At 43.4% G+C, this 54,794-nt stretch carries 78 protein-coding genes and 1 pseudogene (2 of these 79 cut by a window edge); 6 read left to right on the top strand and 73 right to left on the bottom strand.

Features of this window, described 5'->3' with window-relative positions; all coding sequences use genetic code 11:
* The 14 genes and pseudogenes from CRO25_RS22030 to CRO25_RS21965 all read right to left on the bottom strand — a co-directional run.
* Positions 1–325: the 5' portion of a GNAT family N-acetyltransferase gene (locus CRO25_RS22030; RefSeq protein ID WP_072734098.1), read on the bottom strand. Its footprint begins 158 nt before the window's first position; the window shows 325 of its 483 coding nt (coding positions 1–325); the start codon lies at positions 323–325; its stop codon lies beyond the left edge, outside the window.
* Between the two features lie 41 nt (positions 326–366).
* Positions 367–945, bottom strand: coding sequence for a CDP-diacylglycerol--glycerol-3-phosphate 3-phosphatidyltransferase (gene pgsA, locus CRO25_RS22025; RefSeq protein WP_072734099.1), 579 nt, complete (start codon positions 943–945; stop codon positions 367–369).
* Between the two features lie 156 nt (positions 946–1,101).
* Positions 1,102–3,027, bottom strand: a complete 1,926-nt coding sequence (locus CRO25_RS22020) for an ABC transporter permease (protein WP_079696477.1) — start codon at positions 3,025–3,027, stop codon at positions 1,102–1,104.
* The gene (locus CRO25_RS22015) at positions 3,024–3,779 is read right to left on the bottom strand and encodes an ABC transporter ATP-binding protein (protein ID WP_079696476.1); all 756 of its coding nucleotides are present in this window, start codon (positions 3,777–3,779) and stop codon (positions 3,024–3,026) included. The genes CRO25_RS22020 and CRO25_RS22015 overlap by 4 nt, the downstream gene beginning before the upstream one ends.
* Before the next feature lie 100 nt (positions 3,780–3,879).
* On the bottom strand, positions 3,880–4,758 hold the full coding sequence (locus tag CRO25_RS22010) for a sensor histidine kinase (RefSeq protein WP_256863727.1): 879 nt from the start codon (positions 4,756–4,758) through the stop codon (positions 3,880–3,882).
* 14 nt (positions 4,759–4,772) lie between these two features.
* Positions 4,773–5,093 (bottom strand): annotated as a pseudogene (locus CRO25_RS22005) (response regulator); the annotation flags it as partial.
* Positions 5,094–5,395: 302 nt separating this feature from the next.
* The gene (locus CRO25_RS22000) at positions 5,396–6,136 is read right to left on the bottom strand and encodes an SDR family NAD(P)-dependent oxidoreductase (RefSeq protein WP_079696474.1); all 741 of its coding nucleotides are present in this window, start codon (positions 6,134–6,136) and stop codon (positions 5,396–5,398) included.
* 47 nt (positions 6,137–6,183) lie between these two features.
* Positions 6,184–6,906, bottom strand: a complete 723-nt coding sequence (locus CRO25_RS21995) for a bifunctional 2-polyprenyl-6-hydroxyphenol methylase/3-demethylubiquinol 3-O-methyltransferase UbiG (RefSeq protein ID WP_079696473.1) — start codon at positions 6,904–6,906, stop codon at positions 6,184–6,186.
* Between the two features lie 267 nt (positions 6,907–7,173).
* Positions 7,174–7,680: a GNAT family N-acetyltransferase gene (locus tag CRO25_RS21990; protein ID WP_079696472.1), complete on the bottom strand. Its 507-nt coding sequence runs from the start codon at positions 7,678–7,680 to the stop codon at positions 7,174–7,176.
* A gap of 36 nt (positions 7,681–7,716) precedes the next feature.
* Complete coding sequence (locus CRO25_RS21985; RefSeq protein ID WP_079696471.1) at positions 7,717–8,241, bottom strand: YfiT family bacillithiol transferase; 525 nt, start codon at positions 8,239–8,241, stop codon at positions 7,717–7,719.
* Positions 8,242–8,288: 47 nt separating this feature from the next.
* Positions 8,289–8,828, bottom strand: coding sequence for a GNAT family N-acetyltransferase (locus CRO25_RS21980; RefSeq protein ID WP_064639614.1), 540 nt, complete (start codon positions 8,826–8,828; stop codon positions 8,289–8,291).
* Positions 8,828–9,370 (bottom strand): hypothetical protein, encoded by a 543-nt coding sequence (locus tag CRO25_RS21975; RefSeq protein ID WP_079696470.1) that lies wholly within the window; start codon positions 9,368–9,370, stop codon positions 8,828–8,830. The genes CRO25_RS21980 and CRO25_RS21975 overlap by 1 nt, the downstream gene beginning before the upstream one ends.
* Positions 9,371–9,390: 20 nt before the next feature.
* Positions 9,391–9,831, bottom strand: coding sequence for a cupin domain-containing protein (locus tag CRO25_RS21970; protein ID WP_079696469.1), 441 nt, complete (start codon positions 9,829–9,831; stop codon positions 9,391–9,393).
* A gap of 58 nt (positions 9,832–9,889) precedes the next feature.
* Entirely contained in the window at positions 9,890–10,561 is a 672-nt protein-coding gene (locus CRO25_RS21965) for a bifunctional 2-polyprenyl-6-hydroxyphenol methylase/3-demethylubiquinol 3-O-methyltransferase UbiG (RefSeq protein WP_256863735.1), read from the bottom strand.
* 224 nt (positions 10,562–10,785) lie between these two features.
* Here CRO25_RS21965 and CRO25_RS21960 point away from each other — a divergent pair, with 224 nt between their 5' ends.
* A complete protein-coding gene (locus tag CRO25_RS21960) occupies positions 10,786–11,559 on the top strand; it encodes a sporulation protein (protein ID WP_079696467.1) in 774 nt (257 codons plus the stop codon).
* A 97-nt stretch (positions 11,560–11,656) separates the two neighbouring features.
* On the opposite strand, the gene CRO25_RS21955 is transcribed toward CRO25_RS21960, so the two are convergent.
* Genes CRO25_RS21955 through CRO25_RS21945 form a run of 3 tightly spaced genes read right to left on the bottom strand, consistent with a single transcriptional unit; the run spans position 11,657 to position 13,091 of the window.
* Entirely contained in the window at positions 11,657–11,947 is a 291-nt protein-coding gene (locus CRO25_RS21955) for a hypothetical protein (protein ID WP_079696466.1), read from the bottom strand.
* A gap of 12 nt (positions 11,948–11,959) precedes the next feature.
* Positions 11,960–12,496, bottom strand: coding sequence for an AAA family ATPase (locus CRO25_RS21950; RefSeq protein WP_079696465.1), 537 nt, complete (start codon positions 12,494–12,496; stop codon positions 11,960–11,962).
* Positions 12,497–12,515: 19 nt separating this feature from the next.
* Entirely contained in the window at positions 12,516–13,091 is a 576-nt protein-coding gene (locus tag CRO25_RS21945; RefSeq protein WP_079696464.1) for a DUF4375 domain-containing protein, read from the bottom strand.
* Between the two features lie 244 nt (positions 13,092–13,335).
* Between CRO25_RS21945 and CRO25_RS21940 the strand changes: the two genes are divergently transcribed.
* A complete protein-coding gene (locus tag CRO25_RS21940; RefSeq protein WP_079696463.1) occupies positions 13,336–14,493 on the top strand; it encodes a glycosyltransferase family 1 protein in 1,158 nt (385 codons plus the stop codon).
* Positions 14,494–14,734: 241 nt separating this feature from the next.
* Here the strand turns inward: CRO25_RS21940 and CRO25_RS21935 are convergent, their stop codons facing one another.
* From CRO25_RS21935 to CRO25_RS21720, 44 genes are all read right to left on the bottom strand, one after another.
* A complete protein-coding gene (locus tag CRO25_RS21935; RefSeq protein ID WP_231952621.1) occupies positions 14,735–15,253 on the bottom strand; it encodes an NUDIX domain-containing protein in 519 nt (172 codons plus the stop codon).
* A gap of 66 nt (positions 15,254–15,319) precedes the next feature.
* Positions 15,320–15,982 (bottom strand): HAD family hydrolase, encoded by a 663-nt coding sequence (locus tag CRO25_RS21930; RefSeq protein WP_072734116.1) that lies wholly within the window; start codon positions 15,980–15,982, stop codon positions 15,320–15,322.
* 287 nt (positions 15,983–16,269) lie between these two features.
* On the bottom strand, positions 16,270–16,440 hold the full coding sequence (locus CRO25_RS21925; protein ID WP_094030628.1) for a YHYH domain-containing protein: 171 nt from the start codon (positions 16,438–16,440) through the stop codon (positions 16,270–16,272).
* A gap of 103 nt (positions 16,441–16,543) precedes the next feature.
* Positions 16,544–17,323, bottom strand: a complete 780-nt coding sequence (locus CRO25_RS21920; RefSeq protein WP_079696462.1) for a Cof-type HAD-IIB family hydrolase — start codon at positions 17,321–17,323, stop codon at positions 16,544–16,546.
* A 97-nt stretch (positions 17,324–17,420) separates the two neighbouring features.
* Positions 17,421–18,956: a PH domain-containing protein gene (locus tag CRO25_RS21915; protein WP_079696461.1), complete on the bottom strand. Its 1,536-nt coding sequence runs from the start codon at positions 18,954–18,956 to the stop codon at positions 17,421–17,423.
* A complete protein-coding gene (locus CRO25_RS21910; RefSeq protein WP_064639637.1) occupies positions 18,953–19,450 on the bottom strand; it encodes a PH domain-containing protein in 498 nt (165 codons plus the stop codon). The genes CRO25_RS21915 and CRO25_RS21910 overlap by 4 nt, the downstream gene beginning before the upstream one ends.
* 104 nt (positions 19,451–19,554) lie before the next feature.
* Positions 19,555–20,121: a GNAT family N-acetyltransferase gene (locus tag CRO25_RS21905; RefSeq protein WP_079696460.1), complete on the bottom strand. Its 567-nt coding sequence runs from the start codon at positions 20,119–20,121 to the stop codon at positions 19,555–19,557.
* A gap of 295 nt (positions 20,122–20,416) precedes the next feature.
* Positions 20,417–20,839, bottom strand: coding sequence for a hypothetical protein (locus tag CRO25_RS21900; protein WP_143806577.1), 423 nt, complete (start codon positions 20,837–20,839; stop codon positions 20,417–20,419).
* Between the two features lie 202 nt (positions 20,840–21,041).
* Positions 21,042–21,818: a hypothetical protein gene (locus CRO25_RS21895; RefSeq protein ID WP_079696458.1), complete on the bottom strand. Its 777-nt coding sequence runs from the start codon at positions 21,816–21,818 to the stop codon at positions 21,042–21,044.
* A gap of 489 nt (positions 21,819–22,307) precedes the next feature.
* A complete protein-coding gene (locus CRO25_RS21890; protein ID WP_079696457.1) occupies positions 22,308–22,640 on the bottom strand; it encodes an HIT domain-containing protein in 333 nt (110 codons plus the stop codon).
* 20 nt (positions 22,641–22,660) lie between these two features.
* Positions 22,661–23,110, bottom strand: coding sequence for an NUDIX hydrolase (locus tag CRO25_RS21885; RefSeq protein WP_079696456.1), 450 nt, complete (start codon positions 23,108–23,110; stop codon positions 22,661–22,663).
* 43 nt (positions 23,111–23,153) lie between these two features.
* Positions 23,154–23,750, bottom strand: a complete 597-nt coding sequence (locus CRO25_RS21880; RefSeq protein ID WP_079696455.1) for an HD family hydrolase — start codon at positions 23,748–23,750, stop codon at positions 23,154–23,156.
* A 36-nt stretch (positions 23,751–23,786) separates the two neighbouring features.
* Positions 23,787–24,638: a GNAT family N-acetyltransferase gene (locus CRO25_RS21875; protein ID WP_079696454.1), complete on the bottom strand. Its 852-nt coding sequence runs from the start codon at positions 24,636–24,638 to the stop codon at positions 23,787–23,789.
* A complete protein-coding gene (locus CRO25_RS21870; protein WP_306291826.1) occupies positions 24,638–25,237 on the bottom strand; it encodes an inositol monophosphatase in 600 nt (199 codons plus the stop codon). Before CRO25_RS21870 ends, CRO25_RS21875 begins: the two co-directional genes overlap by 1 nt.
* Before the next feature lie 38 nt (positions 25,238–25,275).
* Positions 25,276–25,443: a hypothetical protein gene (locus tag CRO25_RS34180; protein WP_306291823.1), complete on the bottom strand. Its 168-nt coding sequence runs from the start codon at positions 25,441–25,443 to the stop codon at positions 25,276–25,278.
* Positions 25,444–25,608: 165 nt separating this feature from the next.
* A complete protein-coding gene (locus tag CRO25_RS21865; RefSeq protein ID WP_179132233.1) occupies positions 25,609–26,607 on the bottom strand; it encodes a phosphotransferase in 999 nt (332 codons plus the stop codon).
* Entirely contained in the window at positions 26,591–27,046 is a 456-nt protein-coding gene (locus tag CRO25_RS21860) for a GNAT family N-acetyltransferase (RefSeq protein ID WP_064639655.1), read from the bottom strand. The genes CRO25_RS21865 and CRO25_RS21860 overlap by 17 nt, the downstream gene beginning before the upstream one ends.
* An 18-nt stretch (positions 27,047–27,064) precedes the next feature.
* Positions 27,065–27,499 (bottom strand): cytidine deaminase, encoded by a 435-nt coding sequence (locus CRO25_RS21855; protein ID WP_079696452.1) that lies wholly within the window; start codon positions 27,497–27,499, stop codon positions 27,065–27,067.
* Positions 27,500–27,580: 81 nt separating this feature from the next.
* Positions 27,581–28,372, bottom strand: a complete 792-nt coding sequence (locus tag CRO25_RS21850; protein WP_079696451.1) for an aminoglycoside adenylyltransferase domain-containing protein — start codon at positions 28,370–28,372, stop codon at positions 27,581–27,583.
* A 26-nt stretch (positions 28,373–28,398) separates the two neighbouring features.
* Positions 28,399–29,292, bottom strand: coding sequence for a PhzF family phenazine biosynthesis protein (locus CRO25_RS21845; RefSeq protein WP_079696450.1), 894 nt, complete (start codon positions 29,290–29,292; stop codon positions 28,399–28,401).
* An 18-nt stretch (positions 29,293–29,310) separates the two neighbouring features.
* The gene (locus CRO25_RS21840) at positions 29,311–29,949 is read right to left on the bottom strand and encodes a Type 1 glutamine amidotransferase-like domain-containing protein (RefSeq protein WP_079696449.1); all 639 of its coding nucleotides are present in this window, start codon (positions 29,947–29,949) and stop codon (positions 29,311–29,313) included.
* Positions 29,950–29,982: 33 nt separating this feature from the next.
* Positions 29,983–30,360 (bottom strand): hypothetical protein, encoded by a 378-nt coding sequence (locus CRO25_RS21835; protein ID WP_079696448.1) that lies wholly within the window; start codon positions 30,358–30,360, stop codon positions 29,983–29,985.
* Positions 30,357–30,869, bottom strand: a complete 513-nt coding sequence (locus CRO25_RS21830) for a nucleoside deaminase (RefSeq protein WP_079696447.1) — start codon at positions 30,867–30,869, stop codon at positions 30,357–30,359. Before CRO25_RS21830 ends, CRO25_RS21835 begins: the two co-directional genes overlap by 4 nt.
* 103 nt (positions 30,870–30,972) lie before the next feature.
* The gene (locus CRO25_RS21825; RefSeq protein ID WP_079696446.1) at positions 30,973–31,539 is read right to left on the bottom strand and encodes a histidine phosphatase family protein; all 567 of its coding nucleotides are present in this window, start codon (positions 31,537–31,539) and stop codon (positions 30,973–30,975) included.
* Between the two features lie 102 nt (positions 31,540–31,641).
* Positions 31,642–32,490, bottom strand: a complete 849-nt coding sequence (locus tag CRO25_RS21820) for an adenylyl-sulfate kinase (protein WP_079696445.1) — start codon at positions 32,488–32,490, stop codon at positions 31,642–31,644.
* A gap of 38 nt (positions 32,491–32,528) precedes the next feature.
* The gene (locus tag CRO25_RS21815) at positions 32,529–33,056 is read right to left on the bottom strand and encodes a hypothetical protein (RefSeq protein ID WP_079696444.1); all 528 of its coding nucleotides are present in this window, start codon (positions 33,054–33,056) and stop codon (positions 32,529–32,531) included.
* The gene (locus CRO25_RS21810; protein WP_079696443.1) at positions 33,053–33,730 is read right to left on the bottom strand and encodes an HAD family hydrolase; all 678 of its coding nucleotides are present in this window, start codon (positions 33,728–33,730) and stop codon (positions 33,053–33,055) included. The genes CRO25_RS21815 and CRO25_RS21810 overlap by 4 nt, the downstream gene beginning before the upstream one ends.
* 244 nt (positions 33,731–33,974) lie before the next feature.
* Positions 33,975–34,331 carry a hypothetical protein gene (locus CRO25_RS21805; protein ID WP_079696442.1) on the bottom strand — a complete coding sequence of 119 codons (357 nt, stop codon included), beginning with the start codon at positions 34,329–34,331 and terminating at the stop codon, positions 33,975–33,977.
* 56 nt (positions 34,332–34,387) lie between these two features.
* On the bottom strand, positions 34,388–34,744 hold the full coding sequence (locus CRO25_RS21800; RefSeq protein WP_256863726.1) for a hypothetical protein: 357 nt from the start codon (positions 34,742–34,744) through the stop codon (positions 34,388–34,390).
* Positions 34,745–34,776: 32 nt separating this feature from the next.
* Positions 34,777–35,178, bottom strand: a complete 402-nt coding sequence (locus CRO25_RS21795; RefSeq protein ID WP_079696441.1) for a hypothetical protein — start codon at positions 35,176–35,178, stop codon at positions 34,777–34,779.
* A 227-nt stretch (positions 35,179–35,405) separates the two neighbouring features.
* Complete coding sequence (locus tag CRO25_RS21790; RefSeq protein ID WP_079696440.1) at positions 35,406–35,789, bottom strand: hypothetical protein; 384 nt, start codon at positions 35,787–35,789, stop codon at positions 35,406–35,408.
* 91 nt (positions 35,790–35,880) lie between these two features.
* Positions 35,881–36,339 (bottom strand): hypothetical protein, encoded by a 459-nt coding sequence (locus CRO25_RS21785; RefSeq protein WP_143813198.1) that lies wholly within the window; start codon positions 36,337–36,339, stop codon positions 35,881–35,883.
* A 201-nt stretch (positions 36,340–36,540) separates the two neighbouring features.
* Positions 36,541–37,023 carry a GNAT family N-acetyltransferase gene (locus CRO25_RS21775; RefSeq protein ID WP_079696438.1) on the bottom strand — a complete coding sequence of 161 codons (483 nt, stop codon included), beginning with the start codon at positions 37,021–37,023 and terminating at the stop codon, positions 36,541–36,543.
* Positions 37,024–37,686 (bottom strand): zinc dependent phospholipase C family protein, encoded by a 663-nt coding sequence (locus CRO25_RS21770; RefSeq protein WP_143806576.1) that lies wholly within the window; start codon positions 37,684–37,686, stop codon positions 37,024–37,026.
* 52 nt (positions 37,687–37,738) lie between these two features.
* Positions 37,739–38,200: an NUDIX domain-containing protein gene (locus CRO25_RS21765; RefSeq protein ID WP_079696436.1), complete on the bottom strand. Its 462-nt coding sequence runs from the start codon at positions 38,198–38,200 to the stop codon at positions 37,739–37,741.
* A 79-nt stretch (positions 38,201–38,279) separates the two neighbouring features.
* A complete protein-coding gene (locus tag CRO25_RS21760) occupies positions 38,280–38,762 on the bottom strand; it encodes a hypothetical protein (RefSeq protein WP_079696435.1) in 483 nt (160 codons plus the stop codon).
* Positions 38,763–38,993: 231 nt separating this feature from the next.
* Positions 38,994–39,410, bottom strand: coding sequence for a hypothetical protein (locus tag CRO25_RS21755; RefSeq protein ID WP_143806575.1), 417 nt, complete (start codon positions 39,408–39,410; stop codon positions 38,994–38,996).
* A 25-nt stretch (positions 39,411–39,435) separates the two neighbouring features.
* The gene (locus tag CRO25_RS21750; protein ID WP_079696433.1) at positions 39,436–39,951 is read right to left on the bottom strand and encodes a GNAT family N-acetyltransferase; all 516 of its coding nucleotides are present in this window, start codon (positions 39,949–39,951) and stop codon (positions 39,436–39,438) included.
* A 205-nt stretch (positions 39,952–40,156) separates the two neighbouring features.
* Positions 40,157–40,645, bottom strand: coding sequence for a cysteine hydrolase family protein (locus CRO25_RS21745; RefSeq protein ID WP_079696432.1), 489 nt, complete (start codon positions 40,643–40,645; stop codon positions 40,157–40,159).
* The gene (locus CRO25_RS21740; RefSeq protein WP_079696431.1) at positions 40,642–41,127 is read right to left on the bottom strand and encodes a DinB family protein; all 486 of its coding nucleotides are present in this window, start codon (positions 41,125–41,127) and stop codon (positions 40,642–40,644) included. The genes CRO25_RS21745 and CRO25_RS21740 overlap by 4 nt, the downstream gene beginning before the upstream one ends.
* Positions 41,124–42,128 (bottom strand): hypothetical protein, encoded by a 1,005-nt coding sequence (locus CRO25_RS21735; protein WP_179132232.1) that lies wholly within the window; start codon positions 42,126–42,128, stop codon positions 41,124–41,126. The genes CRO25_RS21740 and CRO25_RS21735 overlap by 4 nt, the downstream gene beginning before the upstream one ends.
* A gap of 16 nt (positions 42,129–42,144) precedes the next feature.
* Positions 42,145–42,858 (bottom strand): AAA family ATPase, encoded by a 714-nt coding sequence (locus tag CRO25_RS21730; protein ID WP_079696429.1) that lies wholly within the window; start codon positions 42,856–42,858, stop codon positions 42,145–42,147.
* Between the two features lie 40 nt (positions 42,859–42,898).
* A complete protein-coding gene (locus CRO25_RS21725; RefSeq protein ID WP_079696428.1) occupies positions 42,899–43,225 on the bottom strand; it encodes a DUF962 domain-containing protein in 327 nt (108 codons plus the stop codon).
* Between the two features lie 20 nt (positions 43,226–43,245).
* Positions 43,246–43,611 carry a VOC family protein gene (locus CRO25_RS21720; protein ID WP_079696427.1) on the bottom strand — a complete coding sequence of 122 codons (366 nt, stop codon included), beginning with the start codon at positions 43,609–43,611 and terminating at the stop codon, positions 43,246–43,248.
* Positions 43,612–43,845: 234 nt separating this feature from the next.
* Between CRO25_RS21720 and CRO25_RS21715 the strand changes: the two genes are divergently transcribed.
* The 3 genes from CRO25_RS21715 to CRO25_RS21705 are packed head-to-tail and all read left to right on the top strand — an operon-like array spanning position 43,846 to position 46,722.
* Complete coding sequence (locus tag CRO25_RS21715) at positions 43,846–44,730, top strand: PRD domain-containing protein (protein WP_256863725.1); 885 nt, start codon at positions 43,846–43,848, stop codon at positions 44,728–44,730.
* Complete coding sequence (locus CRO25_RS21710) at positions 44,727–45,233, top strand: PTS glucose transporter subunit IIA (protein WP_079696426.1); 507 nt, start codon at positions 44,727–44,729, stop codon at positions 45,231–45,233. Before CRO25_RS21715 ends, CRO25_RS21710 begins: the two co-directional genes overlap by 4 nt.
* A 31-nt stretch (positions 45,234–45,264) precedes the next feature.
* Complete coding sequence (locus CRO25_RS21705; RefSeq protein WP_079696425.1) at positions 45,265–46,722, top strand: PTS transporter subunit EIIC; 1,458 nt, start codon at positions 45,265–45,267, stop codon at positions 46,720–46,722.
* 142 nt (positions 46,723–46,864) lie between these two features.
* Here CRO25_RS21705 and CRO25_RS21700 read toward each other — a convergent pair whose 3' ends face one another.
* The 8 genes from CRO25_RS21700 to CRO25_RS21665 form a co-directional block, all read right to left on the bottom strand.
* Positions 46,865–47,878, bottom strand: a complete 1,014-nt coding sequence (locus tag CRO25_RS21700) for a bifunctional glycosyltransferase family 2/GtrA family protein (RefSeq protein WP_079696424.1) — start codon at positions 47,876–47,878, stop codon at positions 46,865–46,867.
* A gap of 2 nt (positions 47,879–47,880) precedes the next feature.
* Positions 47,881–48,867 (bottom strand): phosphodiester glycosidase family protein, encoded by a 987-nt coding sequence (locus CRO25_RS21695; RefSeq protein ID WP_079696423.1) that lies wholly within the window; start codon positions 48,865–48,867, stop codon positions 47,881–47,883.
* Positions 48,868–49,070: 203 nt separating this feature from the next.
* Positions 49,071–50,039, bottom strand: coding sequence for a radical SAM protein (locus CRO25_RS21690; RefSeq protein ID WP_079696422.1), 969 nt, complete (start codon positions 50,037–50,039; stop codon positions 49,071–49,073).
* Between the two features lie 126 nt (positions 50,040–50,165).
* A complete protein-coding gene (locus tag CRO25_RS21685) occupies positions 50,166–50,354 on the bottom strand; it encodes a hypothetical protein (RefSeq protein ID WP_097115813.1) in 189 nt (62 codons plus the stop codon).
* 114 nt (positions 50,355–50,468) lie between these two features.
* Positions 50,469–50,759 carry a hypothetical protein gene (locus CRO25_RS21680; protein WP_179132231.1) on the bottom strand — a complete coding sequence of 97 codons (291 nt, stop codon included), beginning with the start codon at positions 50,757–50,759 and terminating at the stop codon, positions 50,469–50,471.
* Positions 50,760–50,824: 65 nt separating this feature from the next.
* Positions 50,825–51,394 carry a GNAT family N-acetyltransferase gene (locus tag CRO25_RS21675; protein WP_079696420.1) on the bottom strand — a complete coding sequence of 190 codons (570 nt, stop codon included), beginning with the start codon at positions 51,392–51,394 and terminating at the stop codon, positions 50,825–50,827.
* 68 nt (positions 51,395–51,462) lie between these two features.
* Complete coding sequence (locus CRO25_RS21670; protein ID WP_072734157.1) at positions 51,463–51,771, bottom strand: hypothetical protein; 309 nt, start codon at positions 51,769–51,771, stop codon at positions 51,463–51,465.
* Positions 51,772–51,792: 21 nt separating this feature from the next.
* Entirely contained in the window at positions 51,793–52,449 is a 657-nt protein-coding gene (locus CRO25_RS21665; RefSeq protein ID WP_079696419.1) for a pyridoxal 5'-phosphate synthase, read from the bottom strand.
* Between the two features lie 79 nt (positions 52,450–52,528).
* On the opposite strand from CRO25_RS21665, the gene CRO25_RS21660 reads away from it, so the two are divergent.
* Positions 52,529–52,963 carry a GNAT family N-acetyltransferase gene (locus CRO25_RS21660; RefSeq protein ID WP_179132230.1) on the top strand — a complete coding sequence of 145 codons (435 nt, stop codon included), beginning with the start codon at positions 52,529–52,531 and terminating at the stop codon, positions 52,961–52,963.
* Here the strand turns inward: CRO25_RS21660 and CRO25_RS21655 are convergent.
* From CRO25_RS21655 to CRO25_RS21640, 4 genes are all read right to left on the bottom strand, one after another.
* Entirely contained in the window at positions 52,955–53,569 is a 615-nt protein-coding gene (locus CRO25_RS21655) for a histidine phosphatase family protein (RefSeq protein ID WP_079696418.1), read from the bottom strand. The genes CRO25_RS21660 and CRO25_RS21655 overlap by 9 nt on opposite strands.
* Before the next feature lie 79 nt (positions 53,570–53,648).
* The gene (locus tag CRO25_RS21650) at positions 53,649–54,155 is read right to left on the bottom strand and encodes a DUF2569 domain-containing protein (protein ID WP_176854728.1); all 507 of its coding nucleotides are present in this window, start codon (positions 54,153–54,155) and stop codon (positions 53,649–53,651) included.
* 148 nt (positions 54,156–54,303) lie between these two features.
* Positions 54,304–54,597, bottom strand: a complete 294-nt coding sequence (locus CRO25_RS21645) for an RNA polymerase alpha subunit C-terminal domain-containing protein (RefSeq protein WP_079696416.1) — start codon at positions 54,595–54,597, stop codon at positions 54,304–54,306.
* 42 nt (positions 54,598–54,639) lie between these two features.
* Positions 54,640–54,794: the final stretch of an aminoglycoside phosphotransferase family protein gene (locus CRO25_RS21640; protein ID WP_079696415.1), read on the bottom strand. It continues 853 nt past the right edge of the window; only the last 155 of its 1,008 coding nucleotides appear in the window; the start codon falls outside the window, past its right edge; it ends in the stop codon at positions 54,640–54,642.

The raw sequence follows: 54,794 nt of genomic DNA, 5'->3' as shown, positions 1-54,794 counted from the left end.
TGAACACATGGATGGCAGCTTGCGCACCCATTCCCAGCTTTCTGTATTTTTTCATTACAAAAAACTCTGCCATAGCGTATATACTCGTTCCCTGTTCACTCTCGATTTCACGAATCAGTGCGAATCCCGCCAATTGTCCTTCTACCCGAAACAAAAAAGGATATCTGCCCGCTTCTGTCCAATAATGGTCCAGGTACACATACTCATATAACCCGTTTTCGTTAACATCTTCCGGGTCATACTCACTAAAATCGTATTTGTACAACTCCATCAGATTACGCAAAGTTGATTTATGTTGGTAATCCGCCTTATGAATCGATAACATGAGATTATTTCCTTCTTTCCGTTAGGTTTCGCAGGGGTTCTTTATTTCAGTAGTCTATAATTTACTAAGATATAGTTCAATCCTGAGAACAGCGTAACTCCTGCCGCCAGCCATAATAAAATCATATCAACCCGCACATCCGTCAGCAAACTGAACGGAAAATTATTCAATAATACAGCGATGATGGCTGCCACCTGCAGCACCATTTTGATTTTGCCATATCGATCAGCAGCCAAGGCAATTCCCTGTTCACTCGCAATCATACGCAGTGCTGTAATGACAATTTCACGTCCAATGATGATCACAGCAATCCATGAACCGATCAGATTCTCCTGAACCATCATAATCAGTGCAACCGAAATCAAGAGTTTATCTGCCAGTGGATCAAGCAATTTCCCCAGATTGGTGATCTGATTATATTTTCGGGCCACATACCCATCCAGCTTATCCGTACCCGCAGCCAGTGCAAAAATAATAACGCCAATCACCAGACCATGCTGATCCAAAAAACGAATAAGTTCACTCGACTCCTGTATCCATGATGGCAACGGGATGAAGCACAACATAAATAAAGGAATCAATGTCATTCTTGCCAGGGTAATCTTGTTAGCCAGGTTCATGGAAAACCTCCCTCTACTTCACTCCAATATGTTGTGATTTCTCCACCCTTGCGCCATCCTCCTTTTTTTCACAAAAAAAGAAAGGGCAGACTGTATATCATACAGTTGCCCTTCTTCCGATTTCTTTAATGTATTCCTCTGTAGCTATCCTCTGATCTACAATGATTCTTTTATCACTCGTTTGTAATACCATATGGACAACAGGCCGAAGATTGAATACAACAACGTATACACAATCATGACGATTACAGTAGGTGTGGCAAGTTCGGTGCCAAAGAAGAACCAGCCTGATTTCACGGCAAAATAACTATGGCTCAGGCCCACAACAAGTGGAATGCCGAAATTAAACAACTGCTTGAACTGAATTCCGCGTAACAAATTGCCTTGAGTAAATCCAAGTTTGCGCAGAATAGTATAGTTTGATTTCTCTTCTTCGCTCTCATTCATTTGTTTGAAATAGAGGATACACCCGGATGTAATCAAGAAAGTCAGTCCCAGGAAACCAACAATGAACATGATTAGGCCCATACTGGTACGTTGATTATTTCGGAATTCAATCTGGGAGAAGCTCGGAGCTTTCAATTTCAGATCTGCAAAAATGACATACGCATTCTCGTCTTGCCCCGAATCTGTAATCTGCACACCGTAATAATCTGTCCTTTCCACCTCCTGAATTTTCGGATCAAGATCTTGCGCAAGCTCCGCATAAACCGATTCATCCACAACCGCTACAGGCGTTCCTCTGGTGTAATACACGGGAAGTACGCCCTGTTTGACAGTTCCAATCAATTGCTGGTCAATCGTATTTTTCAATCCGTGCAGAAAAATGGGACCTTCATCCCGAATGGAAAAGAATTTCTGAATCACATTGCCATATCCCATGAAAATAACTTCGCCTGGTTTCAGGTCGATGTTATCCACCATGCTGTCACTTAACACACTGCTGAACAATCGATCTTCCGACAGGGAGTCATTCATGACCTTCGATGCATCAATCTCAATATATAAAGGTTGTCTGTGCTTTTCTTCATACGGAATTTGTTTGTTATCCAGCTCAGCAACAAAACGATCCTTTACCTCAGCCTGAGCAAATGAAAAATCTTCCGGCAGGCTTTCCTTGGCTTGTGCCTCTGCCGAATAATAGGAAATGTAACTGAGCGACAACAAACCTATGGCGAGTGCAGATACGGTAGTAATAATGGTCAGCAGCAAGGCATTCGACCTCATGCGAAACATGATGGAGGATAACGACAATACCTCATTAATGGAGAGATAGCCTTTTTTACTTTTGCGAATCAGATTAAAGAGAAAACTGACGGAACCTTTATAGAACAGATATGTCCCCAGAATAACCGAGAACAAAATCAAAATCATGGTGTACATTAACTGCTGCATATCCAATTTCTCGACGCTGAACAGCCGTGCAGACAAGATGTAACCGAACACGATGAGAGCAATACCCAAGATACCCATCAGAATCTGCCCCACAGATAACTTCTGTACCTGCTGCTCCGTTGTAGAAGATACTTGGAAGAGCGATAGGATGCTCTGTGCTCGGATAAACAGGTAATTCATCAGCATGATGAGCAAGTACATGACCGCAAAGACAGTCAGCGTTTGCAACAGCGCCATCGGTGAGAAGTATAGTTTTGTTATCGCATCAACGCCAATAATTTTGAACAAAATCATTAATATCAGCTTGGAACCCATAAACCCGATTAGAATACCGATTACCATAGAACCAAAGTAGAGAATGCAATTTTCCGCACTCAAGATGCCAAATATTCTCCCTTTCGTCAGTCCGATTAGCTGAAACAAACCGATCTCCTTACTGCGTCGCTTGATAAAGATTGTATTGGTATAGAGCAGAAAAATGCCCACAATGACAATCAGTAACACGGACGAGGCCCCTATCGCGGCAGCCCCTTTCGTTGATTCAGCAACCTCATTCATGGAGGGATCATACTGCAATGTCACAAAGGAAAAATACAGCGCCACACTAAAGATCAGGGCGAAGACGTAAAGATAATAATTCTTCAGGTTTTTCCTCAGATTGCGAAAAATGATGTAGTTCAGACTCATGGCTGCACACCACCCAATACGCCCTGAGTTTTGATAATATCGTTGAAGAAGGATTGCCGGGACTCGTCTCCTTTATTTAATTGAGTGTAGATCTGACCGTCCCGAATGAAAATCACCCTGCTGCAATAACTCGCGGCAAACGGATCATGGGTGACCATAATAATGGTGGCCTGATGTTTGCTGTTCATATCACTTAATTTGCCAAGCAGATCCGAAGCCGATTTGGAATCGAGCGCACCTGTCGGCTCGTCAGCGAAAATAATGCTTGGATCATGCACAAACGCACGCGCGGCCGAAGTCCGCTGCTTCTGTCCACCCGAAATCTCGGACGGATATTTGTCTTTCAGCTCATATATGCCCAGTTCACGGGCAATTTGTTCGAACTTCAGGTGTGCCTCATGCTTCGGCATACTCGTAATCGAGAGCGGCAGCATTACATTTTCCTTCACTGTGAGGGTATCTAGCAGATTATAATCCTGAAAAATAAAGCCGAGATGAAATTTTCGGAATTCAGCCAGCTGTTTTTCCTTCATGCCGGTGAACTCCTGACCTTCAATGTCAATCGTGCCCTGACTTACCCGATCGATCGAAGAAAGAACATTTAACAGCGTCGTTTTCCCCGAACCTGAGGGCCCCATAATACCAACAAATTCGCCTTTACTTACCCCGAGATCAATCCCCTTGAGGACTTCCTGTTTATTTAGTTTGTTGCCATAGACTTTATGAATTTTTTTGGCTTCCAGTATCCACATATCCCACTCACTCCTCTTTGGTATATCTCCATCATAGGCGGGATGCTCTGATTTATCGTGCGATTCACCGAACAAAACCAAAAAGCATGTGACAATGTTGTCACACGCCTGCAAGATGGATCATGTCATTTTTTCGCGGGAAGGTTAGCTTGACGCTAGTGCCCTCTCCGGGAGCAGACTGTACCTTAACGTCTATACGAAGTGCTTGTGCCACCTGTCGGGTCAAATACAAGCCCATTCCCGTTGCCGTTCCTTCCAGTCTACCCTGAGTTGAAGTGAAGCCTTTATCAAAGATACGTGGTAAATCCTGCGCTTCGATCCCTCTTCCATAATCCTGAATGGTCAATATGATGTGCCCATCCTGTTCCTTGCTTTCAATGACAATGTCAGAGGAATGGCTGTATTTCACCGCATTACTAAGCAGCTGCCGTATGATAAAACCTAACCATTTACTGTCGGTCAGCACCTTTGTCACATCTAAAGACACGTCGAAGCCAATCCGTTTGGATATACACCACGACTTCAAAGCTCTAATCTCGCCATTCAAAATCGGTTCAAGCTCTGTTTCTTCCACAAACAAATCATTATGCATAAATGGAATACGCTTCTGGTGAAGCTGCTGATCGAGAAGTTGGTGAATTCGCAGCCATTCATACGTCATCTGACCCTGCAGCTTGTCATCCGGCATTCGCTCAATCATTAATTGTAGCGCGGTTAAGGGCGTCTTCACCTCATGAATCCAGGACAGCATCTCATCCTTTTCTTGCTCCAGCAAAATAAAATGAGCTGAGGACTCCTTCCGATAACGTTCGGTCTGGGAAGTGACAGCATCGTGCACTATCCGTTCATAAGGGCTTTCAGCGATATCCAAATCCCCTGGATCATAGGTGTGATCCCAGGCAGTTAATCTTTTGTAGAAACGAGTCTCTCTTGGATATCTCGCCCAGATAAACACAATGCATACCACCACATTCAGCACGACGATATACGCTACAGATCGGAATGGAAGGGCTTCTGGATAAAATCATCTGCGCCCAGATGCATCGACATGACCATATCCGTAGGATGATCACGTGAGGACAGAAAGATAATCGGTACATTGGAATGGGCTCGAATCATGCGACACCAATGAAATCCGTCATACTGGGGAAGCTGAATATCAATAATCACTAGCTGTGGCTGAATGGCACTGTATTCCTGCATCACTTTGCCAAAATCTCTCACGCCATACACGTCATATGACCACTGGGATAACCGTTCTTTAATTTCACTGAATAACGATTCATCGTCTTCAATGAGCATAATTTTAAACATACCTTCACCACGTTTCTGTTCTTCTTGGGTATTGCCCGAAGCATATTGTTTGACAATCTACGGGGGACCGTTCCAGATACGGATCGTTCTTCCGATCGCTGTTGTCCCCAAATTTCCTTTATTAAATTTATTAAATGTAGAAATTAGGTGACACAGGCGAACGCTACCGCTTCTTCAGAATCGATTCCGTCTCTTCCACTCCTGCCGCTATTACATAGAACAATACAAATTGTCGAGGCAAAGTAAAATCCATAGTCTCTTACCAATTTAGATGAATCTAAACGTTTATAACTTTTAATCTGTTATCCCTCCATAGTATGGAGGACCTTGCTTGGATCACTGATTTCTTCCATCCGTTCTATCAATTGCTTTGCGACATCTTGTGGCGATCTTAATTGGCCTGCTTCATAGACCTGACCGAATACCTCAGACAGTGCAAATTCTTCTGCACTTTTGCCTCTTGCCACAACCTGTAGCTCAGTATCTACCATCCCTGGATCGAATGCAATCACTTCAACGGAATTGGGTTGCCCGGATTGTTCCATCGCTACGCTCTGGGTGAACATGTTTATTCCAGCTTTGGAGGTACAGTAAGATGCCATTGAAGGTGCCGGATAACTTCCTGACCCGGACGATACATTGACTATTTTTCTGCGTGTGGTCAGGTGGTTAGTATGTTGTATAAAAGATGAAGTCAGAATCATGGGCGCTGCCAAACTGATGTTCATATTAAGACTGATCTCCTCTGCACTGCACCGATCTATCGATTTCAACGGTTCCAGCATCGCTGCATTGTTTATGAGCCCGATGAATTCAACTTCTTGCGGTAGAATCTGTTTCAATATGTGTGAGACAAGCTCATCGATACCACTGAGGTCACCAAGATCATACTGAAAATGCTTGTAACGATCAGTCACTTCCTTCATATCAGCCGTTCCGCGTGCAATACCGTAGACGTGATCTCCCTTTTCCAATAACAGCTCTGCGAGCTGTTTGCCAATTCCTTTGGATGTACCTGTAATGATAAAGTGTCTGTTTCCCATGTACTTTAACACCCTTTCTGTTACGCATTTTGGTTAGAAACATCTTATTATGTATGGATTGGTTTTCTCCACAACGTCACCCATAGGATGGGCAAGCCAAAACAATCTTCATCCTGACCCATCGCCTTCATAGGTCGCAACTCAACGCATTCAAAAGGATCTTCAAGCAAATAGCGAAGCTTTTCCTCCGTAAAAGCCAGACCGCCTTTCATCGACTTCTCACGGTATACTTCCCAATCGTCCATAACGCTCTCCGGTCCACCTTGACCGCCAAATCCTGGAGCAAAGCATGTCATCCCAAAATACCCTCCAGGTTTGAGTGCGCTCTGAATCATCTGTATGTAGGGAATTCGCTGATGTGGTAGCAGATGGTGAAGACAGCCCGAATCATAGACGATATCGTACTCTTCATGTGGCGTGAGCTCAAATGCTGATTTGCATTCGAAATTCACTTCAAGCTGTTCCTCCACAGCTCTTTCCTTGGCCCAGGCAATGGCTGTCTCTGAAAGATCATAAGCATCTACTTTATAACCCTGACGTGTTAGATATATTGCATTTCTTCCCGGGCCACAACCGAGCTCCAATGCTTTGCCCCCAGGTAATATTCCTGAGTTCACATGTGCTACCAGATTTTCATCCGGTTTGTTTGAAAAAAAGGGAATCGGCCGGTCTCGATCCTCGTAAAAAGGTTCCCAAAATTGCTTCGCTGATCTGAATTCTGAGTCAAGCATGTCATATAGATCCTGGACATTTTTAATCGTCTTCTCCATAACCACATTCCTCCTCAAATCCATATAAATTATCCTTCATATTCCCTCTTATGTTTCGATCTCTGTGCTCACCATTTGCCCGCTTCATCACGGTTTATACGCTAAATCAACTACCCTCTATTATAACATTCCCACCCAATTTAACTCTATTTTTCTTGTAAGATTCGAGCCGAAAACAGTCCGATTATATCTAAAAAAACGCTGTTTAGAAGAAAGTAATTCCCTGTCCTCTCAACAGCGTTATAATCCTTTTTATTCAGGATTCGATCAGCTTAATTTCTTCGTTAGATAAAGCACCACATCGTCGTCGATGATCGTTTCATCGCCCCACTTTAGATAACGATCATGCTTGTGAATGCCCTGTCCATCTGGTATATATCCACGACGGGCATACAGAATTTGAGCTTTGCCATAATCGGAGAACACCCCGACACCAATCCCGGCAGTACCGGTTCGCTCATGAATGACTTCTTCTGCCCGGTCCATCAAACGTGATCCAATTCCCTGACGCTGATACTTGATCAGCACATTGAAATCATTAATTTCCGGAATGCCCTGTTCCCTGAACGAAGGGTAATACGAACTCCACAATACATTCGCGTAACCGGCAAAAGCTCCATCCAATTCCGCTATCAAAGTCACCCGCTCACCATTCTGCTGCTCTGCAAGATATTGAATGTACTGCTCCGCCGATTTCGCCCAACCCTGCTCCTGAAACGCCTGCGAAATTACGACCGGATCGCCTTCATTTAATAGTCTGATATGTATATTCATCGATATAATCTCCTTAATAAGTTATTTATTTCACCACTAGATTCTCAACCTGCTTCTAAGCGAGGTAATATGGGCAACATGGTGTCTGCCATGCCATGCATATACGCCCAAATTATAATCCAGTCTGGTCGTTTCTTTGGATGCAGGGTGATAAAAGGTTTTGGCATAGTCTGCATCCGTTAATGTGTTTAATAGCACTACCCAACGACGATGCAGCGCATCCAGGATTTGCAGGGAAAATTCGACGTCCAGCTCCCGTGAATCACTCAGTTCAGCCCATCGTTCCTCGTAATATGGTCTTATCGTAGGGTTATCCTCCGTCAGTGCCAGCTTGAAACGAACCATGCTATTCATATGGCTATCTGCCATATGGTGTATGACCTGTTTGAGCATCCAGCCACCTTCCCGGTAGGGTAATCTCAATTGTTCTTCACTCAGTCCTTTGACCGCTTTGCGGGCATGCTCCGGCAAGTTGGCAATATCCTGAATCCATTGCTTCCGCTGCTCTGGTGTAACCTCGCCTGTATGTTCAAATGATCCAATCGGGTATCTCAAATCCATCGATCATTCCTCCTTGGTTAAATGGTTTAAATATACACATTGCACTCCTATGGGGCATACTCCATCAGCCAGCAGTCTCTCATTTTCCCTTCGTGCAGCTCATGTTCTGGTAACAGTCTGACCTTCCTGAAGCCACACTTCTCGTAACAGGATATGGCTCGTTCGTTCCATGATTGCGGGTCCATGACCACTTTCCGAGCTTGCTTATCATTGACCAGATAGGTCATCATGGATTGTACAAGTTGTGTGCCAATACCGCGGTTCCAATAATCAGCTTCTCCAATAAACTGATCTGTTCCATAGATGATTTCATCGGTGTCTCCATAACCATACTCATTCCGTTCTTCCTCCTCCAGTTCATAGAACTGGATATAGCCGATCGGTTTACCTTCGTGTTCAACCATACAACGATTTGCCGTATCCTCTTGTCTATAAAAGTGATCTCTGACCAAATTCAGATCATGCGGCTGATCACGGCCTTCGTAATATTGAAGCACTACTGGGTCAGACAACCATTGAACAAGGAACTGCTCATCTTTTTCATCCAGTAAACGTACCGTAATCTCATTCCATTGATAGATTAGCATCACTCTGCGTACTCCTTAATGATTTCCAGAGGCTCTCCTGAGACCCAGCTCAGGTCTTTGCCCAGTAATTTTTCCTGATGAACATAATAGATCATCGGTTGCCGAATCAGTTCTGCCTCATCACCCAAAGGATGAATGGTAAAACGCACCTTGTACGTGCCCACCGCATCAGGTATGGAGAACCCTGCAAATTCAGTAATCGCTGTTGATGATTGCCTCTGTAACACTTGACGAAGAATCTCTTCCATTGCACCTGTGCTGCCGACGGAAGTAGGTCGAATAAATCGGTTGTCCTGTTTGTCATCAAAAGATATTGAACCCCAGCCAGCTACAAGGGGATATATGGTGTGCTGACCCTTATCTTCTTTTGTACGTGTAATGGTTAATTGCACCTCGTATTCATCCGTAGCTGTCTGCCGAATCGTGCCCTTCATGTTAACATCCTGCGCTGTAATGCTTGGAGCCAGATTATTATATACAAGAAACACTGCTACAATAATAATTGCAATACCAGTTAGCCAAAATATCGTACTTTTTCGCATGTTTTTAACCCCCAAGCTGGTTAAGCGTAAGTCTGAATTAATTCACTCTCCATTAGCTTCTGTGTAACGCTGTCCAGTTCCGGAGAAGCAGACCAATCACTATCTGTATTCAAACCATATTTAATCGTATGGATAACGCTATTAGCTGACATATATAAATTATGGTGTACTCCTGGTTGCACAATGATGTGATTTCCTTCGCCCATAACTCTGATTTCAAGCGTCTGATCATTCGTAAAATTTGCATAAGCGATCCAACCAGACTGCACAACATAGAACTCGGTTATATGGTTATGGAAATGGCTATTTTGCCATGCTCCCTGAGATGAAGCTACCGTTCTGCAATAATAACTGCCATCTTCTGAAACCATCTTGTATTTCCGTTCCCCGTTAGCCATCTGCTCGAAGCTGGTATTCACATTATCTGGTCCTAAATTTCGTTCTAAAGTTTCTCTATCCAAACCATTACACCTCCTGATCTGAAATACGAAGGTAGCATTCATATTTTATAATCTTTCTTTAACGCCTTACGGCCTTCCAGATATATTTGTGCTCACGCACAGCAAGTCTCCCATCAATCTGATTTTCCTTCAGCTTAACTTGAAGCTGTTCATAGTACTCCGACCGTGTATAATCCGGGTTTCCGGGAATATCGGAAAGAAAGATAGCGAACTCTTTTTCATCAGGGAAAACCATTAAGGCCTCGTTGAATTCCTCAATCTCAATGTTTACATACTGATTTGTATGCAGCCTTTCTTGTACCTTGCTTACATCCGTATGAATGCCAAAGATCACGCCACCCTTTCGCAGCAATCTCCCATGTTCAATAATGGACGTAGGTCCTCTGCGGTCATAGATCAGGTCGAACTGTTCGTCTTCGAAGGGCAACTCTGTTTTGGTTGTAGCGTAGACAAATTCAACATTTCCAACGTCACTTGCCTCAAGCCCAGCCTGAGCGATACGCAGTAGCTCCTGCGAGTTGTCAAAACCCGTAATATGATCGGTATAGGCCGACATTTTTAATGTGAATTCACCATGACCACAACCTGCATCAAGCACAGATTTATGCTGAGGTAGCAACTGTATCAAGCGCGCTTCAAATACATCTTCTGCTGAATTGCCCTCCCATGTAAATACCGATCTGCCCTTGTATCCTCCGTTACGTTGTCCGATCATGTCATACCATTCCATGCCCAATAGATATCCCCCCAGAAGAAAATCCCATATTAAACAACATTCGACACAGACAAGTCGATTTTCCTGTCCATAGGTTAACTTTTTTCTCACTTAAGAGTTTTATCTATCCTCATATTGTGCTTGTTAAAATTTGAAACGCTTCTCTCGTAGGCGCCGTATTATGCTCGAAGTCGTATTTTGCCACTTGGATAAACCAATAGGATGTGGAGGTTGAATGAATGTCTTTTTTTAAGAAAATGTTAGCCAGTGTAGGTGTTGGAGCAGCCAAAGTAAATACAGAATTACATACACCTGAGGTTACGCCTGGAGGAATCATCTCTGGGATCGTCTACATCGAGGGTGGAGACGTGGAACTGAATGTAGACCGAATCTACCTTACGATCAAAACCCATTACATACGGGAGCACAATGATCGAAAAGTAAATGAAACTGCCGTTGTAGCCAAATACTTGCTTACAGAAGGTTTTATTTTACAGCCTGGCGCCAAACTGGAGAAATCCTTCTCCTTTGATCTACCTGAAAATCTCCCAATTACACTGCATCGTGCAGAGGTATGGGTTGAAACGGGCCTCGATATCTCAAGCGCCATGGACCCCTCAGACCGGGACAGACTCCATGTAGTTCCTACAAAAGATATGAATACTGTGCTGGATGCGATTGATCTCCTTGGTTTCAAGCTGCGTGAAGTGACCAATGACTATGCTCCAAAGCTTGGTGGCAATCTTCCATTTGTACAGGAATTTGAATTCGTGCCAACGAGCAAGTTCCGTGGTTATTTGGATGAGCTGGAAGTACTGTTCTACCCGATGGGAGATTCACTTGAACTGTTGCTTCAGATCGACCGCCGCGCACGTGGACTCGGTGGCATTTTCTCGGAGGCGATGGGGACGGATGAGAGCTTTGTCCGACTGCATCTCTACGAGAGACACCTTGCACGGGGTGCGCATTCGGTTGCCCAAGGTTTGGAAGAAGTCATCTCCAAGCATCTATAATCTATTAAAAATAGACCCAAAAACAAAAAACAGTTCTCCTACCAACTTTCATTGGTGTAGAACTGTTTTTTGAATATGTTCTTCTTTTAATAAACAATCAGAAACGCTGTGTCCAGCGCTGTATCCCCGATCGAAGTCCATAGTATGCAGCAGCAAGCAAGAGAAATCCAACAGCAGCGACCAGAATCGAAGTAGTATCCCAACGGGCAATGGAGCCAAAATCAACCTTCGACTCCAACGATGTGAAGGATGAAGCGTTGTTCAGCATTTCAGGTGTATGATTCAGCGTCATTAACATTCCTTGAATGACATTCCAAACCATAAAACCCAGTGTGAATAGCAAAGTTACCAACAGGGACTCCATACCTAATCGTTTGTTGATACTCATTATTTTGCCTCCTCATTTACGGTTTGACAACACTTTGGAAGTTATAAAATTCACTACATCATCTGTCGTTTGGCCATCCGTCTGAATGTGCTCTTCAAAGCGTGATCCATGGAATGCTTCGACACACTTAACCGCTTGTTGAAAAGTCCATCCATCAGGCTTATCCCCGCGCTTCAACAATCTCTCATGTAATGTTTCCATAGACGTCATCAGGGTAAAGTGAAACAGGTCAGCGTCGAGCTCTTTCAGACCCCGATGGATGTAACTGAACTGCTTGGACTTGTAGATGGTCATCGGAACAATCAGATGTTTGTTATACTTCTGCCTGATTTCACGGGCGACTTTCACGGTAAGGACTTTCCACAGCTCCATATCCTGAAAATCGTCCGTTTTCTCCACATCCATTCGGACGTCATCCACAATCACGTTTCTTAACATGTATCCAATCTCTTCTGGATCGTAGATCATGCTGTTCGGAATTAACGGCTGCAGCTTGGTTGCAGCCGAGGTTTTACCCGAGCCAAATGCCCCATTAATCATCACAATCATAGTGACGTCCTCCTGCGTGTCAGATTGAATTAGACAAGAGGTGCTCCAACTCCTGTTTCAGGCGATCTTTGTTGGTATCCACATATTGATAAAGGAGTTCAAATACCTCTTCATTATCCGATTGCATGCTTAAATTACCCGCTTCCAGCTCAACCTGTTGCAAAACCTCATGGATCTGCTGTCCATGCGTATTCAGGGTCGTCGTTACATCCTGTTCGGAGAGTGCATTCACATTTTCTCTTAACTGCTCAGGTGTTACACCAGTTTCGGATAACATATGCTGGATGTTCTTCAGAATCTCTGCATCAGCATCATTGTCTATGCGCTGCATCGCTTCCGTCGTTTCACCCAGAAAACGCCCACTCAAATTTTCAAGAAAACCAGTAATGCCGCTCATGGATAGCTCTGTATCCAGATCTATGATCAGGATGGTATCTCGCAATACCTGTGGAAGTTCAGGTCCACACTCCCGAATGGTCGCAAATTCCGCGCGATACAGATCCATCGCAACACTCCCCACCACTTCCTCACCTGACATGCTGTCAAACTGATCCAAGGGTAATAATTGCTGCAATTCTTCCTGTAATTTGTTCATCTCTCTGCCTCCTGTATCTCTCTATCTATATAAGTTGGACCAATGATTTCATACAGGTCCACTATAACTAAACGCCTATACATCATAGCAGAATATGTTATATAAGTTTATCCGATGTAAGTTTGCACCAGATCACTTCCCCGCACACTTTACACGAAATACGGATAAAGTTAACCTGCACTTGACCTTTGGAAAATGATCCGCTGTTATGATCTTGTCATCAAGAGTCTTGGGAGGGGTTATGATGCGCCTGGCCTTGTTCACCGACACCTATGTTCCGGAAACCAATGGTGTTGCCGGTACGCTGCACCGCTTGAGTAATCACTTGAACCGCAAAGGCATTGAGCATCTGTTATTCACACCACAGTCTGTTATTGAAGGCAACGATGCCGCTCCGGTCCGTTCGGTGACCAACATCCCCTTTTTCCTCTACCCGGAATGTCGTATTGCCTTACCTAATCGAGCAGCCATTCATCGGGAGTTAAAGACTTTTCAGCCAGATTTGCTGCATATCGCCACTCCGTTCAATATGGGTCTTTTCGGTCTCAGATATGCGCTCAAGTATCAGCTTCCACATGTCATCTCCTACCATACTCACTTCGATCGGTACCTCGAATACTACAAGTTGAAAAGCGTCATTCCTCTTTACTGGAAGTATATCCAATGGTTCCACCGAGCCTGTGATGCAACATTGACACCGTCTCAAGAGACCTTAAACTCATTGCAATCAAAAGGTATTCAACGTCTGAAGTTATGGTCCCGCGGGATCGATTGCAGCCTGTATTCACCTGATAAACGAAGTTCCGATTTTCGTACTCGCTACAATATAACGGCTCCTCTAATTCTACTCTACGTTGGGCGAATTGCCCCGGAAAAAGATATCGCTACCCTCACCCTTGCCATGCAGCAGTTGCCAGAACATATGCAAGCCCGTGTACACTGGATCATTGTAGGCGATGGGCCATTGCTCCCCAAAATGCGTATGCAATCCCCACCCAATGTCACCTTTACAGGGTATCTGCATGGTGAAGAGCTTGCTGCTATGTATGCTTCGGCAGATCTCTTTGTGTTTCCTTCCTCAACAGAAACATTTGGCAATGTGGTGCTGGAAGCGATGGCTTCGGGATTGCCAGTTCTCGCTGCGAATGGTGGCGGTGTAAAAGACTTGGTCACACATCATCGAAGCGGTGTTCTGTTCAAGCCAGGCCATGCGGATGCATTGATTCGGGAGATATGCCTCTGGGGAGATCATATGGATCAACTGAGGAATATGGGTCTTGAAGGCCGAAAACTTGCTGAACAGCGTTCGTGGGATCACATTTTTGACAGGTTGGTCAGAGATTATGAGGAAGCCATTGAGAATCGGAGAAGACGAACGAAAGATCGAATCATCACAGCTTGATTTTCATTAAATAAACCGAATTGAATAATGGATGATCACTGCTGCTCCAAGACCCACCTGTTGAAGTTTGGATATTCATATCCATCATCATTCCAAAAAGAGAATTTATATTCAATACGAGGTATAAAAAAAGAGCGGGGATGGTTAATATCCTCGCTCTTTATAACAGTCGCCTACAGACGTTAAACGTATAGCTTTTTCGATCAGAGATATGTCCCTTTCCCGGTCAAGACGTCTAACATTACACAACGGGTTCAAAGGATATCGTATCTTGCATAATACTCCATTCTACCCTTGGTTTAGCCGTTGCCCCTTCTCCATTCAGGACATTCCCGATCCATATCTCGTCGGTCTCCTGATTCTGCAAAAAGTGCCGGATCGCAGCTTTAATCAGAATGGATGTATGTAAATCCAGCAGTTCATCCAAAGGAATCCAAAATAAATCCCCTTCATCTGATGGAATAAAGGCTCGATGTGTCGTCTCACCAAAATATACAAACTGCTGCCGAACTTCACCGTCGCTATACTGCATCAAAACATATCGAAGACGGAAATTTTCAATTTCCGCTTGCTTGAACCCCGTCTCTTCTTCAATCTCCCGGTAACTGGCGGTCATTGGTGAATTAAGCTCGCCGTGCTCCAGATGCCCGCCAATACCACCCCAGAACTCAAAATCAAACAGCCTGCTGCCTGCCTTCTTCATCATTAACATGTCGTTGCCATTACTCAAAAATGCCGTAGCCATTTGTCTGATCTCCATGTGCACCTCCCTCACTGTTCTGTTATGTAATGTTGTGTTGTTTGAATCTAATCTGACGATCTCCCCTTAGAGCAGGCCTTTTAATTCACCAAGATGCTCAATAGCATGCAATGGTTTGGTTGTAATGCTGTCCTGCCAAGGCTGATTAACCTTCATCCAGATCGTGCTCAAGCCTACTTTTGCCGCTCCTTCAACATCATTGACGGGATGATCTCCAATGTAGATACACTGCTCGGGAGAGAGGTTGAAATGATCCAATGCCAATTTGAAAATACGAGGATCGGGCTTTTTGACCCCAGCCTCTTCTGAAACGATAATATGATCAAAATCATCCCGGATTCCGAGTTGATCGATTTTGCCGTACTGAATCTCAGTTTTACCATTGGTGATTAAACCTGTTTTATATTTTCCTCTTAGATGCTGAACCACTTCTCGCGCCTGCTCCATCAGAACAGCACTTCTCACATACTCTCTGCCATAGAACTCCATGAGCTCCGCGTGAGGCGGATTCTCAGCCCATGGTAATTCATGGAGCAGCTCGTTGAACAAGACATCCTTGTCCTTGTAACCATCCTCATCCAGCTCAATAATTCGTTTAAAAATATCATCCGTAGTCTCAAGATGGGCAAAATAAGTGTTGATCAAGCTCTGGCTGAAGCCTTCAAAGGTACTTGTTCTGTTGAGAATTGTATTGTCTAGATCAAAAATAATTGCTTTAATATGATCCATCGTCATACTCCTCCTGTCTGGTCTTAAAAACGTTCTTTCCTTAATAGTTGCTCCAGTTTCCGATTGGTTTCGGCCTGCTCTTGAATTAAGCGTTTCGTATTACTTTCTATGCTGATGAGTGTGACCGTCATAATAATTACACAAATGATCCCAATAAACCCCATAATACTACTCACCTCTAACGTAATGTTTATTGTATTCTGTTAGCTGCGACTACCATGAATTATAAACATGCAAACCCAACCATAGATTAGACCAGGGCTGGGTTTAGCTTGTAAAACTCAATTTCATTTCTTCTTTTTGTGATAATGGTAGCCTGTGCAAAGGCCCTTTTGTTTGGATTTCGCGGAACAATTATGTCCACCATTTTTGTCCAGTCTACCTGGATGGGCATAAGCTGAAGAAGATACACCAATAAGTACGACAAAAGACAAGATTACAATGACAACCTTTTTCATAAGTCACCCTTCGATCACACCCTATGCTTTAGGGCTTAATTCATCCTCCATCATTCTACATGAAAACCCATAATTAGGATATCCTTATTACTCCAAAATTTGCTTATTCTATGATTTCAAACTTCCTCAACGCATGTGTGATGCCATCCTCACTTGCTCGCAGCGTGACATAGTCGGCACTTTGTTTGACGCGTTCTCCTCCGTTTCCCATCGCAATGCCAAGACCCACGTACTCTAGCAAATCAATATCATTTTCACCATCGCCAAAAGCCATTGCTTCCTCTTTCGATATTTTCAGGTGGGCGAGCACTTTTCCTGCCGCTATCGATTTGGATACTTCGTTCTCTTCCAGTACGTTAGACACGTAAGGATGAAACCTCACGAATTTTAATGCAGGGAATCTGGATTGGAATTTCTCCACTTCGTCTTGATCGGCATATAAGCAAATGCAATACACTTCCTGTTCCAAAGAACTGATGCTCAAGGGGTACTCCATCAGACCAAGCGTATCTCTCAATGCATCGGTGACACGTACATCCGTTGGGCATAAACCATTCATTTCGAATGACTCTGTAAAATAAGAAATACTGCTGCCGTTCAGCTCGGAAAATTCACTGAATTCTTTAACCATTCGTTCAGAAAGCACCGATTTATGTATCACTTCTTCACCGCTCTTGATCAATGCCCCGTTAGCCGAAATCATGGTATCAATCCCGAGTTTCCTGAAATCTCTGCATAAATTGTACGGTCTGCCAGTGACCAGCACGACCTGTATGCCCCTACGAACCAATTGTCGAATGGAATCCTCTGTACTTGGAGAGAGACTTCGATCCTTCTCACTGAGTAACGTACCGTCCACGTCCATAAATACGATTTTAATCAAAGGAACACCTCCTAAGTTATATCAATTGAGCATCCACCTTCAATACAAAAGGCAAGTGCACAGTTAACTTAGTAGTCTTCCTGCACTTGCCTTTACATTAACGGGTCTGGACGTTCTGGCTCCGCTCCATATACCACAGCTGAAACGCCTCTACGGCTTCAAGCGGAATATCGTTTAACGTATGATGCAGAACAGGTTTGGCACGATTCACGGTTTGAATCGAAGCAACTCCAAACCAGCGTTGCAGCAGATTCCGGGTGATCTGTACCTCAATGACTTTCTCTCGCTTGGAGATGTATAGTGTTGAGGTTAATGCACCGGTTCGCAACTGGATAAAGTTCTGATTCAGTACGTATCGTGTATGGAGAAAATCAGTTATTCTGCATATGACAATCCACAGTAAGAGAATAGCGGAAATCATCCACCACGCCTGATTCTGTCCCAGAATTACTGGTTTGAAATAAAACAGTAACCCCGTTACAATAATCCACACCCAGCTTGGTTTCAGCATGCGCAGCCATAACGATTTTCGTGGAAGCTTTTGCATCTCCTGCGTAATCTGATAAGATGGCAAAATCTCCGAGATCATATCGTAAGCTTGCTTCACAGGCAGAAAAGGATAGAGTGAGTTAACTTCCTGGTCGGATTCTCCCACACCACCTGCTGTCGTAAGTTCCACTTCTGCCAATCCTAGCAGTCTTTTCATCGGAGACTGCGTGATTTTCACCGCCTGGACTCGTTCTTTCAGGATCGAAAATGCGGTCTGTTCCAACATACCCTTCGTAATGTAGATACGTTTGCGATCAGAGGAGATTTGGAAATCACCATACTTCACAAAGGTTCTGACAATACCTAGCATAATGGAAACAGCAATAAGTCCTGTGATGATCAATGCGGTAATCCACCATGTATCCAGCCACGTTAATAGGATGCTCTCCGTCACTTTTTCATCGGGAAAGAAATCTTTCACCGACGAATAGAGCGATCCCAGAATCGGAATAAGTACCAGAAAGCTAAGTGACGTAAACGAAGCTTTGAATATATCTTTTCGGGTGGACTTGTAATGGACAATCCGTTCAAGCTCTTCTTTTACAGGTAGTTGAATATCTTCTTCCAGTGTTACGTATTCAAGTGGTGTCACGTGTTCTTCATTTGGCTCTACAGCATCACTGACGACATTCGCTTCCGATATATGCCCTGCTACAACCTTTTCAAGCCTATCCGATTCCGTAAGTGAAACGACTTGCAACTGAAAAGTAGAATCTTCTCCCTTGATACCCGTCTCAAAACGAATGGATGTGACTCGGAACAAACGATGAAACAACGACGTATGCCGGTTCACGTTCTGAATTTTGGTATAGGGTATCGTTCTTCTTGTGCGATTAAACACCCCACTGTAGATCTGAAAAGCCTTATCATCTGCGGTATAACGTAGCGTAAACCAACTCCAGATGATGCTTATCACACTAAACGCGATAGCCACATAAAAGACGATTCTGCCATACATGATCCACGTGGACGCCGAGCCATGACGGAGAATAAATAAAAAAACGATAAATGCAAAAGAATTTTTCACCAGTTTCCACAAACTCCAGAGCATGGCTAACGGGTGTTGTCTTTTCATCTCGTTCATTCATCCACCTCATTAATCCTTGCATAGGACGCAATCTGGTTACGCAGTTCAAGTGCCACTTCTTCTGGCAACGCCGGGATCGTATGAGATGAACCCATCGTGCCAATCGATACAGAATATAGGCCATATTTTCTCAAAAGAGGACCTTGGTTCGTCGTGACGGATTGTACTTTGGCCATGGGAACGATCTGATGTACCTTTTTCAAAGCGCCGTGTTTCAATTGCAAGAACTCCTCATTCGCATCGTAATACCAATGCTTGTATAACAATGAAGGCCGGATAAAAACCTCCCACACCGCATACAGCACTGATATGGCAGTCACTCCCCACAGCAACCAACCAATCCACGCCCTCCATCCAAAGACGGAATCCAGAATCAGCAGTGCTGCAAGCACAATCAACCCTATTCCGTTCGATATAATCGCACTGATTCTCCATATGGTTATGGCATCCGGCGATAAACGTTGCTCGGGTGTACTCTGTATGTACTGCATATCTTCACTCCTTTTTCTTACTGTACGAAGAATAGTCCTCTATCGATGCAGAAAGATTGACTTAGTAAAAGAGATGACCCCTGTTCAGTACAGGTCGTCATCTCTTAGTCATTTATTGCAGCAAAATCCTTCACATTACATAACCACACCATATGGTCCGTGCCTTCACCCCAGTAGTTCTTTGCCACGGCATAGGGTTCTCCAAACTTCCGCTGCCATTTCTTCTGGGCTATCCGGTATCCACTATCCAGGCAAAATTGCGTAATCTCACGTCTCTGAAGTTCAGTAGCCAAGGCATGAATGAGAGCAGAGCCAATTCCCCGACCCTGAACCTCTGGCAGAACGTAGAGACTACCCAATTCCCCTACGTAGTTCAGTTGGTGGTCGGTGCATTCTTGAATCTCCTCGCCGCAAGGTCCATACGAAATAGTGCCTACAACGGTATCTTCCCTTTTGGCCAGCAAGAAGAAAACATTCGATTCCTGTTTGTTGTCAGGATGCAAAGCTAAGTAAAGCATCGCTTTTTTGTGTTCAATTTCATCGCGTATGTCTTCGTGCAGGGAACCCAGCCCTTCCTGTGTAAATGCATTCGTTATGGATGTCTCGAATACCCGCCAGGCACCCTCCATATCCGATGCTGTTAAAGGTTGAATGGTAATCAGGTGACTCATATGACCGTCTCTCCGTTTCAATAGTATATAAATTAAACCAAAGAATATTTACACTTGCCACTCCGATGACAGAACAACCATCCGATCGCTGTTATCCCCAGATTTTTTGGATTCCTATTTTCAAAGGGTAAAATCCGGGGATAAAGGCGAAGCTGATGCTTCCGATGCAGCTTTCTTTCAGAAAGCTTTTAGCTTCGCTTCTTTAGGTTTTTTCTGTCCTCTCCGTTATCGTGTAATTTTTTGTTGAACCTATATAGTAAACTGACTTACCGAAGGTAACCTGTAATCTTCTGTGTCAGTCCGTATGACTTTGAATCAGTTTCCTCACTCGGTTTGCATCCTCTATGGGTATGCTGTATCCTACGTGGGTATCCTCATGGTTAACCAGAAGGGCTGACTGCTTGGGATCTTTGCCTATGGAAAAATCATACTTCGTTAAGGAGCCATCTGCATCTGTTAAGTTCATCTTGTACTCCACGCTATAATCAAGACTTCCCGCTATGCGCTCCGCTTTGTTTATAGCCTCAATTACGATTCCAATCTCAACCGGATCTTTGAATTCCACATCTTCACACGCTTCAATCGTGAAGTTGGGATTGCAGGTTAATGTAATGAGTGAAGGTAGCACTTCTTTCGGATTAGAATTAGTTCCATTTGAAGGATTGCAGCCTGCTAGTAGCACTACGAAGAGACCTAAGAGAATCCCTGCTTTTTTCATTAGCATATATACCTCCGGGCTCGACTAAACACACAGTACTCACTCTCTAAGCAATCATCTGTATTTAGCTCTAGATGCTTATGCTGACATGCTGCAGCTCGGTGTCCCATCCTTGGAGCAGTACTTTTAAACGCTGGGCGGTATCGGCCACGAAAGCACTTATCTTTATGTCCGTAATGTATTTGGGAACTATACTCGGTGTTTAAGCCTGTACTCGCTCTGTTTGTATCCTCACAAATAACTGCTCCAAATCCGTATGAAGATCCGGCTGTTCGTTAACGAGCAGGCTTATGTATTCCGACCCGCACTCATAGAAAACAAGACGATTAAACGGGGCTGAGTCCCCCATATGATTGATTTCCAGTCCAAATTTCTCCCGTATTCGATTCTCCAGATAGCGCGCGTAACCTTCGTTCCATTCCAGCCAGTTGAAGTACTCCCCTTGTTCTTCACTCAAAGAGCTGAACAGGGCTACTCTCGCCTCTTTCACTTGCAAGAGATCCTTACTCTTCAAGGCTGACAGCAGCGAAGTAATCCGCTGGACAACCATCTCATTGTCATAAGGAAACTCATAATCCAGTTCCCATGTTACACGTTTGATTTGCTCCATCTTACGTTTGATCTCAAGACGGTCACCCATGTCGGTATACTGCTCATATACGTAACAATGGACAAACTCATGAAAGAGATAGACTTTCTGCTCAAAATTTTGGAACGCCGCATCCGTCACCACTGCGCACATCCGCCCACCCATGTGGTGCACCGGAAATGCTGCAAGGCATCCTTCGGGAATGTTCAGGTCATCTGGGACGGTTTTCGCCCATTCATATTGCTGCGTCTTGGACGAATAATCATAGATATATAATAAAGTTTCAAATGCCACAACCACGGGATAATAGTCTGCGAATAAAGGATGTATACTGACCAAATCTTTTTGAAGCTCCTGCAATTCGTTGATTTGCTCTAAAAAAGTATCCATGTCATTTACCCTCTCTTTAGTTGAATGATGAGTTAATCATATCAATAGAGCAACAATAAAACACTGAGAGAAAAATGATAATTCTATTGTTGAGTGAAATTTCTACAGCTTAGAACCGTTCTCCTCGTTTCTCATATAGATAAATGTCCAAAGCCTGAATTCCGCGTTTAGCAAGATTGATAAATAAAATGAGGGCATATACACCCAAACCGAATAACACCAAGTTAAATAAAACTGCGAATGTTGAAATGAATGAAAAGCTCATCACAATTCCTCCTTTTTTATCAACGTACTGAATTCATAATTCATATGATCATCATGATTGATAAATAGTTCAATTTATTAATTCACCAAACTATTTTAGCATATTTTACCTCCATTTACTTTCTCCAATCAAATTCCTCATTCTTGATAGAGTGAATTCTAATCATTAAATTCAAAAAGTCTTCCCCCGAACATCCGGCAGGAAGACTCTACTTAAGACTTATTTTATTGGATACGTTCACCGCTTACCACATGCCAGTGTTGATGCTTCGAATCCTGGTAAGTGCCCAGGTTAGTTACGATTTTGGAAGAACCCGTCTGGACAACCATTTCCGCAGCAACCTTTTTGATAACGCGCATGATCTCCAGTAATAGTTCATCATTATTAGCTTCTTCCTGTGAAATGAACGATTGGATATGGATCTTTGGTATAACAACAATATGATGCTTGTAGTATGGTCGGGTATGATGATAAGCCAGCACCTTGTCTGTTTCCATAACGATATTTACTTTGGTATTACCACTAAGCACTTCACCACAATAAAAATCCTGTGTCATACACGATCCCCTTTCACTACTTAGTTAATATATCCCGCTTTTTTCAGCACATATTCCGTGAACGGGTTAATCTCTGGAATGGGCATAGTCAGATCAAAATAACGCAGTTCCAGTCCTTCATCATCCATGACCGTTGGTTCGCCCTGAATTTCAGTAGCCTCATAGACAGCCATGACATTATATACTTCATCTCCATGCGGATACTTGTAATACATGTCCTGACCAGAGAAAACGGTAATGAGTTTATAGGCACCCGCTCTCAGTCCGGCTTCCTCATATAATTCACGGGCAGCAGCTTCCTCCAAAGATTCTCCCGGTTCCAATGATCCGCCAAGGGTTCCCCAATCCAGGCTATCTGTACGTCTTTGCAACAGCAGATGGCCCTGCTCATTGAAGACCAACACACATGAACCAGCCATGATTAGAGGGCGTGAACCCACCAGCTTTCTCAACTCCATGATATATCCCATAAAGATTTTCCCCCGTCCGTAATCAGATAAGTTCAACGTGTCTCTAAGACTCGGATTTATTCAAGATTCCCTTGTCTACGGAATTTTGGATAATCTGCTGTGCGTACGTCCACAATGTTTTGGAACCGTTCTCAATCTCACGATTTCTATTTAACACCTGTTCACTTGTAATATTGTATTTCTGCCACGTATCTCCCTCATTCTGATGATTGTGGATCAACGGCTGCAACCGATCCATCGACGAGGCAAACTGCGCTTCGTTGGTCTCCTTTGCCTCAAACTCCAGCCATAGGTTCAACAGTTCTTCGGCTTGTTCCTCAGGTAAAATCCCAAATAGTCGATGCGCAGCCTTGATCTCTCGGTCATATTTATCCGCATGTCCTACCGTATCGTAGGCAAATGTATCTCCGGCATCGATCTCAACGAGGTCATGAACAAGAAGCATCTTAATGACTTTGAGAATATCCACCTCCTTGTTGGAATGGCTCTGCAAAATAAAGGCCATCATCGCCAGATGCCAGGAATGCTCTGCATCATTTTCGAGTCTGTCGCCATGGATGATTCTCGTTTTTCGTTCAATCGTTTTCAGTTTATCAACCTCAATTAGAAATTGAATCTGCTCCTGTAATGATTCGTTCATCAGTTCATTCTCCTTCCAGTACTTTTTCCAAATCCATCAAGAGAGATTGTACCAGTAAACTCTGTAATTAAAGTTCAGTGACATACCCACACCCTCTGCCAATCGGATTGAACCCGCATTATCTGGGGAACAGTCCCAGTACGGATGAATACCTTTAATCCTGCATTCTTCTACAAATGCTCGCGCTACCCGTGCACCGTAATTCCTTCTCTTGTAGGCTTCGATAGTTTCAATATCAATTGCATGCCACTGATCTGATATAAACGCCGAAAAGCAAACACTCGCGATATCCTCGCCGTGTATTGCAATGTATCCGAAGCCATGTTCCAAGAACTCATCCATGTTATCCCAAAAGCGTGAGACTTTGTCCTTCAGAAAAGATAGATTGTTGAACTTCCCAGCTTTCAGTAATGCCTCGTCTAATTCAAGAAGCCTGACCACCTCATTCTGAGAAGCATACCCTTCATGACTACCCGGATGACTTAGATGTTCAGTCATTCCTTGGTCTGAATCCAATGTGAATACATGCTGAATATCGCTATAGAGCTCTTTATTCGCGGCCATATGATGAAGCACATCTTCCCAGCTTTCATCCGCCACACCTACCTCGACTGTGTGGATATTTAATCTTAATAACTCAGGTTCTATATGTTCTTTCATGAACTCTTCCAATTCGTTCAGGAAGGATTCACTTCGAGCGTCTCCGACCAACTGAAAACCGTTTTGTCCCTTCACCCAAATTAACGCTGCTGTGATATTCGCTGCATCATCAACGTAGATTCGGCCAGGATTCAACCCAGATACCACGGCCTTCACCTCAATATTTCTGTATAAGTCCGTGAAATGCCTCAACTTACAGAATTCATGCTTATTAAGCTCGCTAATCATCAGTTCATTCCCTCCCAAACGACACTCAGGAAATACTCACGATGATCCGGATGACAGGCAATCAGATATGGCTCTGAATTCATGCCTTCAAAGGGAATACCTTCAAAATCCATAACAATGGCACCTGCTTCTTTCGCCATTAATATACCTGAATACAAATCGTCTCCTTCCGAATTGTAGAGCACAATACCGTCAATATCCCCCTTTGCTAACATGCACCACTGTATGGTTGGAGCCCATAATCGCATCATTCGTTTGAAACGAACATCCAGATGTTGACGTAGCCGTACAGCCTTCTCCTCATTTTGCACCTGATGCCCCTGGATCCAGCCAATGGTCCCTTTATGAATCTGCTCTTTCTTTTGAACTTTCATGGGGTTCAGATTACAACTTGCTCCATTCCCACGTGATGCCACAAACAAACGATCCACCAGAGGATCATAAATAACCCCGAGAACGGGTTCTGAACGATACATTAATGTAATGGAAACGGAAAATATCGGTAGTCCAACGGCAAAGTTGTTTGTTCCGTCTAATGGATCAATCATCCACAGCCAGTCACTCTTCTGTCCGTTATGCCCCCGCTCTTCACTATGGATCTCATGATCGGGAAAACGAATGCTAATTTCATCACATATTATCCGCTCTGCTTCATGATCTCTTCAGTAACTACGTCGCCAAAGTTGCCCTTCTCCTCTGCGCAGGTGATCTGATCAAAATGATCTTTGGCAACTTTTCCGGCTCTTCCAATGACTCTCTCGGCAATCGCTTGGGCTAAACGAATGGTTTGTTCGATGAATATCACTCCGTTCGGTTACTTGATCTGTATTTTCGCATTCTGGACAAAGCTCTTTTGGCATTCGTCTGTACATCGGGTGATCTGCTAGAGCATATGTTTTTCATTCTTATTGGGTATAAGTTGATCCCTAAGGATATCCTCAGTCTCTGACTCATAGTAATCGTTATTGAATCAGACCAAGTATCTATGAAACAATTCTTGAATTTTTAAATCATGCTTATGTAGCCAGTTTATATTCCGCTCAAATTGATTAAGCATAAAGTTAAAGTTTTGCTCAATCGTCACTCCCGCATAATGCTGACCAATATAAAAATGAAGCACCGCTATAAAATAGATTTGGGTAAGTAACGGTAAGTAATTGATTTCCAGAGTGGAGTGTTTACGTTCAGTTGAATACCCTTGAAGAAAAGCCTCAATCATATCCAATGCACCTTCGGATTCCTGAATCATATGATTGAAGCTAATCGCCAATTCCATGAACGCAACATCCATCCCCATAAAATCAAAATCCAGTACGCCTATGATCTCATCGTCAAGAGAGAGCAAATTATATATCAACAAATCATGATGAACGAGTTGACTCAGCAGCACTTCCAAAGAAAGGTTGGATGTCTCCACATCAGTAATCATCCTTTGGTAAAAAGAGTACATTTCATCTGATAATTCAAGAGGTGTATTTTCAAAAAAAGTCTTAATTGACTGACGATTAGCTAAAGGATGAATATCATATATTTTGCTAAATGATATCCCATGATAGCCGTCTTTTTTGGTTTGAAGCTTACTCATCTCAGAAGAGAACGTTCCCACCAATCTACCAAAATGTTTAGCTTTTTTCAGATCAGACAAAGGAGGTATAGAGCCCTCTATAAAATTAGTAATAGCTGCAAGAGACCCATCGTTTAAAACGACGAAATTCTCTCCAGATAAAGTATGAAGAAAGACAGGTACCTGAAACGATAAATGTCTGCCATCAAGAAATGTCGTCACTTGAGTTTCGAGCTCAATACTATCGATCGTTTTCATGTACTTATTATAGATTCGAACGATATACTTCTGCCTATTCATTTCAAGGACTTGGGTTGTATTGGTCAGTCCAAATGGGACGGCTTTCAAGACATACTTCGCTTCACAGAAATAATGTTGAAGAACTTCATCAAATTTGATGTTCATAGATCCGAGTCTCTTCATCATCGAGCAAATATCCTTTACCGATATACGCCCAGTTATTTTTTTCATAATAGTCCGTCAAATCCGTACATAAATACAGCTTGTCGTAACCCTTCGTCTTCACCTCATTGATCGCATGATTCTGTAGTTGCCCACCAAGGTTCTTGCCTCGGTATTCTGGATCAACATGAAGGCACGCAAACCACGGGAACAGATCCTGGCGGCTATTCAAATCACTCCTTAACAGAGCATATCCTCCAACAATCCTGTCCCCATCCAACAGTACATAAAATCGGGGTACATCACTCTCGGTTTCCACGGAACGCTCAATGCAATCCCGGTAAAAATGATAACTTGATTCCGAGCCCCACTGCTTCCAAAAGTATTGTACAGCTGTCTGCAGCATGTCCGGCTTTTGCCGAATATCAACTATCTCAAACATCACAGTCTACCTTCCTTATTATGTTCTTGTATATTTTTGTGGTAATAGCTGCCCAATCGTTGTTTTAGAATAACCCTCTTCTCCCTGCAAGATGACCTGTGTGTCCTTCCCATAATCACTAATCAGTTCTCTGCAAATACCACAAGGAGATACCACGTCTAACTGGAGTTCTGCTCCGTTCGGTACATCATTAGGATCAACTTCGGGATGTCTTACGGCGACGATCGTTTCGAATTCATGTTCCCCTTCCGAAATTGCTTTACCAATGGCAATGGCTTCCGCACATACCGAGGCACGACCGATATAGGCTTCCAGATGTACCGCCGTAAATATTTTTCCAGATCGAGTTCGTACTGCTGCCCCAACGTGATGCTTGCCCTCCTGATACAAACGCGAAATTACGTTCTTTGCTGCTTCAATCAGTTCCAGATCCTCTGTCGTTATGGTCATCATGATGTCTCCTTTTATTGATAGATCCTTTATTGTGCGGTATCGCACCTACCCTTTAAGCTTTGCTCTACTCAACCTTGTCCTTCATCGCTTTCCACGTCCATGCTCCAAACCAGACTCCGACAAACCTTTTATTTCATCCAACATGTACTTGGCATAATCCAGAAGTAAATCATCACTTAGATTAACGCTATCCAGCTCTACGTTATACTTTGCCAGACATTGTGAGATGACTTCTTTGTACTTCGGTAAAATATGAATGAGTGCCCACTCGCCTGCTTCTCGCTTGGAGTATATTACTGAATCTTTCACATACAATAGAACCCGTGATAGGTTCAAAACATAGTAGACAGGATTCTCCGTTATTTCTTCCATAGCTGAACCAACGTCAGATGTAATAGAGGCCAACATATATTCACGTTTTACGGGCTGGAATAACTCCTTAATCGGTTTGCCGACAAGCACAATTCCACGGTCAACAATAACGGCCAGGTGTGCTACCAGATCCGGATCTTCGTATCCACCGCAAAGATATTGATCATCATTTCTATACTTTTCCCGGTGATACCCAGAGTAATGAAACTCAAATGGAGTCGGAAATGTCAGTTTCGCAACCGTAGACTCCAAAATAATACTAAGTTCAAATCCTGTGACAATATGCATTTCATCTTCTGTCTGCATCAATCTCTTCGCAATCCTTCGATAGGTATCAGCAGACAGCTGCTCCCGGCATACCACCAGTATATCGATATCGCTTTGATTGGGATGGAAGCACCCCATAGCCATGGACCCGTGCAAATAAATTCCCACCAGGGAATCCGAACATTCTTCTTTTAACAAATGGGTAACTGTATGTAGTACCGCCTGTTCATCCACCTAAATCCACTCCTTTATTTACGTTGTTACGTATCCAACTCCACTTTCATTGCCTCCACAAAAACAGCCGTTCCTCGTATTCTCACATCCATGTCCTGTCCATTTCTGACCACCCTAACATGAACTTTCCCAGCTCTACCAACTTCATGCCCTTGCTCCACAACAAAATGAGCCTGATCCGTCTCAGCATTCATATACTCCAAATAATAGGCACCCATCACACCGGATGCTGTTCCCGTAACCGGATCTTCCATAGTACCCGAAAAAGACGAGGAAAAATGTCTGGCATGCATTAGAGCATCTGAATCGCGGGTTTCCAGAGTAAAGGGATGCAAAGAAGCTTTCGGATTTTCCACTAATATCTCAGGAAATAGAGAAGAATCCGGTTTCATTTGTTGGAAAGAAGTCAGTTTACGAATCGGTATCAACAAAGTCCAGGCGCCTGTACTTCCATAGACGATGGGTGTGGATAGATCAAGATCATCCGTGGTTAGATTAATGGATTTTGCCAGCTTCTCTATGTCACCTTGGAATGGCATGAAACGGGGTTGATCCTGCTTCATCTCAATGTTGATCGTATCGCCATCCTGCTGGAACTGAATCGGCAATATGCCTACATTAGTCTCAATGGTAATCGACTGTTTATCCTCCAGTAGCCCTCTAGTCTTTAACCCATACATGGATGCCATTGTTGCATGGCCACACAGATTAATCTCATGACCCGGTGTGAAATATCGTAATCTAACATCTGCTACCTCGGAACTTATCACGAAGACCGTTTCATTAAAGCCAACTTTATGCGCAATCTGTTGCATCACTTCCTCACTGAGCGAATCGGCATGAAAGACGACTCCAGCCGGATTTCCTTTACCAGGAACCGTCGAAAAAGCATCATAATGATATACAGTGATTTCATTCATTGTAAACCCACCTTATTTTCAGTTTATACAACGTACATCGCCATAGGACTCTACCACTTCACCATCGATAACGATCCCGCCACCATCTTTGCAAGCATAGATTGTTGTAGAGTTGTCTCGCACGTAATCTCTTAATGAATCCAAAGCTTCTTCCGTTCCATCCCAGTGCGGTGAAAATTCAAAATCAACGAGCGCCAGAGCCTGCTTGTCCATTAATCCAACATGGTTCTCGTCTGCATCTTTACCATATCCGGCCATTTCAATCGTTGGTGTAGTTAGAATACTGCCTGCGCTAACTCCAATCAGAATGCCGCCCTTGTTCACATAGGAACGCAACAATCCCATTGCATTTCTCTTCTGCAATAAACTTAGAAAATAAAATGTATTCCCTCCAGATAAATGAATCGCGTCGGTTTCAAAAATCGTATTGAATCTATTTCCCTCGTATTCTAGGTCTAGATCATAATAATCAATTGATTTGATTCCCAGTTGATTATAGTAACGTCTCGTATGCTCGAAATATTTCCGTCCCGGGTCGGAACACGAAGGTACATAACCAATGGAAGGCTGGTCAGAGATGAACAAGCTCAATATCCTCTGATTTAGTTCGTGGTTAGATTCGAAATATAAGTCACTTAACAAAACCAGCTTGGTCATCTGAATTTCTCCCTTTCTTAATCTCCAGATTACTTAATACATCTGTCCATTAATATATCTTCTATGACTTGAAGATGCATCTTGAGCCCACAATTCCAACTCGATTCTACTAACCAAAAATTGATCTTGAACCTTGATGAAAGGAAACATTTTTCCTTCAAAGAAACCCGATGCCGAGAAACTTCCTTGTTCGGCCTTAATAATGTCCATCACCTGTTCTTTAGTCATACTCAGATACTCCGCCGTTTCTTGGATCGTCATTAATGTTTTATTATTGTTCGGCACATCCTGTTCCACTGCCTGAGTCGATTCACTAGCTCTCCCCTGATTTGATAGCAACAGGCAGCCAACTATGAACGATACTCCCAAAATGACACTGGCTAGTAAAATGGAGATCGGAACGGATTTCATTGTTTGGGAGTCTCCCACTCTGTATTAAGCAATCCTCTACCAATATTCCATTGGGCAAGCAATGCCCGCTGTCTATTTTCCAAATCAAGATATGGCGCTGCAACACAGGATAGTGTGTCGAACAGATGGATAAAATGAGGGCCCTCCTTAAAACGTCTAAGCCCGCCATACCCTTCATCATCCGCTGCCCATACAATCTTCTTGATTCCCGACATTAATATAGTGCCTGAACACATGGGACAAGGTTCACAGGTGGAGTAGAGGGTCAGGTCATTCTTCGTGTATCGCTTCTTACTTACATCCAGCAAATGTTGCCCTGCCTGACGGATAGCATCGACTTCAGCGTGTGCGGTGGGATCACATTCAGAGAAGACTCGGTTTCTTCCTTTACTCACTACATCCCCATCCATATCCACAATTATCGCTCCAATCGGATAGGTTCCTTCTATTAGCGCCTGATCTGCCTCTTCCAGAGCCAAAACTAAATATTCATAATCCGATAATCTCACGGAAAATCCCCCTTAGTGTAGTATTGACCGCTTACAAAATAAAGTCTTGGTTCTTCAAACTATTCCGAGAAAAGGGTTCATGTCCAATGTCCCCTCTTCTCTATTACAGATCTCTAATCGTGTAATGACCCGCTTCGCCTAGAAAGTCACTTCGGGTTAACCCCTGCTCTCCAAGAAAAGCTCTATAATTTGTTATCGTACCATCATGTGAAATGATAAAAGTTCTTCCGCTCTGCTCTCTGCACCATTGAATTAGCTGTCCAGCATAAGCCTCAAATAGATGTTCTTCCGTTCGATTAATCCCATCCAACCAGCAATCAAGTTCAAAATCAAGAATTCGCAGCCCCGTATACTGAGCATTTAATTCGTCTTTCGAATAGATCTGATCACAGCGCAGAACGGGGAACTCCGGGTTTTGAGGGAACATTCTCGGGCCAACGAGTGGACAGACTGTCAGTTTATCGCTTGATGTTAAGAGGAATGCCGTTTCTATCGTTCGTTTCGTAGGACTCACCAAAACGATGTCTTCCGGTAAGAATTTAATCTGCTTTCGTAATTCAGTTGCCTGCCTCTTTCCTTGTTCAGTAAGTCCCGGATGCAACTGGTTTAGCTGATGAGGATAATGAAGCAAATGTTCAGCGTGACCATGACGAATAAATGTGATATCCATAAGCTCCTCCTATTTCGTTGCCTCAAGAAATAACATAAAAATAAACCTCCGTTATGTATTGTATTGCCGTGCTAAGAAATCTTGTACTTGTACTTTAGTATCTCAAAGTGAAACTTTCAGGATCTTCACCAGTTCCTCCTGACAAGCAGCCCGGTTATATTCCGAATTGTCCAGCCAGTGTTTGTCCATCTTCAGTAACTGATAAATCTCGGTCTCCAACTCTTTTCTTGCCTGAAGAACCTTCACCGTGCCCTCAACACCGTGATATCCTTTCGCGAGTCCCCATCCTTGATTTGTGTAGTATTGTATGAATCCATCTGACCATTCCTTGGGTCTTTCCTGGATTGCCTTGTCAAAGGTGTGCGCAAGATCCTGCTGATGTACATAAATTAATAGCGGATTTAATAGTTGAACGATGCGCTCCAATTCCAAAACATATTGCACGTTTTCTTCTCTGGATTGATTGGTTTTCACCATACCTATGGTCAGTGGATTTTGAATGAAACAACATTCGAATATGGTGATGGAATCATCATCCGCACTTATCACGCTTTCGGTAAAACTCCGCCATTTTTCGGTGATCAGCTTCACATTTTGTTCAAAAGGTAGTTCGTAAATATCTTTGCTAAATATCTCCTGCACCACATGATCGGGGAAATCCACTCCGAATTCCTCTTTCATTTTGCGATAAGGAATCAGAAAACCCTCTTGATAGGCTGTTGCTCTGCTCTCCAATATATGTTTACACGTCTCCTGAGCATCCACCAAAGATCTGAACTCTTCCGCAGAATAAAAGGCCACACCATCATAATCAGCAGGGTGATCCAGATTCCCTTCCTGGATGAGTTGCACCTTTTTGCCATGCTCAGTCAGAATCTCGGAAACCATCTTGGCAATCGTCGACTTTCCTGAACCCGGTAATCCCTCAATAAGTATCAATTGTTTTGTCATGATTTCATCACCCTTAACTTCTTTTCATTCAGTCGTTGTTAATCGATGTCTGCAAAGATCCACTTCGCATCATCGCCATCCGCTTTCTTTTTCCTAAACACCATGCTAGAGCTGGCCTCCTCCTCGTTCTCTCTTAATTCAGTAACCATCACAAGTGCTTCATAAAGCTTCTTTTGCTCTCGAATGTTGATATCACTCATAGAGATGATCTTGCGAACTTTAAAACCTGAAAATCCTGAGACTGGCATGCCCGAGACTGGCGATTGTGGATCAAAAAGGCTCATATAGCCCTTCTCATCCTCTTCCCACATATAACGCATGCGATCGTTCATCAGTTTGACGATTTCCAGTTCATCACCTGTGTACTTCGTTTCATCAAGGTAAACAGGAGGGATGCCTTTGTCTTTTTTGGGTGCTTCTGCTTCATCGTCCTTCTGCTCGATTGCTTCATCAGTAACGCTTTCCGTCACAGGAATCGTTGGTTTCTGTACAGCTTCATGGGTTGTTTTATCCTGACAGGCGATTAAGAACAGAAATAATAACGACAACACGGTTAACTTTTTCATATCCAAGCCTCCAACATATGCACAACTTCGCCAAGATCTTTGCACTCATAATCCGGTGTAATCTGTTGCGGTTTGAGTTTTCCTTTTCGATTCAACCAGATAGCCTTAATTCCCGCATTTTGCGCTCCTTGTACATCACTTACCAGAGAATCGCCTATATGGATCACCTCATCTCGCTGCAAACCATACCTGTTGATCGCTTCATCAAACATCTCTGACCTTGGTTTATAAGAATGAACATCCTCACTGGTAATCACTCCGGCCACTTCAATGTTATGTACCTTCATTGCAGCTTTCACGTCATCAGTATCGATATTGGACAGGATATATACTGGAATTTTAAGAGAATGAAGGAAGGGAATTGAATCAGCAAATATGCCAGGGTTACACCAATGTGCCAACTGTTCCTGATTAAGCGACTCAGCTTGTAGCTCCGATTTGAAATGGAGAAGCGTTTCTGCCAGAGATTGCACATTCAGCATTCTTTGCGTGGTGAACTGGCTGCCATGGCTTGCATAAAACAACGTTGAAAAAGCCTTCCACCAGTAAGCACCGATCTCATCCGTTGTACATTCCACCTGCGCTGTCGCTTGAACTTGTTTATAAATCACAGGAAGAATGTCATCATCTTCATGAACAACTGTCCCATAGAAATCAAGGAAAATGGCTTTCATTCTATTCCTCCCACTGGAATAATCTCAATTCCCAAAAAACTTCCTATGTATGTTAAATTTTCTCTGTAGGTACATCATAACCCATAATGTGGAATTTGCGAATGAACCAAATAACGTAATCCGCCCCCTCCTTACGAATTCTGCTCAACACAAAAACCACGCTGCTCTGCATGCTTGCACCATACAAAAGCGTGGTATATCGATAAATTCTTTACAACTTCCAACATCATAGAACTTAAACCAACTATCTTTCAAAGAACATGTTCATTACACCAATGGCTTTAATGTTGATCTCATTACCCTCAGCATCCATAAAAGTCTCATTATACGTAGTAAAGATTCCCACATGCTGTATATGTCCGCTTCTGAAATTAAGACTTCTTTCCTGGCCGTTCGTGATCTGTGTATACGTCGTTTCATTGATGTCGTAGGAGACATGTATACCATACTCGCTTTCCAGCCATGTATAAAAATCGGTTCTGGTTGGATTGGTAAAAGCTAGAATCACAATTATGATAACTACAACACTAATGGCTATGGTTAATTTACTTATCCCATTTGCTCTATAATTAGCTGCTTTGTTATCGTGCACACTTGGCATTGTATGACTCCTCTCACAGTTCCATTTTAACTCGTTGGTTGCTCTGCTTGCTCTGACTATGATCTGTTAAGCAACTGCTCGTCAAACCATACATCCTCATAATCTTCTGCAATCACAAACCGCCATCCCGGCGCAAGTCCGAGGTACTTCTTAATTTTTGGGTCCCAGTCATCGATGTGTGTTACATGTAAAGGTACAAAAAAATCATCTGCATCCGAGTAATTTTCTGCCCAAATATACCATCCGGTTGTATCTCCATCGGGCTGAATACGCATTCCATGGATCGGTTCCAACTTCTCTTTGACGTTCCAGGCGATTCCGATCTTATGGTGCAGTTCACTGGGTACATAGTCTGCGCTATATTTCTGGCACATCTGAATCTGTTCCTGGATGGATGCAGCATTTGTCATCATTGATCATCTCATTTCTCACATGTTGGATATAGCTAAGGTATTTCATAATATTTTTTATAGGTAGAGACCCACTCCTCTTTGGAAAAATCAACAAAATCATATGGCTCACACTGTCTAAGATAATTCAACTGCTCTCCCGCTGAGTCCTCGAGATTCTGCTCCAGATAAGTCACTGTCTTCTCATAACCGGCACCACACAGAAGCTGCACATCAATATAACTGCCCGTATCCTGATTCTTGCGTTTTGCCTGCCAGATCAGCCCAGTGTCCTCTACATTTCCTATGCAGAATAACATAATACATAAGGTTTTGAGATACTCATGATCCACTGCTTCTTGATTCTCAATCTCTTGCTGCAACAACTCTCTGATTTGCTCCCTATGTCTGGTATCTGGATCTAAACCGTACAACTCCAAGATCTCTTCTTCGTTCATTTCAGTACCCCTTGCCTACTTCAGAACATTGTTTAATTCTTCCGCTTTTTTCCTGCTATCCATTCTAGCATAGAAATAGAATTGAATTGTGTGAAGTACTTGTTATGTTAGAAGAATTTCGAATTACAACAACATTGTTCCGCCTTCAAAATCACGAAAAAAAGAACTACTCCATGAAGAGTAGTTCTTCTATTGACCTTTACCCATACCTGCTTCTAAAGATCAAATCATCGATCCGTTATCAGCCATGTCTTTGCCTCTTCAGGATCAGCATAAAATGATGCAGATTGCCCCATCCCCAGGCTCTTCAATCTTCTTTTCAGTTTCCAACGATCCATCCCTGATAGTCCTACAAATGAGAGCTTATCCACATGATCTTTGAGATTATTTATGTTGCAGATTAACTGATCCAAGACTTCTTTGGTAATCTTCGTCTCATACATATCCACCCAAACCTTGAGCTTTTTATTGATCCCTAAGATGAAAGCCTCTTCTTGTCTCATCACATCGAAAAGCTTATCTTGGTCCTTATGCTTGCTGCCATATTTCAGACAATGGATTTCTCCACCTTTATAATAATAAGGAAAAATAGATCCACCTGGAGATTTCATGAAATGATCACTCCTTATATTTTGAGATTACTTTAGGCGTTGATCTCCGTAATCTCCAGATACATCTCCTGATTTTGCCGAATTATTTCATTCATGTGTAAAATAGCTTCCTGAGCCGCGGCTCGATATTTAACGTATAGTCTTCCGTTCTTTGCAGCAGGTTCGGGTCTTTCTCCAAATCCGTGGGCAGAACCTCACGCCACGTGTCTCCATCTTTATTTTTATCAGTGATCAAACGCTCAATGTCGTCCAGGAGAGTTACCATTTCATCTTGGTTAAAATAGCGCATCCCGTTTTTAATTCCATTCCAGCTCTTCATGTCGATAATGTTGTACGCCGAAAACCAATAAAACTCCGCCAAGCTCTTGGTATGGTTATGATAGGAATAGAACAAAAATATCGCTTGTTGTCCTTCATGTAATTGCCGATATACCTCTACCTTTGCTGCAACATCTTTACCACGAACGGAGATCAACATCGGTTGGACACATAGCCAGCTAAGCTGCTCAGAACCCAAATCTTCTGGTTTGACATTAACTTTCAATAACATGCTCCTCTCTACTTGCGATGATTGTACATTCGAACTTCACTAATCATATGTTAAGGATTCTTTGGTGTTTCTACTGCCGGATCACTCTCTCCACCCATTCTACGTCTGGACGTTTCTTTCCTGCCTGTCGCGGGAACATGGTTAGACACTTTACTCCTCCTTTTCATCAAATAAGCCGTCTTGTTTGCCGTAATTCATGCCCTAAACCATTCTATATTGCAAAATCAGTTGAAGACCTTTGATGCCCATTTTCCGCTCGCCCATATCCAGAAAACCTGCTTTTAGATACAGCTTTTGTGCTGCAATATTCCCCTCATTCACAGCTAAAATAATTTCATCGACTTTCGGATCAAGCTGCTTAACCAGTGTAGGCAGTTCCCTCATGGCAGTGAGTGCATACCCGTTCCCCTGATGTTCTAACGTAATGGATAACGCACGTACCAGTATCGTACGGGAAGTATCACTTTCCTCTACGTATTCAGAATTTTTATGTAATATGAAGAAACCAACTGGAGTCTCATCATTTAAAATCACTACCGGATATTTGTTCGGATTTTGCGATGCCTTCTCCATCACTTCCGCAGGCAATGCAGTAAAATGAACCTGTTCATCACTTAGTACAAAATTAGCCAAGTCTTGAGCGTACTTCTCATTATATGGGGTGAGTCTAATCCGTTTTTTCATTTAGAATACCTCCCACTTTGCAAACAATTGTCTAAGTCTTTGGGCCGTTGTTTGTATAAACTCTTCTATAGCTTCCATAGATAAAATGTTCAAATCATCTAAGGGCTCATTTTCAAAGTTATTCAAAAAGTCTACTTTTTCTTTTCTATACTGATACACCTCTTGCTCCAGCAATCCACCTAAGTCAAACGCTTGACCTGCTTCCAGCTTATTCAATAAATCCTGGCCATCAGACCCTCTTCTCAAAATCATAAATTCCAGCTTCGTAACATCCTGCGTATAAATACTTCGTCCACTCGGATGAACTTCATATGCAGGATAAATCTCGAAAGTCCATACACGATCCGTATATACATGGGCGATGTACCCGCACAAATATTGCATGAACTTAGGCTCACTCTGCGCACGTTTCTTGTTGGAATTGAAAAATGCCCTGAGCTCTTCGTCTGTTGCGAATCGTGCTGTCTCTGGCATGAGATGAGTTTTTGCCTTTTCGGCTCTTTCATTCGTTCTCACATGAATGGAGTCAGGAGCAAGACTTCCCACTATAAATTCAGGGGTTGGATTAGATAATAATTCAGATGCGATTGCAAAATGAACCATGGGCCAAGGCATAATAAATGCTCCTCTCTCTATTAAAATCAGGGATTTTAATTTACTCACAAACTATATTTTCCCTATTCCCTCTCAAAATCTTCTTTATATCCTCTAGAGCTTAACGCAGAATTGTGAGTTCCCCTTGCATCAAATCTACCAATACAGGCTTCTGTACCTTGTTGATTGTGGAAATATCAATTTCATCTAGACTTTTAAAAAAAAGCTCTAGCGATTCATTCTGTTCATCTTTAAATAAAAGGGTTGTTTGATCATGATCAAGTTTCCCACCCAACTCCGCGGTGACATTGAACAGGAACATTACAAATACAACTTCGTTGCCGTCCGGATATGTATATTTCATTTTCTCACCTGTGTAGATGGATGCCAATTCATATGAACTCACATCAAGACCCGTTTCCTCTTTTACTTCTCTAATCATGGTTTCTTCAATACTCTCACCGGGCTCCATACCACCACCAGGTAATCCCCAATCGCCATAATCTGATCTTTTTTGCAGCAGTATTCTACCCATATGATCACGGATAATAGCTCCGCCCGTAACCACAATGCGGCTTGTCATTCATCATTCTCCTCTCTAATGGCTCGCTTCCCCTTTTAGTCAGCAGCTATGTTCCATAAGAAAATTTCACTTTAAAAGATCAAATACCAAAATGCAAAATGCATTTCCCATTTAGCTCTGCATCTTTTGCCATATTGGCAAGCTTGTTTAATTCGTTTATTAATTCAACTCTGTTATATATGAGTTTCTCATAATAGCCCCTCTGTTCATTTCCATCAAAACAATAATCCCCTGTAAGCTTGATCTGATCAGGAGCAAGGTTGAATACATCAATCCATGCTCGAATTAGTTGATGAAATTTCAACAAAGCATCTTTTTCTTCAATAACCGTTATTCCATAGTTGTTCAGTCCACTACATCTTTTACAGGTAGATGGGTTCCATGTATTCAACCAGTTAAGAGAATCCTGAATGTATGAAATGAACTCATCTTCCAAGTAAGCATGTTCCTCTGCCATTAGTCTACTTTTATGTATAACTCCATGAGCATCCCATGAGTAGGAGGTGTAGATAGATTCATTGATTTCCGACTTATTTTCAATAACAAAATTATGAATAGGCATGCTATCCGAACCCCCGTTTTCTCTCGTAGTCCCCTTTTCATTCATCATAACCCATGTATTGGTAAATGCGAAGTGGTGTTAAGTTCAGAATTGTGCACTTTCAACTCCTTTTGAAAATAGACAAAATACAAAAAGATCCTTTTTTGACTCCCAAAGAAGGAAGGCAAACAGAATCTAATTGAATATATAGTTAGATAATTGAAATAGTAACACTGTTCTGTTACTTTACATCTAAAAGATCCTTTTTTTGATCAGAATCTCAGTTCCTTCTTCTTTGTACTTCTCAATAAATTCATTGGTCACATGATCATGATGAAGTACGCCGATATAGTCTGTGCCCGGCTTCTTCGGTCTGTAATCGGAATCAACTGTATAGATATTGAAGTGCACCTCATCTTCGTCTTCTGACAAGTCCGTATGATTGAAAAGTCCAATCACTTCATCTTTAGTTAGAAACTGAAAATTCCTTTGTCTCTCTATAATATAAAAAGGATAGTTCATCTCCTCTACATGAATTAAATTTTGGTATTCTTTCAACTCTTCGGGAATTTGTCGCATGTAATGTAGCGCTACCTCTTCTGCTTGAAATATTCCTGAAATCCACTTGAACCTGCCTTTTGAAGCTACTATAACAAACAAATTAATCATCCTTCCTAGCTACAATTACATAAATCTACTCCGTTCTTGCACGTACAAAGGTTTGAGACAGAATCCGATGGCTGCCAGCGATGTTTTCAATTTCAATGCTATACTCAGACTCTACATATTCAATGTGATGTTGTTCATAATATTTTCTCCAGAATGAAACAGCCGATTGGTTATTAGCCAATTGCTCCACTTTGAATCTGCCCTGAAATTGTGCAAACACCAAATCAACCGCTTGAGCCGCCAATCCTTGCCCACGATACTTTTTGACCAGAAACAGTTCTTGGACTGTATAGTCGACATCATCATCTACATATGGAGGAGAGCAAACCAGCACAAATCCGATTACCTTTCCTTCATCTAGAATAAAAAACGGATGTAATTCCGCCCGTTCCAGATAGAGATAGGTATTCGTTGGATCGAATTTCCCCTCTTTTAGCAAATCCTCACCCGAGAATTCAGAAAGATCATACAGATAAAGGTTGTAAAAGTTTAAAAATAATTCTTTCTGACTTTTATCGATTCTGGTGATCTGTACATTCATGTCATTACACCTCACTTTATTAATAAACCACAATTCCCCATCTTTAGTTGCATATCACGCCCCTGCTTACCACTTAAATGTATCGCTTCAACTCCAGTAAATATAGGTAAAGTTTAATTTAAACGATAAAGAATCCTTTCCATCATAAAAGGTTATGTGTAACCAAAAACGGACACGACATCGTCGCGTCCATGAGTAATCTCACTTATTTGATTAGATAATTAACTACAGGATAAGAAATCACGTTCCGGTCTCTATAGGTTGAGATCACTGCTTCGGAATGCGTACTTAGAATCCCATTTTGCAACATGACAGGTCTAAATCCTCGCTCCATCGCGCCATTATAAGTAAATAGAACACATTCCTCGGCGGCAAATCCCGATATGATCAACAGCTCAACACCGTTACTCTTCAGAATCTGCTCTATGTCTGTCTGCCAGAATGCATTGGAGCTCTCCTTCGTAACCTTAAGATCTTTGTCATTCACATCAACCTCAGAAATAATACGATACGCCTCAGAGTTTGAATCCTCCATCCCTTCCACGTCTTGTACATGAACTACCACATGGCCGCTCGAACGAAGCACGTCTGCAACATGATTGATATATTCACAAGCGCGGTCTATTGCTTTTTGATCTAACTTATCTCTTACAATACTCTCTTGCATATCCACGATCAGAAAACCTATTTTCATATCATCTCTCCTCTTACTTTCTTTCTCAGCATCATGATCTGCCCAATATGATACGCATTATGAATACACAGATTGGATATGACATTCCACCATGGGGCATTGAAGTACGATGGAATGGTCATCCCTAATTTTGCATCATCACTTTCCTCTACAGCCTGTATCCAGCGACTAAATGTTGCACCAATCTGTGCAATGCTTTTCTGCCAATCTTTTTCACTTACATGTGATGGGTTAACAATGAATGTCTCATCATTATTTATGCTATTGTCCGAACCCACATCACCCTTGATAAACCGCTCCAACCAAGTTTCATTCCAGAAAGTCAGATGATTCACCAACCTCCAGATCGATTGTCCCTCATCATTCAGCCATAAGGCCTGCGCAGCGGTTAGATCATGTAACATCTCATCCAGCGGCATAAACCAGCTCTTGTCATGATGACAGGCAGCGAGTTGGTCCAACAGCACCAATTTGATACTCATGTTCGGCTCCCCTCCTCCCAAAATGTCTCTACGAAATCGTTCAAATACCTTTCCTCGTTTTCCTTGCCCCACTTCTCCCAGCCAAACAAATCGGTATAGTACGTATCTTCTAGGTTTGATTCTTGGATTATTGTTTCGTAAAGATGCACTGGAACTACGTCGTAATATCCAAACTCGATTGAATAATGATCATTTGTTACAGGTAATTCATGACATTGCTCATGGAAACTCAACCATTCTTTTAAAGGAATATCTGCCGTGATTATGCTCTTCCCATTTTCAGAATCAAAGTTTATGTTTCGTGCTCTAAGTGAAGGTAACACTTCCAAGTAAACTGGAATTTGGCTTTTCATAGTAGTCATGGATACCTTCATTACAGGTTCAAGAAGTACGGGGTTGGCTCGTTTAAAACCATCACGGAATGCCAAGGATGCAGCAATTTTAAACGACATTACTTTCGAATCGAATGAATGAAACGATCCATCGAACAGCGTTACTTTTACATCTACCACTGGAAAATGGCCGAATATACCTCTGATCATCATTTCTTCGATTCCCCTTCTGACCGGGGGAATATATTCATCAGGTATGACATAATCATCGATAATTTTATTTATAAAATCAAAACCGCTATCCCTTGATTTGGGTTCAAGCTCGATCCAACAGTGACCGTACTGATGTATCCCTCCCGTCTGTCTAACATATCTTCCTTCGGATTGAACTGTTTCTTGTATCGATGTCTTATAGAGAACCTGCGGTTTCAGAGCATCTATCTCCAAACCAAACTCATCTCTTAGACGTCCGATTGTTCCATGCAATTGCTGTTCCCCTTGTCCCGCAATAATGATCTGCTTCCGAGTATCCTGGGTATATACCACGAAATCTGAATCTTCTTCTGCACACTTTTTTAATCCTAGCAATATTTTCTTAACCTCTTCTTTGGTCTTCGGCTGCTGAATGATAACTGTCATATATGGATCAGAGAGATTAATTGTACGCACATGAGTCACTCCTTCACTAATCCTTGAACAACTCATTCAGCATCCGGTCGCGATTTTCCAGGAAACTGCGGGTGATCTGATAATGTTCTGTATCTTCATACTCTACGTCCTGAATACCACCATCGTCAAAACTCAAAATGCGTGCACCCGGATAACCCAATAGAATCGGCGAATGCGTCGCGATAATAAATTGGGAAGTGCCTGATAGATCATGAAGAATGCGCAATAAGGAGAGTTGACGGGCTGGCGATAAGGCGGCTTCGGGCTCATCGAGCAGATAAATGCCTTTGGAATTGAATCGGTTCACGAACAGATTGAGAAAAGACTCCCCGTGGGATTGTTCATGCAACGAACGCCCACCGTAATACTTGAGCGACTCCGGCCCCAATTCATCTACATGCGATGCAAATTGATAAAAGGACTCCGAGCGCATGAAGAAACCATTCGTGATTTTGGGCAACCAGGATAGACGCAAATAGTCACCTAATGATGATTCAGCAGCATCAATCTCAAATGCATTATTTTTCCCGCCCCCTGCTGTGTTAAATCCACATTGATGAGCGATACCTTCGAGCAGTGTGGACTTGCCCGATCCATTTTCACCAACAAAGAAAGTAATGTTATTGTTGAATTCCAATCGCTCCAGAGACTGTATGGACGGTATGTGAAACGGATATTGATCCGGATTCTCGACTTTAGCAGACAGTAACTCCACACTTCGAAGATACATAGACACACTCCTATTTTATAAAGTTCGACTCCTGCTGGTTTCAGTCCTGTTTATTGATCCATGGATGGATGATTTCTTTGCGGGTGATGATCTCAATGGTCCTGATAAAAAACCAGGTGAACCCGGCATAAAAACCGATATGCGGATATCGGAATGCCGCCGGTTTGTTGCCTTCGTAATAGAAGTGCCCAATCCAGGACAGGGCGTAATGGATAAGAGCCAGAACCAGCATGACTTTGATATTAATGAACAAGAAAATCCAGGCCACAAACGCCGATAAAAATGCGAAATAATGCAAGATGAGGTTGTTCCGATCCTGATGTTCCTGAAGATAATAACGCAAGTCCTTGCGAACACGGTTCAACATCCGGTCACACTCATTTCACCCTAAAATGTGATCATGGCTCCTTTTTCATCAAATACGGCAGTTGGATTCCAAGTGACTTCCCAGCAGTTATTCTCCGGGTCCAGGAAATAGGCGATTCTCCCGCCCCAGGCAGCGTCATATGGCTCTCTGATTACATTGCCTCCGGCAGCGCGGATATTCACAATGGTATCGTCAACGTCTTCCGCTTGATCCACATTGATGGCCAGCAGCGTTCCTTTCAACCCATCAGATACACTGAATATCATCCCCGTATCTTTCTCCAGCTCCTGAATGGGATATAACGATAGCAATACACCTGTTGTTTCAAAAACACTGTATTGATCTGAACTGATTGCTGTCTCACTCCAGCCAATCTTCTTACACATTCCCTATATTAAACGACGAACAGACGGATGACAAAATTATGGTTGACGGCGGCAGATCAGCTTCTATATTATGTAGGAAGAACGTTCTGCATAAAAACATAAAATGAATTGGCGTGTTACCACCCCAGAGGGCATGAGCCAAGAAGCGAACATGAGACTATACTCGCTTCTTGGCTCTTTTTGCGTTCCGGAGACCTGGAAGCGTTAACTTTAGAAACGAGGAGGCGGTGAACCGTGAGTAAAGGAATGATGCTGCAGGTGGAGCGGGTCGTCGGCAGCAATATTGTTCTGGCCCGGTCGCACCAGAATACCAAGGAGTACGTACTGATCGGCAAAGGGTTGGGATTTGCGTTCAAGGTGGAAAGCACCATTCAGTCCGATGATCCGCGGATTGAGAAAAGGTTCCGGCTGGAGGACCGGGAGGAGTGGGGGCAGGCGCAGGAGCTGATGAAGGACTTGGACCCCAATGTCATCGACATCTCTGACCGAATTATCCGTCTCATCGCTGATCAGTTTCCCGGCAAGCTGAATGACAAGATCTACCTTGCTCTTCCGAGTCATATTCAGTTCACCTTATATCGTATCCGCAACGGGATGGAGATTCTGAATCCTTTCCTTACGGAGACAAAGCTCAGTTTTCCGAAAGAATTCGAAATCGCCTCGGAAGCGGCGGCCATGATCGGAGAGGCCTTTGGCGTAGAGGTACCGGAGGATGAGGCCGGGTTCCTGACATACCATGTGTACTCCTCCGTGAATCACGTCCCTGTCGGACAGTTGGTTAAGGTATCCAATGTGATCAGCAAGCTTCAGTCCATTATTGAAGAGGAGGGTGGCGTTCGCTTTGAGCAGGGCAGCCTTAGCCAGGCAAGACTCATGATACACCTGCGCTTCTCCATGGAACGCCTGTATCAGCAGCCGATGACGGCCCCCACCTTCGCACAATATGTGAAAAATGAATATCCGTCCGAATACCAGCTGGCCAGAAAACTGAGCGCTGTAATGACCGAGGATTTGGGTACAGAGGTACCCGAGGAAGAAACGGCTTTTCTCGCAATGCATTTATACCGGCTTTTTCAAACCCATGCCAAAACCAACAACAGAGAGGACAACACACAATGATCTGGAAATGGAAAAACAACAAATCTGCCAAAACATTTGAAACAATATCCGTCGCCTCCCCGCTCACCGGAACCTGCGTCAGTTTGGAAGAAGTGCCTGACGAAGCGTTCGCGCAAGGACTTATGGGACCGGGAGTTGCAATGATTCCCCAGGAGGGCAGGCTGGTCGCCCCTATCGACGGCACTGTGGTGCACCTGATTAAATCGCATCATGCCGTAATGATTGAGCACGCTTCCGGGCTACAGCTGCTGCTGCATATCGGTATGAATACTGTCAGTCTGAAAGGACAGGGCTTCACACCCCAAGTGCAGACCGGGGATCAGGTCGCTGTCGGTCAGACCCTGATCGAATTTGACCTGAATGCTATCGCTTCGGCTGGTTATCCGGTCATCACCCCTGTCATCGTTGCGAATGCGGCAGAACAGCCGTGGGAGTCACACCCGACGTATGGCAACGTAGAAGCGGGCTTGGGAACTATCATGAAAGTCAGCTTGCCCAAATAACATAAATCTAAAAAAAGAAAGGAAGAACAATATGCTGAAAGCACTGCAAAAGCTGGGAAGATCCCTGATGCTTCCTGTGGCAACCCTACCTGCAGCAGGTATTCTTCAAGGCTTGGGTCTTCTTAATTATGAAAAGGACATTCCGCTCGGACCCGTGATAGGGGGATTTCTCAATCAGTATGTAGTTCCATTCATGAATGAGGGAGCGGGGGCGATCTTCGGCAACCTTGCGCTCATCTTCGCCATCGGGGTGGCAATCGGACTTGCGGGGGATGCGGTCGCCGCTCTTTCCGCCCTGATCGCTTATATGGTGCTGATACGGATTCTGGGAGCCGTTCCAGGTGTATTCGGTTATATTCCTGACGATGTCAAGCTGGATACGGGCGTTTTGGGCGGGATATTTGCCGGACTGCTTGCAGCCTATATGTATAATAAATACCACAATATCAAGCTTCCTGACTGGCTCGGCTTCTTCTCCGGCAAACGCTTTGTGCCGATGGTCACCGCCGGCTCCATGCTGGTGTTGGCCATCCTGATCGGCATGATCTGGAGCCCGATTCAGGATGCCATCGGCGCTTTCGGCGCCTGGATTGTAGGCTTTGGCGGCTTTGGCTCCATGGTGTTCATGATCGCCAACCGCCTGCTCATCCCGCTCGGTCTGCATCATGTCCTCAACTCCATCGCTTGGTTCCAGATCGGGGATTATACCAATGCAGCCGGGGAAGTCGTGCACGGGGACCTGACCCGCTTCTTCAACGGAGACCCTACGGCAGGCATGTTCATGTCTGGCTTCTTCCCGATTATGATGTTCGCTCTTCCGGCGGCGGCGCTTGCCTTGATTCATACAGCCCGGCCTGAAAAGCGGAAAATGGTCGCTTCGATCTTTATCGGCGCAGCGGTGGCTTCGTTCTTAACGGGTATTACCGAACCGCTCGAGTTCTCCTTCATGTTCGCGGCGCCTCTGCTGTATGTGGTGCACGCTATTCTTACCGGTGTAGCGGCCCTGATCATGTACCTGCTGGATGTTAAGCTGGGCTTCGCCTTCTCCGCAGGTCTGATTGATTACCTCGTGAACATGAAGCTATCGACCAATCCGCTGCTCATGATTCCAGTCGGACTCGCATTTGCGGTCGTCTATTATTTCCTGTTCCGGTTCATGATTCTCAAGTTCAACCTGAAAACGCCGGGACGCGAGGATGACGCTTATGATGCCGATGGCCACACTCATGCTTCCGCCGTGGCAGCGGCGTCTGGCGACACCAAGGCTGGCAAAGTGCTCGCCGAGATCGGTGGAACAGATAATATCGAGAGCATCGATGCTTGCATCACTCGCCTCCGTCTTGTTGTTAAAGACGACAAAGCCATCAACGACCAGGCCCTCAAACAGCTTGGCGCTTCCGGCATCATGAGGCTTGGTGGCGGAGCTGTACAGGTCATCTTCGGCACCCAGTCCGAAATTCTGAAGGATGAGATTAAGAAACTGATGTAACGCTCGTCCTCCTTTGAGTTCAAAAGGTCGAGAACAGGGGTATGCTTTACCCTGTTCTCGACCTTTTTTATTACCAAGAAGCGCATGATATTCTTTTGAGTGGCCGTGTCTTCTTTTGGTCTATGAGTTTTAATATACAAAGTTAATATACAAATCTGCGCTGCGCCCAATAGCTGAACACAAAGATCGATACCTCTGTTAACAGCTTGGCTGCAATCAGCGGGATAATCAATTTTTCATTGTAGAAGTACAACAATCCGTAATTTAATAACAGCACCAGAATGACCAGTGAGAAGTACTTCGGTAAAGACTGACGGACTCTGGACGTTTTCCCAGCTGAAAATACATATTTCCGATTGATCGTATAGTTGAAGATGGAGCTGCACAGTCTCGCTGCAAAGACCGATAGGAACAGATTATGCGTGAAATACTGGATCACGAACAGTAAGCCAAAATCGATCAAGGCCGATAACACCGAAGACGTACTGAACATCAGAATCGGCATATAAATGCGGAATGAATCTACCAATGGGCGAAAATGAGAAGATTTGTTATGATCCAGATAGACCGTATCAATAAACTCCTCTGTAATCTCATACCCTTCTTTATGTGCTGTTAGCAGCATGTTCATTTCATATTCAAATCGTTCCCCCGGTATCTGGCACAGCCAGTCCAGCATCGAGTACGGAAAACCTCGCAGGCCTGTCTGTGTATCGTATACTTTCGTACCTGTCGTGAGAGAAAAGACACCTCGTGTGACCGTGTTGCCAAAACGACTGCGCGCTGGAATGGTTCCACTGAACCGACGGCTTCCCAGTACAATCCCCGGGTTCGTTTGCTCCAATAGTACATCAAAGATGCGTTTGATATCATGCGGCAGATGTTGGCCGTCACTGTCTGCGCACACAATACCGCCCTGTGGGCCATGTTCCTTAATATGTTGAAATCCTGTCTTGAGTGCACGTCCCTTGCCCAGATTAACCGTATGTGTCAGGACTGTACACCCATAGGCTTCTGCCGTCTCGAAAATCCCCCTGTAACCTGGTCCGCTACCATCATCTACAATGACAATGGGTCCTAACTGAAACGTCTGCAACTGCAACACGAGATTCAATAAACGAACATCCGGTTCGTATGATGGAATTAATATGGTCATGATCATTGTCCCTCTTTCAGATAAAGGATGTCACTTACGCCGCGTTCCTGGTTTCTCCCCAGCGGATTATTAACAACCCGACCCATGAAATACATTGTGGATGAACCGCCGCCGTCCAGATTGTAGGCTTCCGTTGCTCCAAGACCTTTCATGACATCGGCAAGCTCTGCCAGCGTCATGCCACGGCTGTCATCCTGCCGGCCGTCAACCACAACAAATACATAATGATTCGGGGCGATCATGCCGATTGCAGTTCTCGGATTGGCATCCTGGATCGACCGGTTACCAAAGTTGTTATCGATTTTCACACTGCTGAAGTCACTTACAATCTCACCGTCCTGAATCAGAATTGGTCCAAAAGATAGCGTATTGGTCGCACCTTCCGCCAGCAGTTCCGATGAGGATACTTCCGTCTCGTTATATGTCTTCATCGTGCCATCACTGAACAATGCCATCGCATCACGCACCGGATCATCCCGATATACCGTACCATTGCGAATAATTACGCCATCATCACGGAAGCCGTAATAGTCACCATTGATCGCAAAGATGGCGTTGTTGGCCGCTGCTATCTCTGAGGTGTTTTCGGTAATATTCGTGCCAAAGCTGTTATCTGCCAGAGCCGAGCGCAAGCTACTCGCATCTGTCAGCTGTACATCTGCGACGTAATACGTAATCTGATCTGAGCCGGACCCCGTCTGCACCTTGTCGATTTTGACCTGCATATCATTGCTGGAATAGTTCCAGTCATCTGACGTTGCATTCACTTCAGTCGCCGGGGTTGAAGTATCGCTGGAGGTGCTGGTTGCTGATGTATTGTCATCCGCTACAACAACCTGTACATGCCGGATTAAGTAGCGATCTGCCAGGCTGTATATCACGGTACCAAGGCCTAGAACAATAACAAGGGTGATCATCAGCCATTTGCGCCTTGGTTTTGCATTTTTATATGGGTCGTTCTCGTTGGTTTTTGGATAGATCTTCATCATGTGAAGTTCACCTCTTCATCTAAGTTCTTAAGGCTCATCATAGGCGGGCTAGCTTAAATGAATCTGAAACAGGCTGAACGCAAAAAAAGAAGGTCATCCTTTCCCCCGAGAGGAAATCAGACAACCTTCCATATAAGTGATAATGATGGATCTCAATCTATATATGTACCCAAATAGGGACAAGTACGATGCTAAACAACTTTCTATAAACGTGACTGTTCACCAGTAAAAAGAGCATCGTATGCAGGGCAGGGCTGCTTTTCTAGATAATCCATTAACGCTTGTGGTTGCTTGGTATAAATATCCTTCAAAGACGTACCCTCGTAGATATTGCCGATCACGACTGGGTGGCATAACTCACAGATGAGAATATCCCCATTACCGTGTAAATGCAGCTGCTTCGTCCCATCCACACAATTGGAGAAATACACACCCGGTTGTTCTCGTAACCCCAATTGCTCCGCGAAACGATCCATACAGGTAAAATATAATGTCGTATCTTCTTTCTTGTGATTGATCAGATCATTTACGGACTGGATGAGGGACTCCTTGGAGGCAATCTTGCTCCATTTACTGTGTGGCATCACGATGCTGTTCTGAATCTCATGGATGCGCACACCCAGTTCATAGACTTTATCGCTAATAGCTTGCATGTTCGCTTGGGTTCCTTCGAATAACAGCGTTTCTAGCACGGTTTCCAGCCCCGCTTCAGCACAAAGACGGATGTTTTGCTCCAAGCGCTCATACATGCGGGGATGTACACGGTAATATGCTGCATAAGCTTCCCGGTCTGTATAGTTAAAAGATATATGAATATTGGACAAGCCTGCATCCCGCAAAGCATGAATTCGTTCTTCCGTTAGCAGGCTGGCATTGGTATTTAATTGCGTGTCGATGCCATGTTTCCCACAATAGGTCACAATCTCCAGGCAATCCTGATATTTCAGAGTCACCTCTCCCCCGGACAAACGCACCCGCTTGAGCCGCGGAAGCTCACGAATAATTCGAATCACTTCTTGACCGCTGATGCATTGCCCATCGTCCCGATTGTAGGCGCAGCAATAGTCGCATTTGTAATTGCAATTGGAGGTCACGCCGACCTCCAGTCCTTCCAGTTCATATACGCCGGGTGTTTCAAGTTCAAGTGATTTATATTTGTTTTTCGCTGTCAATTCAATGTACCTCCCGATTCCTTATCCATGTTTTTTTCAACTTGGAGATTATAGCGGATCCCGGTCGATGCACGATATGACATTATGTACGTTGGGATGTTAAAAACAGAGTACCCCCCAGCCATTTTATTGAGTTTCAGTCCATCTATGCTCAGGATGATATGCAAATTCATAGTCTGCAATCATCAAGAATGACACACGACTTTGCTGATCGATCACCATGGATAGAATCATCAAATTTTCATAGCCACCTTCAAGTACGAATTTATCAAATGACGTTATTACACTGTAGTTGCCTTGTTTATCTCTCTCCATGAGATACGTAATTGAGCGTACTTTTCTTTGATTAGAATCAATAAAGGCTTTCTTTCCGTATTGCTGGATTACCTCTTGAATTGTACTGCCATAACCTATGCCACTTGGCGTTTTTTATTTTTTGGAATTTGCAGCCGCATCATCGATCACGATTCCATCCACAATTCCTTCTTTGTAATGAATCCACATCCCTTTATACTGGTAAACATTCGTATGATAATAATAATCCACGTGTTTCCCCAACTGCTGCTCAACCTCTGCTCGAGTATCTCCGATTTGAATGGTGATATTCTTTGCTTTATTCTGCACTTTAAATTCTTCTTCTGTAAATATCGTAGGCGCAGGAGACAGATTAGAGACTTCGGACAGACTATCGGATACTTCAGAGTTACTTAAAAGAGTCATAAAAAGGACAACAAATAGTATTCCTTTGGTCAACATTAACATTCCTTTCAAACATGTTCAGCAGGTTATAACGATTGAAAATCTTCTCTGGTCATCGCATACAAATTCAAATCCTGCATTTCGTTTTTAATTTTCATATAACTCCGTAAAAGCCCCTCGAATTTCATGCCTGTCTTTTCCATGACCTTTGCGGAGCCGATGTTACCCACCAGACATTTAGCCTGAATTCGTTCCAACCCGATGTCTTCAAATCCAAATTGAATGATTCGGCTAACCGCTTCCGTCATGATGCCTTGGCCCCAGTACTCATTGGATAACACATAACCTAATTCCACCCTCATACTGTTGCTGTCGCATCCTAAATAATTGCAGCTGCCAATCAACTTCTTCGTTTGTTTATCCTCAATCCCCCATGGCCCCAGCTTATCCACCTCATATCGACTCGTCACAAAATCAATAAAGGCTTTCGTATCCTCCTTGCTCTGATGTGCGTCCCAAGTTGTGTACTCCGATACAGCAGGAACCGCGCAATAACGGTACATCTCATCCAGATCAGCATAGGTAATGGGCCTAAGGAGCAATCGTTCTGTTTCCAATACCGGAAATGGATCAAAATAACTTTCAATGGACTTCATATGTATGCCTCCCCAGCTTATACAAATTAATTTAGCAACTGTTGCTGATAAGAACTCACACTATCCAGTTAATCTGTTTTGTTCTGGCTTCCCGCTTCTTGATCTACAGATTCATAACTCACAAAACGCTTGAGACTTTCTTTGGTTTTGGAGCTGGTTGCTTCATATTCCGCCCATACTAAATAGAACAAACCCAGGATTAAAGCAGCTATACTCCAACTTTGCGGAGCGGTTCCCACATAATTCAGCATCTCCTGAAACAATTCCGAATTCCACGAAGCCACACCAGAACCAAAAATGGCAGCACTCAAATATCGAACACCGTATAGAAATGCCGCTATGACCAGCAGCAGTGTCCCTGTAGTTCTACGACTCACACAATTCCCCCCTTTATCAAATCACGGCCATAATCGCCGTTGCTTCCATTGCCCATGTTGCAGAACATATTGGATTCGCACATGCTTTCGCTCCGGGTCTCCCTGCCAGAACTCAACTTCCTTTGCGTTCACGGCGTACAGTCTCCAATTCGGTGTAATGACATCAGAATCCCGGCTGATCCGCTCTTTCTGAGCGGCAATGGCGCGTTCCAATTCTTCCTCACTCTCCAGCTCCTGACTCTGTCGTCCTGTCATCGCAACTGCGCGCGCACCTGCCGATCTTTTCCGAAAATCCGCTGCACCTGCTTCCTCGCCCATATCCACGGCTTCTCCTCTTATGCGGATCTGTCTGCCCAATGTAGGCCAGTAAAAGGTCAGTGCCACATGCGGATTGTTCTCCAGCTGCTGTCCTTTTCGACTCTCCGAGCCAGATGCAAAATAAAAAGCTTCGTCAACTACGTCTTTCATTATCAATACTCGTGCATCAGGAAAACCATTCGAATCCACTGTCGAAATCGTCATCGCATGAGGTTCTTTCACCTCATAATCAATGGCCAGTCTCAACCATTCCAGAAAAAGATCCCCTGGTCGATCCGGTAACTGTTCGGTATCCCAAGTCGGAAAAGGTCCAGACAAGGACTTCAACCCACGCAACAAATCACTTGGTTTATTAATCATATCTGCAACCTCCTTATACTTCCATTTCATTCCGTTGTAGCGTAGTAGGCCATTTTCTCAACTCTTTATTTTGAAATGATTGATATGTTCTAATGAAAATTGGTATGAATGTACCCAGCTTAAAGTTAAGGCAGAACAACTTAATATCTTTCCTGCACCTGTCGTTTATTGGATTGCTGAATCTAAATATGTTGATGATTTTGAATTACGTGCTATTTACTCGGAAGAGGTTTTAGTCGGTTTTCTCGTATTCTGTGCGAACCCAGACAAGGATGATAACTACTGGATTCCTGCCATAATGATTGACGAGAAGCATCAAGGAAAAGGTTATGGCAAGGCAGCAATGAAAACTTTGATTCAGCTTATGCGTATTTCAAATTGCACAAGAATCATGATTGGACACCGACCAGACAATCTAATTGCAGGAAAGTTGTATGAATATTTAGGGTTTATAAAAACTAGTGAAGAAGTAATAGATGGTGAAATAGTACGTCTGCTTCAGACTCTAACCTAGATGACTCATCATATTCATGCTGCTAAACTCCCAACCATTTACTCCTTTTTCAACCGTATGAACACTGGTATTCCCTATAGAATGAAACTCCGATGTATTGGTCCAATTCTGGTCTCCTAAGAGATAATAAAGGATGTTGATTACTCCGCCGTGCGTGACCAGTAGAACATTCGATTTGATCTGTTGCTCCTCTATACTTCGGCATAAATCCCGAAAGGATGTACAGATTCTGTTATAAAAATTCCGAGGACTCTCTCCTCCTGGAAACGGGTTATCCATTCCAAGAGTGTTAAAATAAACTCCTGCATATTTCACTTCTGCTTCCTCATTTGGCATTCCAGCCAAATCTCCGTTGTTCATTTCTCTCCAGTCTTTCAGATAAAGCCCCTTTATGTTCAGTCTTTTTTCAAGCTCTTTGGCAGTCTGTACTGCACGCGGAAGATCACTGCTAATCACCGTGTTTATCTTATATTGCTCTGAATGGAGGTACAGGTAATCTCCGAGTCTCTCAGATTGAGTAATACCTTCCTCAATGAGCCCTCGCTGACTCCAACCACCTCTGTAACCCTCCTCATCCATGCCGTGCCTTACTAAGAAAATCTTCAAGATATCTCCTCCTCTATTTGAATCCTCTTATAACAAACCCCGGCCCTAGATCTTCCATCTTAGGTCGGGGCTTATGTTTTTATTTGACAAACGTATTGTGAACTCGAACTGATTTTATAAAATAAGGAATCCATACGGCACAGGTGAGTACCGTCCTACCTATCCCTTTTAACGAACTTCCATCCTCAAGTTCTACCGCCATAGGAATCTGAAGTAACAACAGATAATCAATGATGCCCACGGCTAGACTCACACTGTAAAACATAATCATAAGACGAGGGAATATCGATTTCTTTCTATAAAACGTAATCAGCGTATATACGCCAAATACTAAAAACAGCACATTATATACCGTTTCAAAAATGAGAACCGGGCCCCACCATGCGTGATAATAGTCAGATTGTTTGGAAGTTAAGAGCTCCCAAGTCTCTCTCGTCATTGAAGGTACAAGGTATTGAAATAGTTGCACAACAAGCATAATGATGGTGAGATAAAGTCCAATATGGACAAGAATCAACCATCCCCCAAGTCCTGATATACCCAAAGGTCGATAATCAACCTTCTTTTCTTCAATTTGTGGTTCCACTAAATAACACCTCCTATTCTGTTTTGTTATTCTGAGATGACTCCTCTTTCTCGTGTAAACTTTTACACAACTGTATTATTATACAATGCGAGGAAGAGATACGATACCAATTTCTCCAATTAAAGCCATTGACCAAAAAAAAAGAGGGTTACTCTTTAAAAGATAATCCCTCTTCTTCAAGTGCTTGTCGAAGTTTTGGCATCGCAGAAGGCCCGATCCCGTGCAGCTTCAAAATCTCTTTTTCTGTGTATTGCGAGAGTAGCTGTAATGTCGTAATTCCCTGATTCTCCAGCGCACGTCTAGCGGGTGCAGACAGCAATGAAAGAAATCCTTCTTTCGGTTTCCGTTCCTTCTCACATACCGGACAGGTTGGACAATCGCTACTTTTGTAATAGGAATGCCCTTGTTCGCATGTTCTTAGTGTTCCTTTAGTGTTTGCCATGTTAGTCACCCCTTCCTGTATCGGATAACAATTATCTCGGATTTAGCTACTCAACCAGTTCTCAACATCGGAGATCATATCCTCGTATTTTTTTAAAGCCTTTATAGTCCATGTGACTTGTGATGTTCCCAACTGTTGCTCTTCATCGTCTGTGCATTCAATCCACAAAGAGCGTTTCAGACTGTATTCGAGCCAAT

This window comes from Paenibacillus sp. RU5M, assembly GCF_900221055.1.
Taxonomy (GTDB): Bacteria; Bacillota; Bacilli; order Paenibacillales; family Paenibacillaceae; genus Paenibacillus; species Paenibacillus marchantiae.
This window is presented reverse-complemented; position numbering and strand designations above follow the sequence as displayed.

Excerpts from the sequence above, each read along its gene's own strand:
- CRO25_RS21960 (WP_079696467.1), top strand. The coding sequence starts at position 10,786 with ATGTCTTTTTTTAAGAAAATGTTAGCCAGTGTAGGTGTTGGAGCAGCC.
- CRO25_RS21665 (WP_079696419.1), bottom strand. The coding sequence starts at position 52,449 with ATGATTAATAAACCAAGTGATTTGTTGCGTGGGTTGAAGTCCTTGTCT.
- CRO25_RS21835 (WP_079696448.1), bottom strand. The coding sequence starts at position 30,360 with ATGAAATCCGTTCCGATCTCCATTTTACTAGCCAGTGTCATTTTGGGA.
- CRO25_RS21955 (WP_079696466.1), bottom strand. The coding sequence starts at position 11,947 with ATGAGTATCAACAAACGATTAGGTATGGAGTCCCTGTTGGTAACTTTG.
- CRO25_RS21905 (WP_079696460.1), bottom strand. The coding sequence starts at position 20,121 with ATGAGTCACCTGATTACCATTCAACCTTTAACAGCATCGGATATGGAG.
- CRO25_RS21890 (WP_079696457.1), bottom strand. The coding sequence starts at position 22,640 with ATGACACAGGATTTTTATTGTGGTGAAGTGCTTAGTGGTAATACCAAA.
- CRO25_RS21985 (WP_079696471.1), bottom strand. The coding sequence starts at position 8,241 with ATGGATTTGAGATACCCGATTGGATCATTTGAACATACAGGCGAGGTT.
- pgsA (WP_072734099.1), bottom strand. The coding sequence starts at position 945 with ATGAACCTGGCTAACAAGATTACCCTGGCAAGAATGACATTGATTCCT.
- CRO25_RS21945 (WP_079696464.1), bottom strand. The coding sequence starts at position 13,091 with ATGAACAAATTACAGGAAGAATTGCAGCAATTATTACCCTTGGATCAG.
- CRO25_RS21805 (WP_079696442.1), bottom strand. The coding sequence starts at position 34,331 with ATGCCAAGTGTGCACGATAACAAAGCAGCTAATTATAGAGCAAATGGG.
- CRO25_RS22020 (WP_079696477.1), bottom strand. The coding sequence starts at position 3,027 with ATGAGTCTGAACTACATCATTTTTCGCAATCTGAGGAAAAACCTGAAG.
- CRO25_RS21915 (WP_079696461.1), bottom strand. The coding sequence starts at position 18,956 with ATGAACGAGATGAAAAGACAACACCCGTTAGCCATGCTCTGGAGTTTG.
- CRO25_RS21930 (WP_072734116.1), bottom strand. The coding sequence starts at position 15,982 with ATGGATCATATTAAAGCAATTATTTTTGATCTAGACAATACAATTCTC.
- CRO25_RS21795 (WP_079696441.1), bottom strand. The coding sequence starts at position 35,178 with ATGAACGAAGAAGAGATCTTGGAGTTGTACGGTTTAGATCCAGATACC.
- CRO25_RS21935 (WP_231952621.1), bottom strand. The coding sequence starts at position 15,253 with ATGGAGATCAGACAAATGGCTACGGCATTTTTGAGTAATGGCAACGAC.
- CRO25_RS21840 (WP_079696449.1), bottom strand. The coding sequence starts at position 29,949 with ATGACCAAGCTGGTTTTGTTAAGTGACTTATATTTCGAATCTAACCAC.
- CRO25_RS21775 (WP_079696438.1), bottom strand. The coding sequence starts at position 37,023 with ATGAAAAAACGGATTAGACTCACCCCATATAATGAGAAGTACGCTCAA.
- CRO25_RS21700 (WP_079696424.1), bottom strand. The coding sequence starts at position 47,878 with ATGACCATATTAATTCCATCATACGAACCGGATGTTCGTTTATTGAAT.
- CRO25_RS21880 (WP_079696455.1), bottom strand. The coding sequence starts at position 23,750 with ATGAACGAATCATTACAGGAGCAGATTCAATTTCTAATTGAGGTTGAT.
- CRO25_RS21800 (WP_256863726.1), bottom strand. The coding sequence starts at position 34,744 with ATGATGACAAATGCTGCATCCATCCAGGAACAGATTCAGATGTGCCAG.
- CRO25_RS21685 (WP_097115813.1), bottom strand. The coding sequence starts at position 50,354 with ATGGAGAGAGATAAACAAGGCAACTACAGTGTAATAACGTCATTTGAT.
- CRO25_RS21815 (WP_079696444.1), bottom strand. The coding sequence starts at position 33,056 with ATGAAAAAGTTAACCGTGTTGTCGTTATTATTTCTGTTCTTAATCGCC.
- CRO25_RS21725 (WP_079696428.1), bottom strand. The coding sequence starts at position 43,225 with ATGTTGAACCGTGTTCGCAAGGACTTGCGTTATTATCTTCAGGAACAT.
- CRO25_RS21950 (WP_079696465.1), bottom strand. The coding sequence starts at position 12,496 with ATGATTGTGATGATTAATGGGGCATTTGGCTCGGGTAAAACCTCGGCT.
- CRO25_RS21980 (WP_064639614.1), bottom strand. The coding sequence starts at position 8,828 with ATGCTAATCTATCAATGGAATGAGATTACGGTACGTTTACTGGATGAA.
- CRO25_RS21680 (WP_179132231.1), bottom strand. The coding sequence starts at position 50,759 with ATGACTCTTTTAAGTAACTCTGAAGTATCCGATAGTCTGTCCGAAGTC.
- CRO25_RS21705 (WP_079696425.1), top strand. The coding sequence starts at position 45,265 with ATGCTGAAAGCACTGCAAAAGCTGGGAAGATCCCTGATGCTTCCTGTG.
- CRO25_RS21740 (WP_079696431.1), bottom strand. The coding sequence starts at position 41,127 with ATGAGTATCAAATTGGTGCTGTTGGACCAACTCGCTGCCTGTCATCAT.
- CRO25_RS21745 (WP_079696432.1), bottom strand. The coding sequence starts at position 40,645 with ATGAAAATAGGTTTTCTGATCGTGGATATGCAAGAGAGTATTGTAAGA.
- CRO25_RS21760 (WP_079696435.1), bottom strand. The coding sequence starts at position 38,762 with ATGCCTATTCATAATTTTGTTATTGAAAATAAGTCGGAAATCAATGAA.
- CRO25_RS21785 (WP_143813198.1), bottom strand. The coding sequence starts at position 36,339 with ATGTTATTGAAAGTTAATGTCAAACCAGAAGATTTGGGTTCTGAGCAG.
- CRO25_RS21730 (WP_079696429.1), bottom strand. The coding sequence starts at position 42,858 with ATGTATCTTCGAAGTGTGGAGTTACTGTCTGCTAAAGTCGAGAATCCG.
- CRO25_RS21855 (WP_079696452.1), bottom strand. The coding sequence starts at position 27,499 with ATGATGACCATAACGACAGAGGATCTGGAACTGATTGAAGCAGCAAAG.
- CRO25_RS21875 (WP_079696454.1), bottom strand. The coding sequence starts at position 24,638 with ATGATTAGCGAGCTTAATAAGCATGAATTCTGTAAGTTGAGGCATTTC.
- CRO25_RS22015 (WP_079696476.1), bottom strand. The coding sequence starts at position 3,779 with ATGTGGATACTGGAAGCCAAAAAAATTCATAAAGTCTATGGCAACAAA.
- CRO25_RS21940 (WP_079696463.1), top strand. The coding sequence starts at position 13,336 with ATGCGCCTGGCCTTGTTCACCGACACCTATGTTCCGGAAACCAATGGT.
- CRO25_RS21975 (WP_079696470.1), bottom strand. The coding sequence starts at position 9,370 with ATGCGAAAAAGTACGATATTTTGGCTAACTGGTATTGCAATTATTATT.
- CRO25_RS21900 (WP_143806577.1), bottom strand. The coding sequence starts at position 20,839 with ATGAAAAAAGCAGGGATTCTCTTAGGTCTCTTCGTAGTGCTACTAGCA.
- CRO25_RS21910 (WP_064639637.1), bottom strand. The coding sequence starts at position 19,450 with ATGCAGTACATACAGAGTACACCCGAGCAACGTTTATCGCCGGATGCC.
- CRO25_RS21885 (WP_079696456.1), bottom strand. The coding sequence starts at position 23,110 with ATGGGATATATCATGGAGTTGAGAAAGCTGGTGGGTTCACGCCCTCTA.
- CRO25_RS21710 (WP_079696426.1), top strand. The coding sequence starts at position 44,727 with ATGATCTGGAAATGGAAAAACAACAAATCTGCCAAAACATTTGAAACA.
- CRO25_RS21860 (WP_064639655.1), bottom strand. The coding sequence starts at position 27,046 with ATGTTTGAGATAGTTGATATTCGGCAAAAGCCGGACATGCTGCAGACA.
- CRO25_RS21810 (WP_079696443.1), bottom strand. The coding sequence starts at position 33,730 with ATGAAAGCCATTTTCCTTGATTTCTATGGGACAGTTGTTCATGAAGAT.
- CRO25_RS21675 (WP_079696420.1), bottom strand. The coding sequence starts at position 51,394 with ATGAAGTCCATTGAAAGTTATTTTGATCCATTTCCGGTATTGGAAACA.
- CRO25_RS21825 (WP_079696446.1), bottom strand. The coding sequence starts at position 31,539 with ATGGATATCACATTTATTCGTCATGGTCACGCTGAACATTTGCTTCAT.
- CRO25_RS21865 (WP_179132233.1), bottom strand. The coding sequence starts at position 26,607 with ATGAACATCAAATTTGATGAAGTTCTTCAACATTATTTCTGTGAAGCG.
- CRO25_RS21990 (WP_079696472.1), bottom strand. The coding sequence starts at position 7,680 with ATGAATATACATATCAGACTATTAAATGAAGGCGATCCGGTCGTAATT.
- CRO25_RS21750 (WP_079696433.1), bottom strand. The coding sequence starts at position 39,951 with ATGAATGTACAGATCACCAGAATCGATAAAAGTCAGAAAGAATTATTT.
- CRO25_RS21720 (WP_079696427.1), bottom strand. The coding sequence starts at position 43,611 with ATGTGTAAGAAGATTGGCTGGAGTGAGACAGCAATCAGTTCAGATCAA.
- CRO25_RS21995 (WP_079696473.1), bottom strand. The coding sequence starts at position 6,906 with ATGGAGAAGACGATTAAAAATGTCCAGGATCTATATGACATGCTTGAC.
- CRO25_RS21695 (WP_079696423.1), bottom strand. The coding sequence starts at position 48,867 with ATGATGAAGATCTATCCAAAAACCAACGAGAACGACCCATATAAAAAT.
- CRO25_RS21820 (WP_079696445.1), bottom strand. The coding sequence starts at position 32,490 with ATGACAAAACAATTGATACTTATTGAGGGATTACCGGGTTCAGGAAAG.
- CRO25_RS21755 (WP_143806575.1), bottom strand. The coding sequence starts at position 39,410 with ATGATTAATTTGTTTGTTATAGTAGCTTCAAAAGGCAGGTTCAAGTGG.
- CRO25_RS21965 (WP_256863735.1), bottom strand. The coding sequence starts at position 10,561 with ATGGAATGGTATGACATGATCGGACAACGTAACGGAGGATACAAGGGC.
- CRO25_RS21895 (WP_079696458.1), bottom strand. The coding sequence starts at position 21,818 with ATGGATACTTTTTTAGAGCAAATCAACGAATTGCAGGAGCTTCAAAAA.
- CRO25_RS21765 (WP_079696436.1), bottom strand. The coding sequence starts at position 38,200 with ATGACAAGCCGCATTGTGGTTACGGGCGGAGCTATTATCCGTGATCAT.
- CRO25_RS21845 (WP_079696450.1), bottom strand. The coding sequence starts at position 29,292 with ATGAATGAAATCACTGTATATCATTATGATGCTTTTTCGACGGTTCCT.
- CRO25_RS21790 (WP_079696440.1), bottom strand. The coding sequence starts at position 35,789 with ATGAAATCTCCAGGTGGATCTATTTTTCCTTATTATTATAAAGGTGGA.
- CRO25_RS22000 (WP_079696474.1), bottom strand. The coding sequence starts at position 6,136 with ATGGGAAACAGACACTTTATCATTACAGGTACATCCAAAGGAATTGGC.
- CRO25_RS21925 (WP_094030628.1), bottom strand. The coding sequence starts at position 16,440 with ATGAAAAAGGTTGTCATTGTAATCTTGTCTTTTGTCGTACTTATTGGT.
- CRO25_RS21645 (WP_079696416.1), bottom strand. The coding sequence starts at position 54,597 with ATGGCAAACACTAAAGGAACACTAAGAACATGCGAACAAGGGCATTCC.